Here is a 57,671-nt window from a genome sequence, read left to right on the forward strand (position 1 = left end):
GCGAAGAGGCCCTCAAGGCTTGCGCGAAGTGTCGAGCTGCATCAGATAGCTGGGCCCACCCAGCTGGCTCATCTGCCGCCGAATCCACCCGGCCCGGCTGGCCACATAGGCGCTCGGTCGACTGGCACTCCACTTGATCGGGCTTGGCAGCACTGCCGCCAGCTGCGCCGCCTGCTGGCGGCTGAGCCGGCTGGCATCAACGCCAAAGTGGTAACGCGCCGCCGCCTGGGCGCCGAACACACCCTTGCCCCATTCGGCACTGTTCAGGTAGACCTCGAGAATCCGTTCCTTCGACCAGAACAACTCGATCAGCGCGGTGAACCAGGCCTCCAGCCCTTTGCGCAACCAGCTGCGCCCGGACCACAGGAACAGGTTCTTGGCCACTTGCTGGGTCAGGGTGCTGGCCCCACGAATGCTGCCGCCACGCTCGTTGTAGGCCAGCGCCGCCTGGATGGCCGGAATGTCGAAGCCCCAATGGCTGGCGAACTTCTGGTCCTCGCCAGCGATGACCGCGACCTTGAGCTCGTCGGAGATGTTTTCCCAAGGCTCCCAGTCCCGCTGCAGGTCGATCGGCTCGCCATTCACCCAAGACTGCACCTTGCGCTCGACCATCAGTGCCGTGCCAGGTGGCGGCACCCAGCGGAACACCAGTACCAGCACGATGCTGCCGGCGGCGAACCAGAGCAGGGCGCGGGAGAGGCGGCGGAGAAGGGTTGGCAGCATGGCGATGGCTTGGCCGTACGGATGGAAGGGGCCATTATACAGACCCGATCCGAGGAGTCGTCCCATGCTTCGCAGCTTCCTGATGCTTGCCGCCTTTTTCGGCTTTACCGGTGTCGCCCTGGGCGCTTTTGCCGCCCACGGCCTGAAAAGCCGGCTGACAACCGACTACCTGGCGATCTTCCAGACCGGTGTGACCTACCAGTTGGTGCACGCCCTGGCGATCTTTGGCGTCGCGCTGCTCTCGGTGCACCTGCCCGGGCGCCTGGTCGGCTGGGCGGGCGCGCTGTTTGCCCTGGGCATAGTGCTGTTCTCCGGTAGCCTGTACCTGCTGACCCTCAGCGGCCTGGGCAAGCTCGGCATCATCACTCCCCTGGGTGGCGTTTGCTTCCTGGCCGGTTGGTTGTGTCTGGGCCTCGCGGCGTGGCGGCTGGGCTGACCTAGTAGTCCACAATCGCGACTAATGGCGTGCAGCGCCCTTGGGTTGCAGGGCGGTTCGGCGCTAGAATGCGGGCCCCAAAGCACAATGGTGGCCGTGCGCATGCGCATTCAATTGAACGGTGAACCTTACGAATTGCCCGCTGGCGAGTCCGTCGCAGCCCTCCTGGCCCGCCTGGAGCTGACCGGGCGTCGCGTCGCGGTGGAACTGAACCTGGATATCGTGCCGCGTAGCCAGCACGACAGCACGCTGCTGAATGATGGCGACCAGGTCGAGGTGGTCCACGCCATTGGTGGCGGCTGACCGCGGCCCGGCGGTTCACCTGCAAGCCCTGCAACCTTTTCCCGAGGAACAACCATGAGCAACGTTCGTAGCGACAAGCCCTTCACCCTGGCCGGGCGTACCTTCCAGTCGCGCCTGCTGGTCGGTACCGGCAAGTACCGTGACATGGAGGAAACCCGCCTGGCCATCGAGGCCTCGGGAGCCGAGATCGTCACCGTTGCCGTGCGCCGTACCAACATCGGCCAGAACCCGGGCGAGCCGAACCTGCTCGATGTGTTGCCACCGGACCGCTATACCATCCTGCCGAACACCGCTGGCTGCTATGACGCGGTCGAGGCCGTGCGCACCTGCCGTCTGGCCCGCGAGCTGCTGGATGGCCACAACCTGGTCAAGCTGGAAGTACTGGCTGACCAGAAAACCCTGTTCCCCAACGTGATCGAAACCCTGAAGGCCGCCGAAGTGCTGGTCAAGGACGGTTTCGACGTGATGGTCTACACCAGCGACGACCCGATCATCGCCCGCCAGCTGGCCGAAGCCGGCTGCATCGCGGTCATGCCCCTGGCTGGCCTGATCGGTACCGGCCTGGGTATCTGCAACCCCTACAACCTGCAGATCATCCTGGAAGAATCCAAGGTGCCGGTGCTGGTCGATGCCGGCGTGGGTACTGCTTCCGACGCCACCATTGCCATGGAAATGGGCTGCGAAGCGGTGCTGATGAACTCGGCCATTGCCCACGCCCAACAGCCGGTACTGATGGCCGAGGCCATGAAGCACGCCATCGTCGCCGGCCGCATGGCCTACCTGGCCGGCCGTATGCCGAAGAAACTCTATGCCAGCGCCTCTTCGCCGCTGGAAGGTCTGATCAAGTAAGAGCCCCTGATGACTGAATCGCACGATACGCCGAGCACCCCTGACGGCGAAGCCCGCCCGCACCGCCGCATCAAGAGTTTCGTGATGCGCGCCGGGCGCATGACCGAAGGCCAGCAACGCGGCCTGGAGCAGGGTGGCCCGCTGTACATCCTGCCGCTGGCCGACAGCCCGGTGGACTACGACCAGGTGTTCGGCCGTTCGGCGCCGCGCACCCTGGAGATCGGCTTTGGCATGGGCCATTCGCTGCTGGAAATGGCGGCTGCCGCGCCGGAGCAGGACTTCATCGGTGTGGAAGTGCACCGCCCGGGCGTGGGCGCGCTGCTCAATGGCGTGCTGACCCAGGGGCTGAAGAACCTGCGGGTGTATGACTGCGATGCTATCGAAGTGCTGAACCGCTGCGTGGCGGACAACAGCCTCGACCGGTTGATGCTGTTCTTCCCGGACCCATGGCACAAGGCACGCCACCACAAGCGCCGCATCGTTCAGCTGGAGTTCGCCGAGCTGGTGCGGCGCAAGCTCAAGCCGGGCGGTGTGTTCCACATGGCTACCGACTGGGAGCCGTATGCCGAGTACATGCTGGAGGTGATGAGCGCGGCCCCGGGCTATCGCAACCGTGCGGCCGATGGCACCTACGTGCCGCGCCCGGAAGAGCGCCCGATCACCAAGTTCGAACGCCGCGGCGAGCGGCTGGGGCATGGGGTTTGGGATTTGAAGTTCGAGAAGGTGGATTGATCGGCCGATATGGCCTTTCCATGTGAAAAAACCGCCTTGAGAAGGGCGGTTTTTTTGACTGGCCTGAGCAAACCGGCTGACAACCACGGCCTCACAGGCATGGCCACGTTGCAATAAAGATAGGAGCGGATTTATCCGCGATGCGCCGCGCGGGCGGCGCTCGATTTCCGCCCCGGCACAACAACAGCGGCTTGCGCCCGCTGCCTGCAGATCACCATCACGCAGCCCCTGCGTGGACTGGCTCAGCCCCGCCGATCAGCCACTACCCCAATCAACACCAGTACCACCAGCAACACCGGCGCCAGCGCATAGTTGTTGAACTGGCCCAGCCCCTTCACCACCCATGGTGTGGCATAGATCAACGCTGCACCACTGCCGATCATCACCAGCAAGGCCATGAATGGCACGCGCAGGGCGCCGGCCAAACCGCCCAGGCGCTGTTCCACCCAGCCTTTGATATCGGTGCCGAACAGCACCAGCAGGCAGCCTACCAAGGCCAGCGAAATTTCCGACAGGTTGCTGCGGCTCCAGCGGGAAACCGTCGCGAGCAGATCAAGTACCAGATCCATGGGTCATCCTTAGCTCAAGAAATACTGCAGCAGGTCATTGAGGAACAACTGGCCCCGCGGCGTGGCCACCAGTCGATCCGCTTCGACCTGCAAAAGGCCCTTTTGTTCGGCGGCGCGCCGCGCTTCGCGCAGCTGTTCGAGTGGCAACCCGGTGCGCTGGGTGAACAGTTCGGCTTCCACGCCCTCGGTCAGGCGCAGGGCATTCATCAGGAACTCGAACGGCAGTTCGTCGACCGGCAGCAGCTTTTCGCCGGCTTTGAACGGCTTGGCCAGGTTCAGGTAGTCCTTGGGCAGACGGGTCTTCCAGGTGCGCAGAATGCGCCCGTCGGCGAAGGTCAGTTTGCCGTGAGCACCGGCACCGATACCGATGAAGTCGCCAAAGCGCCAGTAATTGAGGTTGTGCCGCGCTGCGCGACCAGCCTGGGCATAGGCCGAGACCTCGTACTGGCGAAAGCCGTGGCCGGCCATCAGCGCTTGGCCGGCTTCCTGGATGTCCCAGAGGATGTCGTCCTCGGGAAGCTCTGGCGGCTGGTTCCAGAACACCGTGTTCGGTTCCACGGTCAGCTGGTACCACGACAGGTGCGTGGGCCCCAGGTCGATGGCCTGGCGCAGGTCGCCCAGCGCGTCGTCCAGCGACTGCTCGGGCAGGCCGTGCATCAGGTCCATGTTGAAGTTGTCGAAGCCGGCGGCACGCGCCATGCCGGCGGCGCGGACCGCTTCATCGCCATTGTGGATGCGTCCCAGCGCCTGCAGCTTGGCTGGCTGGAAGCTCTGCACACCTATCGACAGGCGGTTGATGCCGGTTTGCCGGTAGGCCTTGAACTTGTCCTGCTCGAACGTGCCCGGGTTGGCCTCCAGGGTGATTTCGATGTCTGGTGCAAACGCAATGCGTTGCTCCACGCCTTGCAGCAGCCGGCCGAGGGCATCGGCGCTGAACAGGCTGGGCGTACCGCCACCGAAGAAAATCGAGCTGATCGGCCGGCCTTGCACGGCGGCCAGTTCCTGGTCGAGGTCACTCAGCAGGGCTGCGACATAGGCGTCTTCTGGCAGATCAGGCCCGGCGGCGTGGGAATTGAAGTCGCAATACGGGCATTTGCGTACGCACCACGGGATGTGGATGTACAGCGCCAGCGGCGGCAGGCTGGTGAAACCCGCCGCGCCGGGGGTGGACAGCGTGTCGATCATGCCAGGCCCAGACGTTGACGCAGCAGGGCCATAGCGCGCGCGCGGTGGCTGAGCTGGTTCTTCTCTGCAGGGGCCAGTTCGGCGCTGGAACAGCCGCGCTCCGGTACCCAGAACAGCGGGTCATAGCCAAAGCCGTGCTCGCCGCTGGCCTCGAACAGGATGCGCCCGTGCCACAAGCCTTCGCACAGGATCGGCAGCGGGTCGTCGGCATGGCGCACCAGTGCCAGCACGCAGACGAACTGCGCACCGCGCTCGGCTTCGGGTACATCTTTCAGGGCTTCGAGCAGCTTGGCGTTGTTCGCCGCATCACCCTTGCCGTCGGCATAACGCGCCGAATAGATACCCGGCGCCCCACCGAGGAAGTCCACTGCCAGGCCGGAATCGTCGGCCAGGGCCGGCAAGCCGGAAATGCGTGCGGCATTACGCGCCTTGAGGATGGCGTTCTCGACGAACGACAGGCCGGTTTCTTCCGGCTCCACCTGGCTGAACTCGCCGATCGAGCGCAGTTGCACGGACGCGCCGAGCATGGCCTGGAGTTCCTTGAGTTTGCCGGCGTTGTGGCTGGCCAATACGAGTTGCTGGAAATTCATCATTCGCCTGGGAACACTTCCTGGTTGAAGCTGAGAGAGTTGCTGATGCCGCCGGTTTCGATATTGAGGTCGAAGGTGACGGTCTCTGCCTGGTCGATCTTGAACTGGGCGATGTAATACACCGCGCCTTGCTCGTTGATCTGCTTGAACGACAGCGGGCTGCTGCGCCCGGTCAGGTCCTTGACTGTGCCGCTGACCACCGCCATGGCGGGTTTGTTGGCCCTGAGCACGGCAATATTGAGCACGCCCTGGTTCTTGCTGCGTACCAGCCCGGTGGCCGCAGCCACCTCCGGTGTCAGCATGCTTGAGGTAAACGCGCTGTAGTGCACCGTCACGTCGCCAAACACTTCCTTGCGCTCGGGGCGGGCTGCATCGGCAGCCAGTACCGGCAGGGCCAGGCACAGGCTGATCAGGAACAGGGCTAGGCGACGCATGGGGTGGTTCCTCCGCTGGGCGTCAGACAGCGAGCTGGTGCTCTTGCAGGCCCGGGCTGCTGACGCGGTAGATACCGATCTCTCCTAGAAGATTAGGCCAAAGCCGGCCACCCCACCCATTACGGTGCAAGTGGTCGACAGCCAGGCGGTCAAGCACCTTGGCCTTGCGCTCGTGCACCAGTTCCTCGAAATCGGCAAAGGTGCAGAAGTGGATGTTCGGCGTGTTGTACCAGGTGTACGGCATGAAGTCCGACACTGGCATGCGGCCCTTGGTCGCCAGGTACCAGCGGCAGCGCCAGTGGCCAAAATTGGGGAAGGTGATGATGCACTGGCGGCCCACGCGGAGCATCTCGTCGAGAATGCGGTCGGGGTACTCCACGGCCTGCAGGGCCTGGGTCATGATCACCACGTCGAAACTGTTGCTGGCGAAGTTGCCCAGGCCTTTGTCCAGGTCCTGCTCGATGACGTTGACGCCCTTGGCCACGCAGGCGGCGATATTGTCGGCGTCGATTTCCAGGCCATAACCGGTGACCTGCTTGCGGTCACGCAGCGAGGCCAGCAGTTCACCATTGCCGCAGCCCAGGTCGAGTACCCGGCTGCCGGCGGGGATCCAGTCGTGGATGATTTCCAGATCGGCTCTCATGCTGTCCTCAGATGGCAATGCGGTTCATGTAGTTCGCGAAACCCTGCATGTAGCGAGGCGTGGGGATCAGGAAGGCATCGTGGCCATACGGCGAATCGATCTCCAGGTAGCAGACGTTCTTGCGTGCGGCCATCAGGGCGTTGACGATTTCGCGCGAGCGGGCCGGGGAGAAGCGCCAGTCGGTGGTGAATGACATGATGCAGTAGTCCGCCTTGACGTGGGCCAGGGTGGCCGCCAGGTCGCCACCATGGGCAGCGGCCGGGTCGAAGTAGTCCAGCGCCTTGGTCATCAGCAGGTAGGTGTTGGCATCGAAACGGCCGGAGAATTCCTCGCCCTGGTAGCGCAAGTAGCTTTCGACCTGGAATTCGACGCTATGGAAGTCGTAGTTGAGCTTGTCGCTCTTCAGCTCACGGCCGAATTTCTCGCCCATCGAGTCGTCGGACAGGTAGGTGATGTGGCCGACCATGCGCGCCAGCATCAGGCCCCGCTTGGGGATCACGCCCTGGTCCTGGAACGAACCACCGTGGAATTCAGGGTCGGTGAGGATGGCCTGGCGCGCCACTTCGTTGAAGGCGATGTTCTGTGCCGACAGCTTGGGCGCCGAGGCGATATCGACACAATGGCGCACGCGTTCGGGGTAGCTGATGGTCCACTGCAGCGCCTGCATGCCGCCCAGGCTGCCGCCGACCACCGCAGCCCATTGCTGGATGCCCAGGCGTTCGGCCAGGCGCACCTGGCTATGTACCCAGTCTTCCACGGTCAGCACCGGGAAATCGGCGCCATAGGGCTTGCCGGTGGCCGGGTTGATGCTGCTGGGGCCGGTACTGCCGTTGCAGCCGCCCAGGTTGTTCAGGCTGACCACGAAGAAGCGGTTGGTGTCGATCGGCTTGCCCGGGCCGATGCAGCTGTCCCACCAGCCCGGCTTGCGGTCGGTGGCGGCATGGTAGCCAGCGGCATGGTGGTGGCCGGACAGGGCATGGCAGATCAGCACGGCGTTGCTGGCGCTGGCGTTGAGGGTGCCATAGGTTTCGTAGACCAGTTCATAACTGGCCAGCGAGCGGCCACAGGCCAGGGCCAGCGGTTCATCGAACCGGGCTGTTTGCGGTACTACCAGACCGACGGAATCTTCGGGAAAGACAGTGGACATCGACCCTGCTCACGCTTGACGGAGGCGTCAGTCTAAAGAGCGCTACCCCCAGCGGCAAGCAGAGGCTTGCCGCTGGAAAGCAACCAGGGCCGGGGGCCGCTCAGATCATTCGCCACAGCTCTTGTGGCATGCCGGCGTAGGCGGCCAGCGGCGGCATGACGAACGACTGAATCACCTGGATCGCGAGGAAGGCGAAGATTGGCGAGATGTCCATGCCGCCCAGGTTGGGCACGATGCGGCGGAACGGTGCCAGCACCGGTTCGCTGATCTGGTAGGCCAGCTCCGCAGCCGGGTTGTGGCTGTTGGGCGCTACCCAGGAAACGATCACCATGACGATCATCGCCACCCAGAAGATCTTCAGGAACAATGAGGTGATCCCGATGATTGCCCACATCAGCAGGTGCAGGATGTCACCGAAGGTGCCGTAGGTGACCATCAGCACGAAACCCATCAACAGCGCCTGGATGACCACCGACAGCAGCAGCGACGAAGTGTCCAGCCCGCCGACACTGGGGATGACCCGGCGAATCGGCTTGAGCAGCGGCTGGGTGGCGCGTACCGCGAACTGGCAGAGCGGGTTGTAGAAGTTGGCCTTGACCAGCTGCAGCACGAAGCGCAGCAGGACGATCACCAGGTACAGGCTGACCAGGGTTTGCACCACGAAGATCGCGGCGCCGGACAGTGCATTCATCTGGAACTCCTTATTTGCCCAGTTGTTCGGCCAGCTCCGCAGAGCGTGTGGCGGCAGCCTGCAGGGCCTGTTCGACGATGGCTTCGAAACCGCTGGCCTGGAACGATTTGATCGCTGCCTCGGTGGTACCGGCGGGCGAGGTGACACGGCGGCGCAGCTCAGCGGCATCGACATCGCTGGCGACCGCCATGTGCGCAGCGCCCAAGGCCGTCTGCAAGGTCAGCTGAGAGGCAGTTTCGCGTGGCAGGCCGAGCTTTTCGCCTGCTGCGGTCATGGCTTCGATCAGCAGGAAGAAATACGCCGGGCCGCTGCCGGAGACCGCTGTCACCGCGTCCAGTTGCTGTTCCTGCTGCAGCCACAGGGCGGTGCCCACGGCCGACAGCAGTTGCTCGGCCTGCTGGCGCTGTTCGGCGGAAACCTCTGCGGTCGCGTACAGGCCGCTCACGCCTTGGCGCAGCAGTGCGGGGGTGTTGGGCATGCAGCGTACCACCGGGCGAGCGCCAAGCCAGCTTTGCAGGCTGGCGCAGGTGATGCCAGCGGCGATGGAAACGATCAGCTGACCACCTTGCAGGTGCGGTTGCAGCGTCTGACACACGGCTTTCATGACCTGCGGCTTGACCGCCAGCACGATCACGTCGGCGCCGTCGATGGCCTGGGCGTTGTTCTCGAAGGTTTCGATGCCGTGTTCGGCCTGGATGCGGCTGCGGGTCTCGGCGCCCGGGTCGCTGGCGCGGATCTGCGAGGCGTCCAGGCCCTGGGCACGCAGACCACCGATCAGGCTGGCGGCCATGTTGCCGGCGCCGATAAAGGCAATACGTGTCTTGCTCATGTCAGGTCCTTGTTGGAAAGAGTGAGTAAAGCATGGGATCAGGCGTGGCCGCTGTAATCGCGGGCACCGAACAGGGCAGTACCGATACGCACCCACGTCGCGCCCTGGGCAATGGCCGCCTCCAGGTCGTGGCTCATGCCCATGGACAGGGTGTCCAAGCCAAGGCCCAGGCTTTCCTGCAATTGGCGCAGGGTAGCAAAGGCGGCCTCCTGGGCGGCGCGGTCATCGGTGGGTTCGGGAATGGCCATCAACCCGCGCAGCTGCAGGTTGGGCAGCGCGGCTACCGCCTTGGCCAGGGCCGGCAGCTCAGCCGGTGCGCAGCCGGATTTGCTGTCTTCGCCGCTGACGTTCACCTGCAGGCAGATATTCAGCGGCGCCAGCCCGGCAGGACGCTGTTCCGACAGGCGTTGGGCGATCTTCAGACGGTCCACGGAATGTACCCAGTCGAAATGCTCGGCGATAGCTTTGGTCTTGTTCGACTGAATGGGGCCGATGAAGTGCCAGATCAAGGGTAAGTCGCTAAGTGCCTGCTGCTTTGTCAGCGCTTCTTGTAGGTAGTTTTCACCCACATCACGGACGCCAGCGGCGTGGATCTCGCGGATGGCGCTGGCGGGCTTGGTCTTGCTCACGGCCAGCAGCTGGACGCTGGCCGGATCACGCCCGGCAGCCTGGGCAGCGCTGGCGATACGGGCGGAAATGGCGGAAAGGTTGTCTGCTAGGGTGGACATGGACTGATGCCGACGGCTTTAGGGTTTGCGGCATTCTACCGACTTGCAAGCCTTTGGGGAGTCTCATGGAAGTGACCGACCTGTTGGCCCAGGCCGTGGATGCAGGGGCGTCCGACCTGCACCTGGTGGCGGGCCAGATACCGATGTTGCGCCTGGATGGCGCGTTGCAGCGCATGGCCATGCCGGCCTTGGCTGCGGCCGCCTTGAACGAAGGCATGGCGGCCCTGTTGGACACGGACCAGCAACGGCGGTGGGCCCAGGGTGGTGAACTGGACCTGGCGCTGGAACTGCCCATGCTGGGGCGCTTTCGGCTGAACCTGTATCGCCAGTTGAATGGCTTGGCAGTCACCTTTCGCCTGATCCCGGGGCGCATTGCCACGCTAGATGAACTCGAGTTGGAGGATGTGTTTCAAGCTGTTGCGCAGTGCCAGGATGGCCTGATCCTGGTAGGAGGGCCAACCGGCAGCGGCAAGTCCAGCACCCTGGCGACATTGCTCGACCAGCTGAACCGGAGCCGGGCGTTGCACATCATCACGCTTGAAGACCCGATCGAAGTCATCCACAGCAGCCAGCGCAGCCTGGTCACCCAGCGTGAGATCGGCCGCCATTGCGAAGGTTATCCACAGGGGCTACGCAGTGCGCTGCGCCAGGACCCGGATGTGATCATGATCGGCGAACTGCGCGACCTGGAAACCATCCGCCTGGCGTTGCGCGCAGCCGAGACCGGCCACTTGGTGCTGGCAACCGTGCACACCCGCTCGGCGGCCAACAGCATCGACCGCCTGGTGGAGGTGTTTGCGGCCGAAGAGAAGGCGCTGGTACGGACGATGCTGGCTGATGTGTTGCGCCTTGTAGTGGCGCAGGTGCTGGTCGGGCGGGTGGGTGGCGGACGGGTTGCTGCGCGGGAGGTGCTGGTGGCGACGCCAGCGGTGCGCAACCTGGTGCGGGAGGGACGGATGGCGCAATTGTGTTCGGTGATGCAGGCGGGTGGTGCAGAAGGAATGCGGACGATGGAGGCGGCGTTACAGGTGTTGAAGGGGAAGGGGGTGATCAAGGATTGCTAGTTTTTTATCGGCCCCATCGCCGGCTGGCCAGCGATGGGGACAAAAAAACAGGCCGAGGAGTGATCAGCGCTTGGCCAGGTTCAGCTGTTGCTGTTCTTTCGGCAGCACCCGTTTGGCCACGACATAGTGCTTCTGCCAGTAAGGTTTGCTCAGGGTGTCGATGCTCACCCGTTTGCCACGGCGCGGGGCATGGATGAAGCGGTCATTGCCCAGGTAGATGGCAACGTGGTTCACCCGACGGCTCTTGATATTGAAGAAGATCAGATCACCCGGCTTCAGGTCACCCTTGGCCACCTTGACCCCGTGGCCCTGGGCCATGGCGTTCGAGGTGCGCGGCAGGTCGACGTCGGCGACATCATTGAAGGCGTACTTGACCAGGCCGCTGCAGTCGAAGCCTTTCTTCGGGCTGCTGCCGCCCCAGACATAAGGGGTGCCGAGCACATTCACCGCACGGCTGAGCACATCGCTGCTCTGTTTCGGCGACATGGCAATGGCCGGCACGCTGCGGCTGCTGCTGGCTGCATTGCTTGGACGGGTACGCAGCGCTGTCTGCTTGACCGGCGCGTGTCTCACCGAGGCGTTGGCAGTGTAGCCGGTGAAACCATTGGGAAGACGTTGCTCACGATTGGTGGCGTGGGCGGCCAGGGGCAATAATAGGCAGAGGGTCAGCCATGTCTTGAGTAAAGGCGGCATAGATGAAGCTCTTATGAATAGTTGTGTTGGGCGCGCAACTTTATAACAGCTTTTTGATCAATCTTTGGCCCGTTGGTCGACTGGCCGGGTGCCGTACGTCGGCCTGCAACGAGAAAGTCACATTTTTTTTTAGAAAATTTTTGGATAAGCCGCAGGAGCTACGCATGAACAGTTATCAACAGGGAGTGCCGTTTCACGATACCCACAGCAAGACCATTGGCTACCTGTTGTGGATTTTCGGCTTCACCGGGTCGCATCGCTTCTACTACGGCAAGCCCGTTACCGGCACCATCTGGTTCCTGACCCTGGGCCTGCTGGGCATCGGCTGGTTGATCGACCTGTTCCTGATCCCGTCCATGGACCGTGAAGCCGATTTGAGGTTCCAGTCCGGGCGCATCGACTACAACATCGCCTGGATTCTGCTGACCTTCCTCGGCGTGTTCGGCTTGCACCGGTTGTACCAGGGCAAGTGGGTGACCGCGATCATCTACTTCTTTACCGGCGGGCTCTGCCTGGTAGGGGTGCTGTACGACTTCTGGACGTTGAACAGCCAGGTGTCCGAGCGGAATGCGGGACGGGCTTGAGGGCCTTGTGTCGCGATAGGGGCGCAAGGCGCCCCACACAGGTTACTGGCGAGTCTGCCGCTGTTGCAGCAACAGGTTGCTGAAACCGGCCCCGGCCAGTTGCTTCTGAGCCCCGGTCAGCTGTTCGCGGTTACTGAACGGGCCGACCATGACGCGGTACCAGGTTTCATCCTTGACCGTGCCCGATTCCACCTTCACCGCCTGGCCCAGCAGGATGATCTGCGCGCGTACCTTGTCGGCGTCAGCCTGCTTGCGGAACGAGCCGGCCTGCAGGAAGAACTGGGTGGTTGCCGCCGGCTTGATCACCGGTGGTGCCGGTGGCGGGGTCTGGCCCATCAACGCCGCCTGGGCGCGCGCCGTGTCGATCTTCGCCGCTTCGGCAGGGGTCACCGGTGTCACCGGCTGGGCCGGGACGGGCGGTGTTTTCTCGGGTACGGCTTCCGGCGGCACGATCACCTCGGTCTCCGGCAGCAGGGTATAGAAGTCATACTTCGGCTTCACCGGCTGCTGCTGCGTGGCCGGCGCCGCCTTGCCGGCCTCGGCCACCTTCTCTGACTTCTGCTGCTCGGGCTTGGCCCGCTTGATGTCTTCGCCACCAGGCTCGAGCTTCATCAGGAACACGATGAACGCGCCTACGGTCAGGCCGACCGCCAGCCATACCCAGCCGGGAATCGGCTGCTTGGCCGGTGCCGTCTGGCGGCTGGCGCCGCGTTTTGGGGCAGGTTTTTTCTTGGCAGCCAACTTACATGCGCTCCAGGGTTTCCAGGCCGAGCAGTTCCAGACCTTGCTTGAGGGTGCGGCCAGTCAGGGCTGCCAGGCGCAGTCGGCTCTGCTGCTGCTCTGCCGTTTCGGCGGCGAGGATCGGGCAGTTCTCGTAGAAGCTGGAGAACAGTCCGGCCAGGTCGTACAGGTAGCTGCACAGCACATGCGGCGTGCCCTTGTCGGCCACGTTGTTGAGGATTTCGCCAAACTGCGCCAGGCGCGCGGCCAGGTCCTGTTCGTGCGGGGCCTGCAGCACGATGTTGCCTTCGACCTGGTCGAAGCCCTTGCCCAGCTTGCGGAACACGCCGGCCACGCGGGTGTAGGCGTACAGCAGGTAAGGCGCGGTGTTGCCTTCGAAGTTGAGCATCAGCTCGAAGTTGAAGCTGTAATCGCTGGTGCGGTGCTTGGACAGGTCGGCGTACTTCACTGCGCCGATGCCCACCACTTCACCGATGCGGCGCAGCTCCTCGTCGGCCAGGCTCGGGTTCTTTTCCTTGACCAGCGCATAGGCGCGCTCCTTGGCCTCGGTGAGCAGGTCGATCAGCTTCACGGTGCCGCCGTCACGGGTCTTGAATGGGCGGCCGTCGGCGCCGTTCATGGTACCGAAGCCCATGTGTTCCATCTGCATCGGGTGGCCGACGAAGCCTGCACGGCGGGCGACTTCGAACACCTGGTTGAAGTGCAGGGCCTGGCGCTGGTCGACGAAGTACAGGGCGCGGTCGGCCTTGAGCACATTGCTGCGGTAGCGCACGGCAGCCAGGTCGGTGGTGGCGTACAGGTAGCCGCCGTCGGCCTTCTGCACGATCACCGGCAGTGGCTCGCCTTCGCTGTTCTTGAATTCCTCGAGGAATACGCACTGGGCGCCCTGGTCTTCGACCAGCAGGCCCTTGGCCTTGAGGTCGGCTACCACGTTGGCCAGGTCGGCGTTGTAGGCGCTCTCGCCCATCACGTCGGCCATGGTCAGCTTGACGTTGAGCAGCTCGTAGGTCTTCTGGCAGTGCGACAGCGAGATGTCCTTGAAGCGTGTCCACAACGCCATGCAGTCCGGGTCGCCAGCCTGCAGCTTGACCACCAGGCCACGGGCCCGGGTGGCGAATGCTTCGGACTCGTCGAAGCGTTTCTTGGCGGCACGGTAGAAGTTTTCCAGGTCCGACAGTTCGTCGCTGGTGATCGGGTTTTCTTCCAGGTAGGCCAGCAACATGCCGAACTGGGTGCCCCAGTCGCCTACGTGGTTCTGCCGGATCACCTCGTCGCCGAGGAACTCCAGCACGCGCGCCACGCTGTCGCCGATGATGGTCGAACGCAGGTGGCCGACGTGCATTTCCTTGGCCAGGTTGGGTGCCGACATGTCGATCACCACCTTTTGCGCAGGGCCGGCCTTGCGTGCCCCCAGGTGGGCGTCGGCCAGCGCGGCATCCAGGCGGTTGGCCAGCGCGGCGGTGTTCTGGAAGAAGTTGAGGAAGCCGGGGCCGGCGATCTCGACCTTGCTGATATCGGCGCTGGCGGGCAGTGCATCGATCAGTTTTTCCGCCAGGTCGCGTGGTTTCATGCCGGCCGGCTTGGCCAGCATCATGGCGATGTTGCTGGCGAAGTCGCCATGGGTCTTGTCCCGGGCATTTTCCACCTGGATCGCCGGCGACAGCCCTTCAGGCAGCACACCGTCGGTGACGAGTTGGGTGAGGGCTTGCTGGATCAGCTGGCGAATGGTGTCTTTCATGGGGATCTCTTTTCGACCGCAAGCGCGGTGGAGCGCTTCGATGCGCAGGTGGAAAAACTGGGCATTATCCGTGGCCGGGAGCGGGTTGCCAACCTTTGGGCCGCAAAGCGGACCCGGTTTCAGTACAGGTCTACCGGGTCGACATCCAGAGACCAGCGCACCTGGCGCCCGCTCGGCATCTGCTCCAACACTAGCAACCAGGCGCTGATCAGTCGATGCAAAGGCGCGCGGGTATTGGCCTGTATCAACAGTTGCGCGCGGAACCGCCCGGCCCGCCGCTCCATCGGGGCCGGCACCGGCCCCAGCAGCTCGATGCCTGCCAGGCCCTGCTCGGCTACCAGGCGCTCGGCGGCGGCGCAGGCCTCGTCGAGGAAACCTTCGGCCTGCCCGGGCCGGTGCGCTTCGGCGCGCAGCAGCGCCAGGTGCGAGTAGGGCGGCAGCCCCGCCGCCCGGCGCTCTTGCAGGGCCTGCTCGGCAAAGGCGAAGTAGCCTTGTTCGGTCAGCTGCACCAGCAGCGGATGGTCGGCCAGGTGAGTCTGGATGATGACCTTGCCAGGCTCTTCGGCACGCCCGGCACGCCCGGCTACCTGCACGATCAGCTGCGCCATGCGCTCGCTGGCGCGGAAATCGCCGGAGAACAGCCCGCCATCGGCATCCAGGATGGCCACCAGGGTCACCCGTGGGAAGTGGTGGCCCTTGGCGAGCATCTGCGTGCCGACAAGGATGCTCGGCTGGCCGCGCTGGATGGTGCTGAAGAGGTGGTGCATGGCGTCCTTGCGCGCTGTGCTGTCGCGGTCCACGCGCAGGATCGGGTAATCCGGGAACAGCACCTTGAGGCGCTCTTCGGCCCGTTCGGTGCCGGCGCCGACCGGGCGCAGGTCGACGTGGTTGCATTGTGGGCACTGCTGCGGCAGGCGTTCGTCATAACCGCAATGGTGGCAGCGCAGCACGCCGGAGCGCTGGTGCACGGTCATGCGCGCGTCGCAGCGCGGGCATTCCGACAGCCAGCCGCAGTCGTGGCACAGCAAGGTCGGGGCGAAGCCGCGGCGGTTGAGGAACACCAGCACCTGCTGGCCCGCCTCCAGTGTCTGCCGGATGGCCTGCTGCAACGGGCCGCTGATGCCACTGTCCAGCGGCAGGCTCTTCACGTCCAGGCGCAGCATGCGCGGTGGGCGTGCGCCGCCGGCGCGCTGATTCATGCGCAACAGGCGGTAGCGCCCGCTGAGGGCGTTGTGCAGGGTTTCCAGCGACGGCGTGGCCGAGCCGAGCAGGATGGGGATGTTTTCCTGGTGGGCGCGCACCAGCGCCAGGTCGCGGGCGTGGTAGCGCAGGCCCTCCTGCTGCTTATAGGAGCCGTCATGTTCTTCGTCGATGATGATCAGGCCGGGGTTTTTCATCGGCGTGAACAACGCCGAGCGGGTACCGATGATGATGTCCGCTTCACCGTCCCGTGCCGCCAGCCAGGCGTCCAGGCGCTCGCGGTCGTTCACCGCCGAATGCAGCAGGGCGATGCGGGCATTGAAACGCTGCTCGAAGCGCGCCAGGGTCTGCGGGCCGAGGTTGATCTCCGGTATCAGCACCAGTGCCTGTTTGCCGGCTTCCAGGGTTTCCCGGATCAATTGCAGGTAGACCTCGGTCTTGCCACTGCCGGTCACGCCAGCCAGCAGGAATGCCGCGAAGCCGCCGAAGCCTTCGCGCACGGCATCAAAGGCCTCGCGTTGCTCTTCGTTGAGCGGTAGCTCAGGTTGCGCCAGCCAGTGTTCGTGGCGCAACGCCGGCAGGTGACGGCGCACCTCGATCTGCACCAGCTCCTTGGCCAGCAGCAGGTCGAGGCTGTCCTTGTTCAGGTTGAGTTTGGCCAGCAGGCTGTGGGCCACGCCGTGCGGGTGCTGGGCCAGGGTCTTGAGGGCGTCGCGCTGGCGTGGGGCACGGGCGATGCGCGGGTCTTCCAGACGGGCACCGGGGGCGACATGCCAGAAGCGCTCCTGGCGCATCTCGGCCGGTTCGCCCTGGCGCAGCAGCGTTGGCAGTGCCCAGTTCAGGGTGTCGCCCAGGCTGTGCTGGTAGTACTGGGCGGTCCACAGGCACAGCCTGAACAGCGACGGCGGGATCGGTGACACCGGGTCGAGCAGGGCGCTGGCCGGTTTCAGCTTGTCTGCCGGTACCTCGCTGTGCTCGCAGACCTCTACCAGCACGCCGATCATTTCGCGGCGGCCGAAAGGCACGCGGATACGCATGCCCGGGGCCAGGGCCTGGCGCGCCATGCTCGCCGGTGCCTTGTAGTCGAACAGGCGACGCAGCGGGGAGGGCAGGGCAAGGCGCAGGATGACGTCGGACACGCGGAAAGTCTCGGAGGGCGTTTCAAGAACTGGCGAGCCTAGCAGACGACGGTCGGTGCAAGCGACAACTTGCACTGGCGCGACGCTCTGGTATTATTCGCCGCCTAATTACGTGCGGTATTCAACAATTGGTGTTGGGTGGCGGCACGCAGCTCGAGGAAGTGACCATGAAAGCAGATATTCATCCGAACTACGAAGTAGTTGCAGTCACCTGCAGCTGCGGCAACAAGTTCGAAACTCGTTCGACCCTGGGCAGCACCCTGGCGATCGACGTTTGCAACCTGTGCCACCCGTTCTACACCGGTAAGCAGAAAGTCCTGGACACCGGTGGTCGCGTACAGAAGTTCGCCGATCGCTTCGGTATGTTCGGTACCAAGAAGTAATCATGCGCATGGCGAACCCCTCGGGTTTCGCATTGCTGCAAAAAAGGGCGCCCCTCGTGGGCGCCTTTTTTATGGCCGTCATCTGGCACCTTCCGGCCCAGGCTTTCTGCCCGTTGCCGGACAGGCCGCAACAGGTGGCAGTGCGCCACGTGGTAGATGGCGACACCTTGCGTCTGGTCGACGGTCGCAGCGTGCGGCTGATAGGTATCAATGCCCCGGAAATCGGCCGTAACGGGCGTACCAGCGAACCCTATGCGGAGGCCGCCAAGCGGCGCCTGCAGGGATTGGTCAAGGCCAGTGACGGGCGTGTCGGTTTGGTGCCTGGCATCGACAGCAAAGACAAGTACGGCCGAACCTTGGCGCATATCTACGCCAGCAATGGCGACAATCTGGAAGCACAATTGCTCGTCGAGGGCTTGGGCTATCGGGTGGCAGTTGCCCCCAATGTGCGCCTCAGTGCTTGCCACCAGCTTGCCGAGCAGGCGGCGCGCAAAGCGGGTGCCGGCTTATGGCGACGCTCGCCAGTGCTGCGTACCGAACAGCTGCGGCAGTCCGGTTTCGCCGTTGTCGCCGGCCGTATCCAAGCTGTGCAGCGCAACCGTGGCGGAGTTTGGCTGAACCTGGACGATGCCGTGGTGCTGCAGGTTCCCGCTCGTCTGCAACGTAACTTCCCCGCCAGCTTCTTCGATAACCTCAAGGGACGCCAGGTCGAGGCGCGCGGTTGGGTGCTGGATCGTTCCCGCAAGGGCGGCCTCAAGCCAGGGCAGCGGCGCTGGGTGTTGCCATTGACCGATCCAAGCATGTTGGAACGTATTTCAGGCTAAAAGTTGTAGACATTTCGCTATCAGATTGTACACACTGTCAGCCGTATGCGCCGTGGGTTATAGCGTAAAGTCGTAGGCTAAAGGCCTTGACACAAGTGACCGGCCAGTCTTGTGGCTCCCCGGCTCTTTGCGTATCCTCGGCGGTCCGTCAGAACAGTAAACAGCGGAATGCCCACCATGTCAGACCTGAAAACCGCCGCTCTCGAATATCACGCCCAACCTCGTCCGGGGAAACTGAGCGTCGAACTCTCCAAGCCCACCGCCACCGCTCGCGACCTCGCCCTGGCCTACAGCCCAGGCGTTGCCGAGCCGGTGCGTGAAATCGGCCGTGATCCGGAGCTGGCTTACAAATACACCGGCAAGGGCAACCTGGTTGCGGTGATTTCCGATGGCACTGCCATCCTCGGTCTGGGCGACCTCGGCCCGCTGGCCTCCAAGCCGGTCATGGAAGGTAAAGGCGTACTGTTCAAGCGTTTCGCCGGTATCGACGTGTTCGACATCGAAGTGGAATCGGAAAGCCCGCAGGCATTCATCGACACCGTTCGCCGTATCTCGATCACCTTCGGTGGTATCAACCTCGAAGACATCAAGGCCCCTGAGTGCTTCGAAATCGAGCGTACCCTGATCGAACAGTGCGACATCCCGGTGTTCCACGATGACCAGCACGGTACCGCCATCGTGACTGCGGCCGGCATGATCAACGCCCTGGAAATCGCCGGCAAGAAGCTGGAAGACGCCAAGATCGTCTGCCTGGGTGCTGGCGCTGCCGCCATCTCCTGCATGAAGCTGCTGGTGAGCATGGGCGCCAAGGTCGAGAACATCTACATGATCGACCGCAGCGGCGTGATCCACGCTGGCCGCGACGACCTGAACCAGTACAAGGCGCAGTTCGCCCACGCGACCGACAAGCGTACCCTGGCTGACGCCCTCGACGGTGCCGACGTGTTCGTAGGCCTGTCGGGCCCGAACCTGCTGAGCGCCGAAGGCCTGAAGTCGATGGCTGCCAACCCGATCGTGTTCGCCTGCTCGAACCCGGACCCGGAAATCTCGCCGGAGCTGGCACACGCCACCCGCAGCGACGTGATCATGGCTACCGGCCGTTCCGACTACCCGAACCAGGTCAACAACGTACTGGGCTTCCCGTTCATCTTCCGCGGTGCCCTGGACGTGCGCGCCAAGCGCATCAACGAAGAAATGAAGATCGCTGCCGCCATCGCCCTGAAGGACCTGGCCAAGCTGCCAGTACCGAAGGAAGTCTGCGAAGCCTACGGCGTCGAAGGCCTGGAGTTCGGCCGTGAGTACATCATTCCAAAGCCGCTGGACGCCCGCCTGATCACCGTCGTTTCCGACGCCGTGGCCAAGGCTGCCATCGAATCCGGCGTTGCGACCCTGCCGTATCCGAAGCACTACCCGCTGAAGAGCGTGGATGACGTGTTCAACGGCTGATTGCAGCTGAGCGACACAAAAAAGCCCCGGCTCGCATGAGCCGGGGCTTTTTGTTTGTCGCTGTCCCGATGGGTGTGGCCCCACCGGGGGCTTCAGAACAGATCCATCGGTGCCGCTTCATCCGCTGGCAGCGGGCTGCCAGGCGCCGCTCCGGTGCCCAGCTCGTCCACCGAAGGCGGCGAGTCCTCGGCCTTGAACAGCTCGAAGTAGGCATTCGGCGTGCTTGGCGAGGCGGCCCGGCCGCTGACCGGATCGACGCGCAGGCTGAGGATGCCCTCCGGCTCCGCAGGTGGATGTTCAGGCTTGTCCTTCAGTGCCGCGCCCATGAAGCTCATCCAGATCGGGAGAGCCGCCGTGCCGCCGTATTCGCGACGACCAAGGGTTTCCGGTTGGTCGAAGCCGACCCACACGGTGGTCACGTAGTCGGCGTTGTAGCCGGAGAACCAGGCGTCCTTGGACTCGTTGGTGGTACCGGTCTTGCCGGCCAGGTCGGTACGGCCCAGGGCCAGCGCCCGGCGGCCGGTGCCGCGCTTGATCACATCCTGCAGCATGCTGGTAAGGATGTAGGTGGTACGCCCGTCGATGATCTGTTCGGCCACGGCTGGTGCCTGCGGTGCTGCAGCTGGCACCTGGCTGAAGGCAGGCGTTTCACCCGGCATGGCTGCGGTACTGATCGGCTGTTCGGGCGCCGCCAGGCCAGCGTGGTCCTCGGCGCCTTGCGGTACCCGGGCCGGGTTGGCGGTGAACAGGGTCTCGCCGTTGCGGCTCTCGATGCGCTCGATCAGGTACGGGGTGACCTTGTAGCCGCCGTTGGCGAAGGTGCTCCAGCCGGTGGCGATTTCCATCGGGGTCAGCGTAGCGGTGCCCAGGGCCAGCGACAGGTTGCGCGGCAGGTCCTGCTTGTTGAAGCCGAACTTGGCAATGTAGTCGATGGTGCGGTCCACGCCCATGGCCTGCAGCAGGCGGATCGACACCAGGTTACGCGACTTGTACAGGGCCTCGCGCATGCGGATAGGGCCAAGGAAGGTGTTGGTGTCGTTCTTCGGTCGCCAGACCTTGTCCAGGTACTCGTCGACGAACACGATCGGCGCATCGTTGACCAGGCTGGAAGCGGTATAGCCGCTATCCAGGGCGGCACTGTAGATGAACGGCTTGAAGCTGGAGCCCGGCTGGCGCTTGGCCTGCATGGCGCGGTTGTAGTTGCTCTGCTCGAACGAGAAGCCGCCAACCAGCGCGCGGATGGCACCGCTGTAAGGGTCGAGGGTGACCAGCGCACTCTGGGCGCCAGGTACCTGGCTGAATTTGAGCTTGCCATCCTCCAGGCGCTGGACCCGTACCAGGTCGCCGACCTGGGCTACATCTGCCGGTGACTGCGGTGAGCGGCCCTGGGCATTGCTGTTGATGAACGGCCGGGCCCACTTCATGGTGTCCCAGGCCACCAGTTCTTCCTGGCCGCTACGGGTCAGCACCTTGAGGCCAGTCTTCTCGACCTGGGTGACGATGGCCGGCTCCAGGCCCCCCAGTGTGCGCTGCTTGCCCAGTTCCTGCAGCCAGGCCGCCTGGGTGCGGCCCGGGAAGCGTGCTTCCGGCCCGCGGTAGCCGTGGCGCTCGTCATACTCGGAGAGGCCGTTGAGGATGGCCTTGTTGGCCATTTCCTGCATGTCACTGGGCACCGTGGTGGTGACGCGGAAGCCTTCGGTGTAGGCATCGCTGCCATAACGGCCGACCATTTCGGCGCGGGCCATTTCCGCGATATAGGGTGCGTTCACTTCCGGTGTGGGCACGTGATAGCTGGCATTCAACGGCTCGGCCAGGGCTGCCTGGTAGCTGGCTTCGTCGATCTTGCCCAGCTTGTACATGCGGCCGAGGATCCAGTCGCGGCGCTCCTTGGCGCGCACCGGGTTGGCCAGCGGGTTGAAGCGCGACGGGGCCTTGGGCAGCCCGGCGATCATCGCCATCTGCGCCAGGCTCACATCGCGGATCGACTTGCCGTAGTACACCTGCGCCGCGGCATCGATACCGTAGGCGCGGTTGCCCAGGTAGATCTTGTTCACGTAGAGCTCGAGGATCTCGTCCTTGGTCAGCTCGCGTTCGATCTGCAAGGCCAGCAGGATTTCGTTGGTCTTGCGCGAGAAACTGCGTTCGCTGGTTAGGAAGAAGTTTTTCGCCACCTGCATGGTGATGGTGCTGCCGCCGGTCTGGATGTGCCCGGTTTTCACCAGCTGGGTCGCGGCGCGCATCAGGCTGCTGGGGTCGACACCGTAGTGATTGAGGAAATTGTCGTCCTCGGCTGACAGAAGCGCCTGGATGAATTGTGGGGGAATTTCCGCAAAGCGGATCGGCGAGCGGCGCATTTCGCCGAACTCGGCAATCAGCTTGCCGTCGCTGCTGTAAACCCTCAGGGGGATCTGCAACTGGATGCTTCTGAGCGAATCGACCGAGGGCAGGCTGGGGCTAAGATACAGAAACGCACCGCTCACACCGAGTACGAGCGCGCAGATGACTGCGACGGAAGACCACCAGAAGAACTTCAGCAGGCGTATCAAGGCTTTTCGGTGTCCAGGTTGGGAGTGGATTGCACGCGGGTCCGGCGGACCAAAAAACGCTGGGCATTATAAGCATTTTTTAGCCCCTCCGGGTTACCGGTCAGGCTGCCCGTCGCCTCGAAGCGCCGGCGCGGCCCGGTATTGGCGGGGTTGCTACAGATAGCTGCGACTATGACAAGGAAGCCACGATGCTAGGACGCTTCGGCAAGGATGCGGGTTCACTCGTGGGGGTGGAAATTGCCCCTGATACTGTTCGGCTCGTGCAACTGCAGCGGCGCGGCCGGCGCTACCGGGTGCATGCCTCTGCGCAGGAACCGTTCGAACTGTCGGTTGGCAAAGACTGGCTGGCAGAGCCCGCGACGGTGGTGGCCGCCTTGCGGCGCGCCTGGCGCCGCAGCGGCCTGGGGCAGCGCCGGGTCGCGCTGGCGCTGCCGGCCAACTTGGTGATTTGCAAGCTGTGCCAGCTTCCAGCGGGTCAGGATGAGGCGGAAATGGAGGCCCAGTTGCTGGCGGACGCAGAGCGGTTGTTTCCTTTTCCGTTGGAAGACCTGGCTCTGGATTTCCAGGTCATCGGGGGCTCCGGCGTTCAGCCAGGTTGCGTCGAGGTAATGGTGGCTGCATGTCGGCAGAGCGCGATGACGCCCCTCGAAGCCATTGTCGACGAGGCGGGGTTGCAGTTGGAGGCCGTGGAGGTCGACAGCATTGCCCTGTGCCGCCTGTTGCCGGACAGCGACGCCGAGACAACAGCGCTGCTGCGTATCGAAGCGCACGGCGCGACGCTTCATGACTGGCAGCCGGGGCGGCTGTACCAGCGCCGGGACCTGCAAGTGGTTGGAGCGGGTATGAAGGAGCGGTTGCCCGAGCACCTGCACGCGCTGCTTGCCGATGGGCCCCGGCCCGCGTGCCTGTGGCTTGCCAGCAGCACCCCGATCGACCCGGGCTGGCTGCAAGGCCTGAGTGCCCGGCTGCACATGCCTTGTCGGCATCTGCCCGGCCTGGCTGGGCTTGAGCACGTCGATGGCTCGATGATCCTGGCTTGCGGCCTGGCACTTGGCGGGCTGCAGGCATGATGCGGCTGAACCTGCTGCCCTGGCGCGAACGGCAGCGCCAGGCCGTACTCCGCCGTTTGCGCCGACAGCTGGTCGCTGGCGCACTGTTGGCCCTGGGTGCTGTGACGCTGGTCGACCAACTGGCCCGCCAACGCGGCGAGCGCCTGGCCCTTGCCAACAGCCAGCGCGAGGCAGCCATTGGCCTGTTGAATGAACAACTGCAGCCGCTGGCCGATGTGCGAGAGCGGCATGAAACCCTGCTCGCCCGGGCGACGTCACTGGAAAGCTTGCGCGCCGATCAGGATGTACTCGCTGACGTGTTCGCAGACCTTGAGGCTGCGTTGCCCCAAGGCATTCAGTTGCTCGATCTCAGCCTTGAAAACGGTCGCCTGCAGGTGACCGGGCTGGCCACGTCCGGTGCCGTGGTCGCGCAGTTCATGCGCGACCTGGACCGCTCGAGTGCACTGCTTGACCTGGAACTCAAGCGCATCAAAAGCCTGCCGGGCGGCGATGAGTTTCTACTGAGTGCGCGTGTTTCGGCGTTCTGGTCATGAATGCAACAAAGCTGCTGGCCTGGCTGACTGCGGTCGGTCATACCAATCGTTTCAGGCAACTGGCACCCATACTGGCGGCCGTGGCGCTATTCGGCCTGGGCTGCATGATCCGCCTGCCGGCGCCGTTGCAGCAGCAGGCACTCGAGACAGCCCGGCACGCCGAGCTGACCGGGCAACAGGCCGCCAGTGCTGCGCGGGTGGGCGAGCTGGAGCAACTGCAGGCGTCCGTGACGCTTGCCGAGCAACGTTTGGGGGAGGCTCAGTGGCAGCTGGCGGCCGGCGAGGGCATGAGTGATCTGCTCGACCGCCTGGCGGCAATGGGGCAGGCCCATGGTCTGCTCATCGAGCAGGTCGTCGTCCAGGAAGGCGAACAACAGGCCGGCTTTCGCCGGGTACCTCTGGAGCTGCAGTTGGTGGGGCGCTACACGGCCTTGCGGCAATGGCTGGGTGATTGGCTGGGCCAGGCGCGAGTGTTGCGCGGCGATTACCTGCGGCTGGCTGCAGCCGATGGCCTGCCTGGCCTGCTGCGCCTTCAGTTGCGGGTTGATACCTATCAGGCGCTGGCGCCCACGCCGGCACCCGCCGTGCTGGCGCGGATGCCGGCCAGGGCTGCTACGCCGGTACCAGCGATCGACCCGTTCGCCCCAGGGGCGTCGCGGCTGCCGAGCGACGGGCTGGCCAGCGTGCCGTTGGCGCAGTTGGAAATGGTCGGCAGCCTGTCGCGCGGAGCCACGCATGAAGCGCTGCTGAGGGTAGCTGGCAGGCTCTACCGTGTGCGCCTGGGCGACCGGGTGGGACGTGACCAAGGCGTAGTGACGCAAATCGACCCGCGTCAGGTCGAGGTGCGCGAAAAGCTGTTCATGGCGGGAGGTTGGCGCGAGCGCACGGCCTTCCTCACCCTCGCAAAGCGCCTGGGCAAGGAGGCCCCGGATCAGAATGAAACGAGTGATGAAGTTGGGGCTGGTAGCCCTGCTGTCGACCCGGCTGGCATCGGCCACGCCGTACCAGGGTGAGCCGCTGTCGCTGAACTTCCAGGATGTGGAGGTCCGCGCGGTGTTGCAGATGCTGGCAGATTATGCCGGCGTCAACCTGGTGGCCAGCGATACCGTACAGGGTAATGTCACCTTGCGCTTGCAGGACGTGCCGTGGGACCAGGCGCTTGATCTGGTGCTGCGCAGCAGAGGGCTGGCCCGGCGCCAGGAAGGCAATGTATTGCTGGTGGCACCTGCATCCGAGCTTGCCACGCAATCGCTCGATACCCGCGTGGAGCAGGCATTGGAGGCGCAATTGCAGCCGTTGCGCCGGGAGCTGCTGCCCATCCACCATGCCAAGGCTGCCGAACTGGCGGAGTTGCTGATGGCGAGCCTGGCTGATGACGGCATTCTCGCCGGGCGCGGCAGCCTGAGTGTCGATGAGCGCACCAACACGCTGGTGGTGCACCAGCCGGCCGAGCGCCTTGCCGAATTGCGGCAACTGGTGGCGCAGTTGGACGTGCCGGTACGTCAGGTAGTGATCGAGGCGCGTATCGTCGAGGCCAACGTTGATTACGAGAAGAGCCTCGGCGTGCGCTGGGGCGGGCCGCTTTACCAGGAAGGCCCGCAACCGGGCAAAGACCTGTTCGTCGACCTCGGCCTGGAGCGTGCCGGCAGCAGCATCGGCCTCGGCCTGCTGCGTGGGGGCGTGCTGCTCGACCTCGAGCTTAGCGCCATGGAAAAGAGCGGCAACGGTGAGATCATCTCGCAGCCCAAGGTGGTCACGGCCGACAAGGAAACCGCCAGGATCCTCAAGGGCACCGAGGTGCCCTACCAGGAAACCAGCAAGAGCGGCGCCACTTCGGTCGCGTTCCGCGAAGCCTCGCTATCGCTGGAGGTGACCCCGCAGATCACCCCGGACAACAAGGTGATCATGACCGTCAGGGTGACCAAGGACGAGCCGGATTACGTCAACGCACTGAACAATGTGCCGCCGATTCGCAAGAACGAGGTCAATGCCAAGGTACGCGTCATGGATGGCGAAACCATCGTGATCGGCGGCGTGTACTCGACTTCGCAAAACAATGTGGTCGACAAGGTGCCATTTTTCGGCGATCTGCCGTATGTTGGGCGGCTGTTTCGACGCGATGCATTACAAGAGAAAAAATCCGAGCTGCTGGTCTTCCTGACTCCGCGTATCATGAGTGACCAGGCGATTGCTGTGAGTCGTTGATTCTGTGCGAAATTTGATACTTGTGGGACCCATGGGTGCTGGTAAAAGCACCATCGGACGCCTATTGGCCAAAGAGCTGCGCCTGCTGTTCAAGGATTCCGACAAGGAAATCGAACTGCGCTGCGGCGCCAACATCCCGTGGATTTTCGACAAGGAAGGCGAGCCGGGTTTTCGTGACCGTGAACAGGCAATGATCGCCGAGCTGTGCGCACTCGACGGCGTGGTCCTGGCAACCGGCGGCGGTGCGGTGATGCGCGAGGCCAATCGTCAGGCACTGCGCCGGGGTGGTCGGGTGATCTACCTGCATGCCTCGGTGGAACAACAGGTTGGCCGTACCGCGCGCGACCGCAATCGCCCCCTGCTGCGCACGGCCAATCCCGAGGCAACCTTGCGTGCCCTGCTGGAGACCCGCGACCCGCATTACCGCGAAATCGCCGACCTGGTGGTGGAAACCGACGAGCGGCCACCACGCATGGTGGTGATCGACATTCTCGAGCGCTTGCAGCAGTTGCCGCCCCGGTAACCCGGGACTATTCTCGGCCACCAGCGCCGAGGCGAGGTTGAACGTTACCGTGTGGCGCCGCCGCGAAGGCGCCGCGCTCAAGTACATTGTGGGGATACATGCAGACACTTAAGGTCGACCTGGGCGAGCGTAGCTACCCGATCTACATTGGCGAAGGCCTGCTGGACCAGCCCGAGTTGCTGGCGCCGCATATTGCCGGGCGGCAGGTTGCCATCGTTTCCAACGAAACCGTCGCGCCGCTGTATCTCCAACGCCTGAGCAAGACCCTGGGTGCCTATTCGGTACTGCCGGTGGTGTTGCCCGATGGCGAGGCCCACAAGAACTGGGAAACCCTGCAACTTGTCTTCGACGGCCTGCTGGCGGCGCGACACGACCGTCGTACCACCGTGGTCGCCCTGGGTGGTGGCGTGATCGGTGACATGGCCGGGTTCGCCGCGGCCTGCTACCAGCGGGGCGTCGATTTCATCCAGGTGCCGACCACCCTGTTGTCCCAGGTCGATTCCTCGGTTGGCGGCAAGACCGGCATAAATCACCCGCTGGGCAAGAACATGGTCGGCGCCTTCTATCAGCCCAATGCGGTGCTGATCGATACCACCACCCTCAACACCCTGCCGGCACGCGAACTGTCCGCAGGGCTGGCGGAAGTGATCAAGTATGGCCTGATCTGCGACAAGCCCTTCCTCGCCTGGCTCGAAGATAATATGCAGGCGCTGCGTGCCCTCGACCCGACGGCGCTGACCGAAGCCATCCGCCGTTCCTGCGCGGCCAAGGCCGCAGTGGTAGGGGCTGACGAACGCGAGTCAGGCGTGCGGGCCACGTTGAACCTGGGGCATACCTTCGGGCATGCCATCGAGACCCACATGGGCTATGGCGTGTGGCTGCACGGCGAAGCCGTTGCAGCGGGCACGGTGATGGCCCTGGAAATGTCCATGCGCCTTGGCTGGATCAACCAGGCCGAGCGCGATCGCGGAATCCGCCTGTTGCAGGACGCAGGTTTGCCGGTGGTGCCACCACAGGAAATGACCCCGGCGCATTTCATGGAGCACATGGCGGTCGACAAGAAGGTGCTCGACGGCCGTCTGCGTCTGGTGCTGCTGCGCCAGATGGGCGAGGCCGTAGTTACCGACGACTATCCGAAAGAGATACTACAGGCCACGTTGTCGGCGGATTACCGCGCGATTGTGGCCCAGCTTTGAGGTTGTGACAGCGCAATGACCAGTTTGCATGCCGATGAGGCCTTTCTCGACCATTACCAGTTGAGCCACGATCCGTTCGCACCCCGCGTGCCCGGTTTCAAGTTCTTCCCGGCCCAGCGCAAGCCCGTGCTCGGCCAGTTGCACCACCTGGCGCGTTACAGCCAATTGATGCTGGTGGTCAGCGGCCCGCTGGGCAGCGGCAAGACCCTGCTGCGCCAGGCCCTGGTGGCCAGCACCAACAAGCAGGCGGTGCAGAGCGTCGTGGTGTCTGCCCGTGGTGCCAGCGACGCGGCCAGTGTCCTTGGCCAGGTCGCCCAGAGCCTGGATGTGGCGCAGCCGGAAATGCAGGCAATCCTGGCCAAGGTGGTGCAATTGGCACTGACCGGCCAGGAAGTGTATTTGCTCGTGGACGATGCGGAACAACTTGACGAGTCGGCACTCCAAGCGTTGCTGGAATTGGCCGCAGGCGTACCGGAGGGGCGCCCGCATGTGTTCCTGTTCGGTGAACCTTCGCTGATTGCCGGGCTGGATGAGCTGAATATCGAGGAAGAACGCTTCCACATCATCGAGCTCGCCCCCTACAGTGAAGAAGAAACCCGCGAGTACCTGGAGCAGCGCCTGGAAGGTGCTGGCCGGGGCATCGAGGTGTTCACCCGCGAACAGATCGTCGATATCCATGAAAACTCTGACGGTTGGCCTGGCAACATCAACCAGGTCGCCCGTGACACTTTGATCGAAGCCATGATCGCCAGCCGCTCCACGGCCAAGCGACCATCCATGGGGTTCAAGATGCCTAAAAAACACGTGCTCGCGTTGTCCGCTGTGGTCGTGGTCGCCGTAGCGGCCGCGGTATTGATGCCCAGGAAAGGCGACAAGGCACCCGCCGAGGCGCCCGTCGCCCAGGCACAGCTGCCGCTGGGTGAAGGCCAGGGCAATGGTGGCAACCCGGCCATCGAGTTCTCGGGTTCGTCCCAGCCGATGCCGCTACCACTGGTTGGCCAGTCGCAGCCGGTGATGCGCGAGCCGCTGGCCCAGGCTGCCGGCATGGGCGAGGGCGAAGAGGGCAGCCCGGCCGGTGATACCGCGCTGCAGCCTGGCAACCCGCCGCCTACCGTGACCACCATCGCGCCACCGCAGGGTGTGCAGGCGGGCCCGGCGCCAGTACCTGCCCAACCTGTCGCCGTTGCGCCGGCCCAGCCGGTACAGCCACAGCCGGTTGCGCCTGCGCCCAAGCCTGTCGCAACCCAGCCGGTCAAGCCGGTTGCGCCAGCCAAGCCAACCCCGGCGCCGACCCAGGTCGCCGTGGCCAAGCCAGCCGCCAAGCCTGCCGAGAAGCCAGCTGCTGGTGGCAGTGGCAACAGTGGCTGGTACGCCGGGCAGAAGCCGGGTAATTACGTGGTGCAAATCCTGGGTACCAGCTCCGAAGCGTCGGCCCAGGCCTTCGTCAAGGCCCAGGGTGGCGACTATCGCTACTTCAAGAAAAACCTCCAGGGCAAGCCGCTGTACGTCGTCACTTACGGCAACTTTGCCAACCGTGATGCGGCGGTTGCGGCAATCAAGAACTTGCCAGCGAAGGTCCAGGCTGGTAAACCTTGGCCACGTACCGTCGGCAGCGTTCAACAAGAGCTTGCCACGGCTCGCTGATTACCTTCCGGGCGGCACCACCCCGCTGCCCAGTTGCTGAGCGATTACAGAACTTCGACTAGCCTGCTGTGCCTGAGCGCGGCAGGCTTTTCTGTCCCAGACTGCCGGCCAAAAGCCTCACTTGCAGTCATGGCTGAAACGCTTCAGACTCGAGCCAAGTCGCTATCACGGCGTGCGGCGTAAAAACATTCAAAATTGCGACATAAATTTTCAATGGTGAGACATGAAAATTTGTGAGCATCGCTGTCGCTGTGCAACAATGGTTTTCCATGGCCACCGCAAAAAGCTGGCGTTTGATCGGCGTGGATGGTAAGTGGTTGTTAAAAAAGAGATTTGCCTCCGTTGAGAGGTGAACCTGGTGAGAATGTGTCTATGAAAACAGGTCTGTACCATCCCGAAGAATTCAAGGACAACTGTGGTTTTGGCCTGATCGCCCACATGACGGGTGAACCGAGCCACCACCTTCTGCAAACCGCCATGCAGGCACTGACTTGCATGACCCACCGCGGCGGCATCAACGCCGACGGCAAGACCGGTGACGGTTGCGGTCTGCTCATGCAGAAGCCCGATCAGTTCCTGCGCGCCGTGGCCCAGGAAACTTTCGCCGCCGAGCTGCCCAGGCAGTACGCCGTCGGCATGGTGTTCTTCAACCAGGACCCGGTCAAAGCCGAAGCCGCCCGTGCCAACATGGACCGCGAAATCCTCGCAGCCGGCCTCAAGCTGGTCGGCTGGCGCAAGGTGCCGATCGACACCAGCGTGCTCGGCCGCCTGGCCCTGGAGCGCCTGCCGCAGATCGAGCAGGTATTCATCGGTGGTGAAGGCCTGAGCGACCAGGAATTCGCCATCAAGCTGTTCAGTGCCCGTCGCCGTTCGTCCGTGGCCAACGCCCACGACGCCGACCACTACATCTGCAGCTTCTCGCACAAGACCATCATCTACAAAGGCCTGATGATGCCGCGCGATCTGGCGGCGTTCTATCCGGACCTGGGTGACGAGCGCCTGCAAACCGCGATCTGCGTGTTCCACCAGCGCTTCTCTACCAACACCTTGCCGAAATGGCCGCTGGCGCAGCCATTCCGCTTCCTCGCCCACAACGGCGAGATCAACACCATCACTGGCAACCGCAACTGGGCCATGGCCCGTCGCACCAAGTTCGCCAACGACCTGATCCCTGACCTCGAAGAACTCGGCCCGCTGGTCAACCGCGTCGGTTCCGACTCTTCGAGCATGGACAACATGCTCGAGCTGATGGTTACCGGTGGCATCGACCTGTTCCGTGGTGTGCGCATGCTGGTGCCGCCTGCCTGGCAGAACGTCGAGACCATGGACGCCGACCTGCGCGCCTTCTACGAATACAACTCCATGCACATGGAGCCATGGGATGGCCCGGCCGGTATCGTCATGACCGAAGGCCGCCACGCGGTGTGCCTGCTCGATCGCAACGGCCTGCGCCCGGCGCGCTGGGTGACCACCAAGAACGGCTACATCACCCTGGCTTCGGAAATCGGCGTATGGGACTACAAGCCCGAGGACGTCATCGCCAAGGGCCGGGTCGGCCCGGGGCAGATCTTCGCCGTTGACACCGAAACCGGTCAGATCCTCGACACCGATGCGATCGACAACCGCCTGAAGTCGCGCCACCCGTACAAGCGCTGGCTGCGTCAGCATGCCACGCGCATCCAGGCGACGCTGACCGATGACCAGGGCGTGGCCAGCTACGACTCTGACCAGCTCAAGCAGTACATGAAGATGTTCCAGGTCACCTTCGAAGAGCGTGACCAGGTGCTGCGCCCGCTCGGTGAGCAGGGCCAGGAGGCGGTCGGTTCGATGGGGGACGACACGCCGATGGCCGTGTTGTCGCAGCGCGTGCGCTCGCCTTACGACTTCTTCCGCCAGCAGTTCGCCCAGGTGACCAACCCGCCGATCGACCCGCTGCGCGAAGCGATCGTCATGTCGCTGGAAATCTGCCTCGGCGCCGAGCGCAACATCTTCCAGGAGTCCCCCGAGCACGCTTCGCGGGTGATCCTCAGCTCGCCGGTCATCTCGCCTGCCAAGTGGCGCTCGCTGATGAACCTGGAGCGCGAAGGCTTCGACCGCCAGTTGATCGACCTCAACTATGAAGAGAGCGTCGGCCTGGAAGCAGCCATCCGCAACATCGCCGACCAGGCTGAAGAAGCGGTGCGCAGCGGCAAGACCCAACTCGTGCTGAGCGACCGCTACATCGCCCCGGGCAAGCTGCCGGTACATGCGTCGCTGGCCGTTGGCGCGGTGCACCACCGCCTGACCGAGCAGGGCCTGCGCTGCGACAGCAACATCCTGGTGGAAACCGCTACCGCTCGCGACCCGCACCACTTCGCCGTGCTGCTGGGCTTCGGTGCCTCGGCCGTGTACCCGTACCTGGCCTACGAAGTGCTGGCCGACCTGATCCGCACCGGTGAAGTGCTGGGTGACCTGGACGAAGTCTTCAAGTACTACCGCAAGGGCATCTCCAAGGGCCTGTTGAAGATCCTGTCGAAGATGGGCATCTCGACCATCGCCTCGTACCGCGGTGCGCAGCTGTTCGAAGCCATCGGCCTGTCCGAGGAAGTGGTTGGCCTGAGCTTCAAGGGCGTGTCCAGCCGCATCAAGGGGGCGCGCTTCGAAGACCTGGAAAGCGACCAGAAGCTGCTGGCTGCCGAAGCCTGGAGCGCGCGCAAGCCGATCCAGCAAGGTGGCCTGCTGAAGTTCGTCCACGGTGGCGAATACCACGCCTACAACCCGGACGTGGTCAACACCCTGCAGGCTGCGGTGCAGCAGGGCGACTACGCCAAGTTCAAGGAATACACCACGCTGGTCGACCAGCGTCCGGTGTCGATGATCCGCGACCTGCTGAAGGTGAAAGTGGCTGAGCAGCCGCTGCCGCTGGAGCAGATCGAGCCGCTGGAGGCCATTCTCAAGCGCTTCGACTCCGCGGGTATTTCGCTGGGTGCATTGTCACCAGAGGCGCATGAGGCGTTGGCCGAGGCCATGAACCGCCTGGGTGCGCGCTCCAACTCCGGTGAGGGCGGTGAAGACCCGTCGCGCTACGGCACTATCAAGAGCTCGAAGATCAAGCAGGTGGCCACCGGTCGCTTTGGCGTGACCCCGGAATACCTGGTCAACGCCGAAGTGCTGCAGATCAAGGTTGCCCAGGGCGCCAAGCCCGGCGAGGGCGGCCAGCTGCCAGGCGGCAAGGTCAACGGCCTGATCGCCAAGCTGCGCTACGCGGTGCCGGGTGTGACCCTGATTTCGCCACCACCGCACCATGACATCTACTCGATCGAAGACCTGGCGCAGCTGATCTACGACCTCAAGCAGGTCAACCCGCAGGCCCTGGTGTCGGTCAAGCTGGTGGCCGAAGCTGGCGTCGGCACCATCGCTGCCGGTGTGGCCAAGGCCTATGCGGACTTGATCACCATCTCGGGTTACGACGGTGGTACCGGTGCTTCGCCGCTGACTTCGATCAAGTACGCTGGCGCCCCGTGGGAGCTGGGCCTGGCCGAAACCCACCAGACCCTGCGCGGCAACGACCTGCGCGGCAAGGTCCGGGTGCAGACCGACGGTGGCCTGAAAACCGGCCTGGACGTGATCAAGGCGGCGATCCTCGGCGCCGAGAGCTTCGGCTTCGGTACCGCTCCGATGATCGCCCTGGGCTGCAAGTACCTGCGCATCTGTCACCTGAACAACTGCGCTACCGGCGTCGCCACCCAGAACGACAAGCTGCGCAAGGACCACTACATCGGCACCGTCGACATGGTGATCAACTTCTTCACCTTCGTCGCCGAAGAAACCCGTGAATGGCTGGCCAAGCTGGGCGTGCGCAGCCTGGGCGAGTTGATCGGGCGTACCGACCTGCTCGATGTACTGCCAGGCGACACCGAGCGCCAGCAGTACCTCGACCTGTCGCCGCTGCTGGGCAGCCCGCACATCCCGGCGGACAAGCCGCAGTTCTGTGAAGTCGACAAGAACCCGCCGTTCGACCAGGGCGAGCTGGCCGAGAAGATGGTTGAAATGGCCATGCCGGCCATTCGCGACCAGGCGGGTGGTGAGTTCAGCCTCGACATCTGCAACTGCGACCGCTCCATCGGGGCACGTGTATCGGGCGAAATCGCCCGCCTGCACGGCAACCAGGGCATGGCCGCGGCGCCGATCACCTTCCGCTTCAAGGGCACTGCGGGCCAGAGCTTCGGCGTGTGGAACGCCGGTGGCCTGAACCTGCACCTGGAAGGCGACGCCAACGACTACGTCGGCAAGGGCATGACCGGTGGCAAGGTCACCATCGTGCCGCCAGCCGGCAGCCCGTTCGAAACCCAGCACAGCGCCATCGTCGGCAACACCTGCCTGTACGGCGCGACTGGCGGCAAGCTGTTCGCCGCCGGTACCGCGGGCGAGCGCTTCGCTGTGCGTAACTCTGGCGCCCACGCTGTTGTCGAGGGTACTGGCGATCACTGCTGTGAATACATGACCGGCGGCTTTGTCTGCGTCCTGGGCAAGACCGGTTACAACTTCGGTTCTGGCATGACTGGCGGCTTCGCCTACGTGCTCGACATGGACAATACCTTCGTCGACAAGCTCAACCACGAGCTGGTGGAAATCCAGCGGATCAGTGGTGAAGCGATGGAGGCCTATCGCAGCCACCTGGCGCGGGTCCTTGCCGAGTACGTCGAGGAGACCGGCAGCGAGTGGGGGCGTGAGCTCTCGGAGAACCTGGACGACTACGTGCGGCGCTTCTGGCTGGTCAAGCCAAAGGCGGCCAACCTGAAGCAACTGCTGTCCAGCACCCGTGCCAACCCGCAGTAATAACAGCTGCAAGTGACGGCCCCGTGCGCGGGGCCTGTCGTGCTCAAGTGATCGTCTTGCAGCTGCAGCCTGAGGCTGGCAACTGCGGTAAAGAGGTTTTGAAAAATGGCTGAACGTCTGAACAACGACTTCCAGTTCATCGAAGTGGGCCGCAAGGACCCGAAGAAAAAGCTGCTGCGCCAGCGCAAGAAAGAGTTCGTGGAAATCTACGAGCCGTTCAAGCCGCAGCAGTCCGTGGAGCAGGCGCACCGCTGCCTGGGCTGCGGTAACCCGTATTGCGAATGGAAGTGCCCGGTCCACAACTTCATCCCCAACTGGCTGAAGCTGGTTTCCGAAGGCAACATCCTGGCGGCGGCCGAGCTGTCGCACCAGACCAACACCCTGCCGGAAGTGTGCGGCCGCGTATGCCCGCAGGACCGCCTGTGCGAGGGTGCCTGCACCCTCAATGACGGCTTCGGCGCGGTAACCATCGGCTCGGTCGAGAAGTACATCACCGACACCGCCTTCGCCATGGGCTGGCGCCCGGACATGTCCAAGGTCAAGCCCACCGGCAAGCGCGTCGCCATCATCGGCGCCGGCCCCGCCGGCCTGGGCTGTGCCGACGTGCTGGTACGCGCTGGCGTGACCCCGGTGGTATTCGACCGCAACCCGGAAATCGGCGGTCTGCTGACCTTCGGCATTCCCGAGTTCAAGCTGGAAAAGACCGTGCTCAGCAACCGCCGCGAAGTGTTCACCGGCATGGGCATCGAGTTCCGCCTGAACACCGAGGTGGGCAAGGACGTGACCCTGGAACAACTGCTCGCCGAGTACGACGCGGTGTTCATGGGCATGGGCACCTACACCTACATGAAGGGTGGCTTCCCCGGTGAGGACCTGCCGGGCGTGCATGACGCGCTGGACTTCCTGATTGCCAACGTCAACCGCAACCTGGGCTTCGAGAAGTCGCCGGAAGATTTCGTCGACATGCAGGGCAAGAAGGTGGTGGTGCTCGGTGGTGGTGACACCGCGATGGACTGCAACCGCACCTCGATCCGCCAGGGCGCCAAGTCGGTGACCTGTGCCTATCGCCGTGACGAGGCGAACATGCCGGGTTCGCGCCGTGAGGTTAAAAACGCCAAGGAAGAGGGCGTGAAGTTCCTGTACAACCGCCAGCCAATCGCCATTGTCGGTGAAGACAAGGTCGAAGGCGTGAAGGTGGTCGAGACCCGTCTCGGCGAGCCGGATGCCCGTGGCCGTCGTAGCCCCGAGCCGATTCCTGGTTCCGAAGAGATCCTGCCGGCCGATGCCGTGGTGATCGCCTTCGGCTTCCGCCCCAGCCCGGCGCCGTGGTTCGAGCAGCATGGCATCCAGTTGGACAGCCAGGGCCGTGTGGTGGCACCGGAGAAGGGCAAGTTCAAGCACCAGACCAGCAACCCGAAAGTGTTTGCCGGTGGCGACATGGTGCGTGGGTCGGACCTGGTGGTGACGGCGATCTTCGAAGGGCGTACTGCTGCCGAGGGGATCCTCGACTACCTCGAAGTCTGATAGCCCATAGGGGCCGCTTTGCGGCCCATCGCGACGCAAGGCCGCTCCTGCAGGGGATCGCTATGTCCTGTACTGGCTGCCTTGTGTCGCGATGGGCTGCAAAGCAGTCCTCCCAACAGCATTCTTGTATACAAAAATGCTTGATCCATGGCATCCAATAGACAAAACGCATGGCCCTGGCCGTGCCTTTTGCGCTGGCGTCTGAGAAAATGCCCGCACTTTTTTTCCGGATGCCGACATGACTGCCCTGAAGAACGATCGTTTCCTGCGTGCACTGCTCAAGCAACCCGTGGACGTTACCCCCGTGTGGATGATGCGCCAGGCCGGCCGCTATCTGCCGGAGTACCGCGCCAGCCGCGCCAAGGCCGGTGACTTCATGAGCCTGTGCATGAACCCGCAGTTCGCCTGCGAGGTCACCCTGCAGCCGCTGGACCGCTACCCGCTGGATGCGGCGATCCTGTTCTCGGACATTCTCACCATCCCCGACGCCATGGGCCTGGGCTTGTACTTCGAAACCGGCGAAGGCCCGCGTTTCAAGAAGGTCATCAGCAGCCCGGCCGATATCGAAGCGCTGCCGATCCCCGATCCACAGAAAGACCTCGGCTATGTGATGGACGCGGTCAGCACCATCCGCCGCGAGCTCAACGGCCGCGTGCCGCTGATCGGCTTCTCCGGTAGCCCATGGACCCTGGCCACCTACATGGTCGAAGGCGGCTCGTCGAAGGACTTCCGCAAGACCAAGGCGATGGCCTACGACAACCCGCAAGCCCTGCACCTGCTGCTGGACAAGCTGGCGCAGGCGGTTACCAGCTACCTCAACGGCCAGATCCTCGCCGGCGCTCAAGCCGTGCAGATCTTTGACACCTGGGGCGGCAACCTGTCGGCGGCGGCCTACCAGGAGTTCTCCCTGGCCTACATGCGCAAGATCGTCAGCGGCCTGATCCGCGAGCACGAAGGGCGCAAGGTGCCGGTAATCCTGTTCACCAAGAATGGCGGCCTGTGGCTGGAAAGCATCGCCGAAGCCGGTGCCGATGCGCTGGGCCTGGACTGGACCTGCGAGATTGGCGACGCTCGCCGCCGTGTGGGTGACAAGGTGGCGTTGCAGGGCAACATGGACCCGACCGTGCTGTACGCCAAGCCCGAAGCCATTCGCAACGAAGTCGCGCGGATCCTGGCCAGTTACGGCCATGGCACAGGCCACGTGTTCAACCTCGGCCACGGCATCACCCCGGAAGTCGACCCGGAGCACGCTGGCGTGTTCATCAACGCCGTGCATGAGCTGTCGGCGCAGTACCATCAGTGAGTTGCTCGCTGAAAACCAAAGCCCGGCCATGTGCCGGGCTTTTTGTCGCGTTAAGTTTTAATTCAGCGATCGTCGCTAATCTGGTCCCATCGAAACCGAAACAGGACCTGATTCTCATGAAAGCACGTTATCTTGCGTTGATCCTCGCCCCCTTGTTCAGCACCGCCGCCCTGGCTGCCAGCTACACCGGGCCGGGCGCCCAGTCGGTTACTACCGTAGCTGCGGCCAACGATGCGGCCGATGACACCCCGGTGGTACTGCAAGGCTACGTGACCAAGAAGATCAACAACGACGACAAGTACGAGTTCAAGGACAACACCGGCACCATCACCGTTGAAATCGATGATGAAGACCTGCCGCCGACGCAGTTCAACGACAAGACCAAGGTCAAGCTGACCGGTGAGGTGGAGAAGCACCTGATGAGCCGGGAAGTGGATGTGGACAGGGTCGAAATCATCAACTGATCCGAGATCCAGGGGCTGCAAGGCAGCCCCAATGTTCAGATCGACTTAGGTGCCAGCTTGCTCAGGTGCAGCGCCACCAGCAACGCCACCGCCAGCAGGCTGCCGATGAACAGCCCGATGCCGTTCCAGCCCCACTGGTGCCAGAATACCCCGCCCGCCGTACCGGCCACACTCGACCCCGCGTAATAGCTGAACAGGTACAGCGACGAGGCCTGCCCCTTGGCTTTCAGCGCCCGGCGACCGATCCAGCTGCTGGCTACCGAATGCGCGCCAAAGAAGCCGAAGGTGAACACCAGCATGCCCAGGATCACCGCTACCAGGGGGCTGGCCAAGGTCATCAGCAAGCCACTCGCCATCACCACGATACTGGCCCAGAACACCTTGCGCCGGCCCAGCTTGTCGGCCAGGGCGCCGACCTGCGCCGAACTGTAGATGCCCGACAGGTACACCACCGACAGCAAGCCGACCAGCGCCTGGTTCATGTGGTAGGGCTCGGCCAGCAGGCGATAGCCGATGTAGTTGAACAGGGTGACGAAGGCGCCCATCAGCAGGAAGGCTTCAAGGAACAGCCAGGGCAGGCCGGCATCCTTGAAGTGCATGACAAAGCCATCCAGCAGGCTACGCGGGTTCATCGCCTGTGGGCGGAAGTTGCGCGATTCGGGCAGCACCTTCCAGAACACCAGCGCGGCGGCCAGGGCCAGGCCACCGATGGTCAGCATCGCCGTATGCCAGCTGACGAAATCGATCAGTACACCCGTGATCAGGCGCCCGCTCATGCCGCCAATGGCATTGCCGCCAATGTACAGGCCCATGGCCAGGCCGATGTGCTGCGGGTGGATCTCTTCGCTGAGGTAGGTCATCGCCACTGCCGCCAGGCCGCTCAGGGACAGGCCGACCAGGGCACGGCTGGCCAGGACCAGCTCCCAACTTGGCATCACTGCACTGGCCAAGGTGGAAAGGGCCGCACAGGCCAGGGCAAACACCATCACCGGCTTGCGGCCGATGCGGTCGGAAATGGGCCCGGTAATCAACAGGCCGAACGCCAGCATCGCCGTCGATACCGACAGCACCAGGCTGCTCTGCGCTGCGTTGATGGCAAATTCCTTCGACAGCAGCGGCATCATCGGCTGCACGCAATACAACAGCGCGAAGGTGGCGAAGCCGCCGCTGAACAAGGCCAGCACGGTCTTCATGAACGCAGGCGTGCCCTTTTCGATCCACATTTCGTTCAAGGAGGCGGGTTCTGGCTCGGCGGGAAGGGGCGCTACAGCAGTTTTCACGGGCGGGGACCTCTGACGCAATGAAAAAAAGCATATAGCTGGCTAATGATTAGTTCCAATATATTGTTCGACCTATTTAAGACGTTTGACGACTTGTTCGGAGCCGATCATGGAACTGCGCCATCTGCGTTACTTCATCGCCGTTGCCGAAGAGCTGCACTTTGGCCGCGCCGCCCTTCAGCTGGGCATTTCGCAGCCGCCCTTGAGCCAGCAGATCCAGGCGCTGGAGCAGGAGCTGGGCGCACGGCTGTTCGAGCGCACCAACCGGCGCGTCGAGCTGAGCGAGGCGGGGCGGTTGTTCCTCGACGAAGCCCGCCAGGTACTGGCGCAGGTGGAAAAAGCCGCCGATGTGGCGCGACGTGCGCAGTTGGGCGAACTGGGCGAAATGAAGATCGGCTTCACCTCCTCGGCCCCGTTCACCTCGAAGATCCCCAAAGCCATCCATGCGTTCCGCCAGCGTTTCCCGGCGGTGCACCTGAACCTCAGGGAAATGAGCAGCCGCGATGTCGCCGAGGGGGTGTTCGATGAATCCATAGAGGTAGGGCTGATGCGGCCGATGCCGCTGCCGGAAGGCCTGGTCGCCACCGAGCTGTTCAGCGAGCCGCTGGTAGCGGTAATCAACGCATCGCACCCGCTGGCCGAAGGTACCCAGCATGGCGTGCACATGGCGGCGCTGGCCCATGAGCCGTTCGTGTTCTTCCCGCGCAGTTATGGCAGCGGCCTGCATGCGCAGCTGTTGAGCCTGGCGCGGCAGGCGGGCTTCAGCCCGCATTTTGCCCAGGAAGCGGGGGAAGCGATGACCATCATCGGCCTGGTGTCGGCGGGGTTGGGGGTCTCGGTACTGCCGGCCTCCTTCCAGCGCATGCGCATCGAAGGCGTGGTGTACCGCACCCTGCTCGATGACGGGGCGATGACGGCGGTGTGGCTGGTACAGCGCGAGCGCGGCAGGTCGGCCATGGCCAGGGCCTTTGCCGATTTGGTGACCGGGCAGGCCTATGACTGACGACCTGCAGGTGTGAACGGCAAATGGCGCTGGCCATTGCCGCAGCGCCGCCACATACTCGGGCATTCGTTGAAACACGGAGGTCTATCATGCGGCGCGTGGTGTTCAATCAGAAAGGTGGCGTGGGCAAGTCGAGCATCGCCTGCAACCTGGCGGCGGTCAGTGCCAATGAAGGCTACCGGACCCTGCTGATCGACCTGGATGCCCAGGCCAATTCGACCCAGTACCTCACCGGCCTCACCGGCGAGGACATCCCCACTGGCATCGCCGATTTCTTCAAGCAGAGCCTGTCCAGCGGGCCGTTCAGCAAGAAGAACAAGGTCGATATCTACGAGACCCCCTTTGACAACCTGCACGTGGTCACCGCCACCGCCGAACTGGCCGACCTGCAGCCGAAGCTGGAGGCCAAGCACAAGATCAACAAGCTGCGCAAACTGCTCGACGAACTGGACGAGGACTACGAGCGGATCTATATCGATACCCCGCCGGCTTTGAACTTCTATGCGGTTTCCGCCCTGATCGCCGCCGATCGCGTACTGATTCCCTTCGATTGCGACAGCTTTTCGCGCCAGGCCCTGTATGGCCTGCTGGCCGAGATAGAAGAGCTCAAGGACGACCACAACGAAGACCTGGTGGTAGAAGGCATCGTGGTCAACCAGTTCCAGTCCCGTGCCAGCCTGCCGCAGCAGATGCTCGATGAGTTACTGGAGGAGGGGTTGCCGGTGCTACCGGTGTACCTGGGCAGCTCGGTGAAGATGCGTGAATCGCACCATGCCAGCCTGCCGTTGATTCACCTGGAGCCCAGGCACAAGTTGACCCAGCAGTTTGTCGAATTGCACGATTTGCTTGAGGAGAATGGCTGAGGATCTTCAGCGCCCATGAGACCGAGCACCGCCCGTGCGGCGCTCGATCTCATAGGCGCCACCTTACATAAGGTGTTCGCCTGGTTGCCCTGATGCAGTCCGAAGCGGAACCAATGTTTCACCGCGATAGAGCGATATGAAGATGTTCATCACCCTATCCCAACGGAGCCCTAAACCCCCTGGCTACGCAGCCATTCCAGCAACGACTGGAGTGGAAACGCCCCGGCCTGGCGGCTGATCTCGCGGCCGTTCTTGAACAGGATCAGGCTGGGAATCGAGCGGATGCCGAGTTGTCCGGCGAGGTTGCGGTTGGCCTCGCTGTCGAGCTTGGCCAGGCGGCAGCGGCCGCTTAGCTGGCGCGCGGCCTGTTCGAAGGTCGGGGCGAAGGATTTGCACGGGCCGCACCAGTCGGCCCAGACGTCGATCAGCAGTGGCAGGTCGCCCTTGATCTGGCTGGCATAGTTGGCTTCGCTGAGTTCGAACGGGGTGCTCAGCAGCACGTCCTGCTTGCAGCGGCCGCATTTCGGGGCGTCACCCAGGCGCGCCGCCGGCAGGCGGTTGAGGCCGTTGCAGTGGGGGCAGGGGATTACCAGTGGATCGGACATGTGAACTCCTTGAACATTACGAAGAACAGCTGATTTCCAGATGCTTGCCCCACTCCGGTGGGCGCTCGGCGTAGGCCTGCATCCCGGCCTGCTCTTCAAATGGCTTGCTCAACACCTGATGCAAACGCCGTACTTCACTGTAGTCGCCCGCTTCCGCCGCTTCGATGGCTTTCTGCGCCAGGTAGTTGCGCAGCACATACAGCGGGTTGACCGCATGCATCCGCTCCCGACGCCCATCGGCATTAGCCGCTTCACGCTCGCAACGGGCCAGGTAGTCCGCCCCCCAGGCATCGAAACCGGCCAGGTCGATGAAGTCGTCGCGCACCACTTTCAGCGCTTCGGCTACCGGCTTGTCACCCAGCTTGCGGAAGAACAGGTTGTAGTCCACGCCACCGCTCTGCATGCGCTGCAACAGGCGCTCGACCAACGCCATGTCGTCGTCCTCGGCGCTGGTCAGGCCCAGGCGGCGGCGCATCAGGTCTAGGTAATGGGCCTGGTAAAGCGGCAGGAACAGCCCCAGCGCCTCCTTCAGGGGTTCCACTTCGATCACCGTAGTCAGTGCCTGGGCCAGGGCGCTGAGGTTCCAGTGGGCGATCGGTACCTGGTTGGCATAGCTGTAGCGGCCACGGTCGTCGGAGTGGTTGCAGATGAAGTTGGCGTCGAAGTCGTCCAGGAACGCATAAGGGCCGAAGTCGAAGGTAATGCCGAGAATCGACATGTTGTCGGTGTTCATCACGCCGTGGCAGAAGCCATAGGCCTGCCAACGGGCAATCAGTTCGGCGTTGCGCTCGACAATGCTGCGGAACATGGCCAGGTAGGGCTGCTCGGCGTCACGGCATTCGGGGTAGTGCTGTTGCAGCACATGGTCGATCAGCACGCGCTGCTGCTCGGGCTGCTTGGTGTAGTAGAAGTATTCGAAATGGCCGAAACGCACGTGGCTTGGCGCCAGGCGGGTGAGCATGGCCGCGCTTTCACGGGTTTCACGCCATACCGGGGTGCTGGAGCCGATGACGCACAGCGCCCGGCTGGTGGCGATGCCCAGGGCGTGCAGGGCTTCCGAGGCGAGGAATTCGCGGATCGACGAGCGCAGCACGGCGCGGCCGTCGCCCATGCGTGAGTAAGGGGTCTGGCCGGCGCCCTTGAGGTGCAGGTCCCAGTGCTCGCCGGCGTCATTGAGCACTTCGGCCAGCAGCAGACCGCGGCCATCACCCAGCCGTGGGTTGTACGAGCCGAACTGGTGACCGGAATAGACCATCGCCCGTGGGTCGGCCTGGTCCCACAGCTTGTGGCCGCTGAACAGCTCGGCGAACAGCGGCAGTTCGGCCTGGGCCGGGTCGAGGTCGAGCAGGGCCATGGCTGACTCGCTCGCTACCACCAGGCGCGGCTCGGCGATGGGGTCGGGGAGCACCTGGGTGGAGAACGCATCGCCCAGGCGGGCGAAGCGGTTGTCGAAGATGAGTTGGTCGAGGGCTTTCACAGGCCGGCTCCTGGGGTTGAGTGTCCGGGGCCGCGCTACGGCCCTTCGCGAGCTTGCCCGCGAACGAGGGCAAAGGCCTCGCGGGGGTTTGCCCAGAATAAAGCATTGGAGCGTTCTCAGGCCGAAGCAGTGCCATCCGATTTCGGCTGCTCCACCGGAACCAGCTGTTGCTTGCCGCCTTTCGGGTCCATCAGGAATACCTCTACCTGGCGTACCGAGATCTTGATGTTGTGCGCCTTGAACTCACGGTTGATGTAGCGGTTGATCTCATCCAGGGTCGGGTTGCGGTCGCCCAGGTCGCGCACGTGCATGCGCAGCTCGTGGTCCAGTGAGCTTTCGCCGAAGTTGAGGAAATACACGATCGGCTCCGGGTCCTTGAGCACCCGTGGGTTCTCATGGGCACCCTTGAGCAGCAGGTCGCGTACCAGGTCCAGGTCGGAGCCGTAGTCGATGCCCAGCTTCAGTGTCACCCGGGTGACCGTGTCGGTCAGCGACCAGTTGATCAGCTGGCCGGTGATGAAGGTCTTGTTGGGGACGATGATGTCCTTGCGGTCGAAGTCGGTGATGGTCGTGGCGCGGATGCGGATCTTGCTCACGGTACCCGACAGGTTGCCGATGGTGATGGTGTCGCCGATACGCACCGGGCGTTCGAACAGGATCATGATGCCGGAAATGAAGTTGGCGAAGATTTCCTGCATGCCGAAGCCCAGGCCCACCGACAACGCGGCCACCAGCCACTGCAGCTTGTCCCAGCTGACCCCGAGGGTCGACAGGGTACTGACGATGCCGACGCCGACGATGGTGTATGACAACAGCGTGGTGGTGGCGTAGGCGCTGCCCTGGGCCAGGTTCAGGCGTGACAGCACCAGCACTTCCAGCAGGCCTGGCAAGTTGCCGGCCAAGGCAAAGGTAATGCCGACGATGACCAGGGCGCCGAGCAGGTCGCCGAGGCTGATCGGCACCATGCTGGCGGCGGCACCGGTGCCGCTGGTGTATTCATACAGGACAAAGTTGTTGAGGTAGGCGAACACCGAGATCAGGTCCGACCACACCCAGTACAGGCCGGCAATGAAGCCGCCGAGCAGGGCCAGGCGGATCAGGCGCAGCGACTGCTGGTTGACCTGCTCGATGTCCAGCGTCGGCTCTTCACTGATGACTTCGCCATCCAGCCCTTCCTTGGCCGCCGCCCGTTTGCTCAGCGCGCGCTGGTAGGCCAGGCGCCGTGCGGCCACCGACAGCCCGCGCACGAACGCGGCCTCGATCACCAGCCAGAACAGCAGCAGGTAGAGGGTGTAGATCAGCCGGTCGGTGAGCTTCAGCGCGGTGTAGTAGTAGCCGAAGCACACGGCCACGAACAGGGCGATGGGCAGTGCAGTGAAGGCCACGCCCACGGCCTTGCGGAACAGCGAGGTGTCACGGTGCGCCGGGCTGCTGAGCAGCAGGCGGCTGAGCAGCCAGGCCATCAGGGCATAGCAGGTCAGCACCACGCCGATGCCCAGCACATCGTCGGCCAGCGCCGATGGCTGATGTTCGGCCACGGCCACCACGCCGACCAGCGCCAGCACCACGGTGCCCAGGCGGCGTACCCAGCCGCGCAGGAACTCGACCTGCGGCTTGTGCCAGCGGAAATGGATTTCCGCCACGCCACCGGGGGCGAGGATGCGGTAGGCGGTGTAGAACACCAGCCAGGCCTGGGCCAGCTGCCAGAGGGCGGCGCCGAGGTTGGCGTTCTGCCCACGGGCGTCGATCTGCAGGGCATAGCTGCACAGGGCCAGGCCCAGGCTGACCGGCATCGCCAGCAGGATGTTGATGAGGATCGCCTGCGGTGTATGCCACTGGCTGTCGCGACGGAAATGACCGATGTCCTGGTGCACCTTGCCCAGGCGCTGGTACAGGTACTTGCGCCGCCACAACAGGGCGCCGATCACCAGCAGCAGCGGCAGGAACAGCAACGGCCGCTGGCTGAGGCCGTCGGCCAGCTCATTCAGGCCCGAGCCCCACGGCAGGTTGGCGACCTGGTCGGCCAGGCGTTCCGGCACGTAACGCAGCCAGTCCCAGTCCAGCGGCTTGTTGCTGGGGATCCAGAACATCTGCTCGTCGAGGGTGGTACGCAGGCTCTGGGCGGTGCCCAGCAATTGCTTCTGGTTGAGCTGCAACGTGATCGATTCGTTGAGCAGTGCCGACAGTTCGCGGTTCAGCCGTTCCAGCAGGTCGCTGCGGGTGATGGCTACTTCCAGCAGGGCCTTGCGCAGCTGTGGCGTCACCTCTTCCTGTGGTTGTGCCGCCAGCAGCTTGTCGACGTAGGTGACCGGGCTGCTCATCTGCTCGCGCTGCTGGTTGACCTCGAACTGGTACAGGCGGGTGTCAGCGATCTGGTCGGCCAGGTCGCGGTCCAGTTTCAGGTGCGGCAGGGTCTGCTTCTGCTTGTAGAGGATCTTCGACAGCAGCAGGCTGCCCTTGAGCACGTTGATCTGTTCGTCCAGCGCCTGGTCAGCCTGGGTCAGGCTGTCCAGCTGTTGCTTGGTGCGCAGGTTCTGCTGGGTCAGTTCGTTGAGCCGGTCGGTGCTTTTGAGCAGGTAGTCGGAGAGCTTGAGGTTGACCGCGCTTTCGGTGGCCAGCAGGCTGCTGCCACCGGCCTTCTGGGCCTCGATCGATTGCTGGGTGACGGCTTCCTGGGACTGGGCCAGACGCTTGTCGTTGATCAGGGTCTGCAGGTCCTGGATTTCCTGCTCCAGGCGCGCCGCGCGCTCGATCAGCAAGTCGTGGCGGGCGTTGCCGAGGTCCTGCAGCAGGCTGTTGCCGGCCAGCTCCTGGCGGCGTAGCAGGGTCAGGGCGTTGAGCGAGGCCAGTTCGGCATTCAGCTGGTTGCGTTGGTCAGCGTTGATCGGTTTGCCGGCATCCTTGCCGGTCTTGAGGATGCTGTTGATCTGCTGGGTACGCGCCTGGGCGTTGCTGATTTCCGCCTGGGCGCGTTCCGGACGGGTCTGCGAATTGATGATCAGGCTGTTGGCTTCGGACAACGCCTTCTGTAGCTCGCCCTGCTGGGTGCTGCGCTCGCTGAGCATCTGCTCCAGCTGCGGTACGCTGAGGCTGGCATAGCGCTGGGCCACCGGCTGTGGCTTGCTTTCCTTGAGCTTGGCCAGTTCGTGCTGGCTGTCGCTGGTTTCCTTCGGGGCCCCGGCCAGCTGCTGCTTGAGCGCGGCCAGCTTGTTCTCGTTGTCTTCCTTGCTGGCGAGCAGGCTGAGGGTTTGCTCCAGGACCTGTTGGAGGGCTTTCTGCTCCGCCTCGGGCAGCTTGCGCTCGGCGATCTTGTCGAGGCTGTTCTGGATGCTGGCGGTGGTCGGGGCATCTGCCGCAGTGGCTGCGAAAGAGAGAGACAGGCACAGCCCGAGCAGGGCTGTGCGGAGATACACGCGCAGGGACATAGGCAGGCTACTTGGGAATCAGGCAAACGAAGTTTAGAGGAACAATCCTGGTCCGGGTCGCGTTCCTTCGGGGAATCTGACGCCTACTTTCTGAATCTTGTTCCCGTCCATGGTGGCCACGGTCCAGATTGTGCCATGCCATTCGACCTGGTCACCTACTACTGGAGCGCCTCCGACCTTCTGTCGGATGAACTGCGCCAACGGCATTTTCGCATCCAGGCCATCGAGTTTCAGGCCATACAGCGCTGCCACTGCACCCAGTTCGGCATCGCCTTCGAGTACGAAGTCGCCGAAGAAGCGCAGGTCCAGGCCGCGTTGCGGCGCCTGGCTGAACAGTTTGCCCAGGGCTGGCAGGTTGTGTTCGTGGCCGATCACGCAAAGCATGTCGCCCACTTCAAGCACGGTGCTGCCCGACGGGTGCAGCAGTTGCTCGCCCCGGAACAGGGCGGCGATGCGTGTGCCTTCAGGCATTTTCAGCTCGCGCAGGGCGGCGCCGATGCACCATTTTTCCGCGCCCAGGCGGTAGACGAACAGTTCCCACTCGCTGGTCAGGTGGACTTCCAGGGCGGAACGGGAGATCGGTGCCGGGTCGGGCGGTACGGTCACTTTCAGCAGCTTGGCCATCCACGGCAGGCTGGTGCCTTGCACCAGCAGCGACACCAGCACGATGAAGAACGCCAGGTTGAAGAACAGCTGGGCGTCCGGCAGACCGGCCATCAACGGGAATACCGCCAGGATGATGGGTACCGCGCCGCGCAGGCCAACCCAGGAAATGAAGCCTTTTTCACGGCCATGGAAGGCCTTGAATGGCAGCAGGCTGGCGACCACCGACAACGGGCGCGCCACCAGGATCATCCACAACGCCAGGCCCAGCGCAGGCAGGGCGATGGGCAGCAGGTCGTGCGGGGTGACCAGCAAGCCAAGCACCAGGAACATGCCGATCTGCGCCAGCCAGGCCATGCCGTCGAGCATGTGCAGGATGCCATGGCGGCTGCGGATCGGCTTGTTGCCCAGCACCAGGCCGCACAGGTAGACGGCAAGGAAACCACTGCCGTGCAGGGCGTTGGTCAGCGAGAACACCACCAGGCCGCCAGCGATGACCAGGATCGGGTACAGGCCGCCGGCCAGGTTGATGCGGTTGACCAGTTGCAGCATCAGCCAGCCACCACCCAGGCCCAGCAGCCCGCCGATGCCGAACTCGCGCAGCAGGTGGGTGAGCAGGCTCCAGTGCAGGCCGGTCTGGCCGCTGGCGATCATGTCGATGAGGGTGACGGTGAGAAACACGGCCATCGGGTCGTTGCTGCCCGATTCGATTTCCAGGGTGGCGGTCACCCGCTCGTTCAGGCCTTTGCCGCCGAGCAGCGAGAACACCGCTGCGGCGTCGGTGGAGCCGACGATCGCACCGATCAGCAGGCCCTGGATCAGGCTCAGATCGAACAGCCAGGCGGCGACCATGCCGGTGAGGGCGGTGGTGATCATGACGCCGACGGTAGCCAGCGACAGCGCCGGCCACAGGGCCACGCGGAAGCTCGCAACCCGTGTACGCAGGCCGCCGTCAAGCAGGATCACGGCCAGTGCCAGGTTGCCCACCAGGTAGGCGGTCGGGTAGTTGTTGAAAATGATGCCGCCACCATCGACACCGGCGATCATGCCGACCGCAAGGATGATGACCAGGATAGGGATGCCCAGGCGCGAAGACAGCGAGCTGACCAGGATACTTGCGCCCACCAGCAATGCGCCGATCAGGAACAGGCTGTTGATGGTGCTTGCATCCAAAGGCAGGTACTCCGGGAACCGCGGGGGAAGGGACTCGATAGCAGCTTGCTAGCAGGTCGCGTGCCAACTGATTCTAACCTGATGAATTGGCAGGCTGTAAAGCGTTTCTGCAGATGTGCAAAAGGCACCGCGGTGGGTGCCTTTTGGGTAATGCCTGGAGGGCCTCTTCGCGAGCACGCCCGCGAGGAGGCCAGTGCAGGTTTACGCCTGCTTCACCTCACGCAACGGCTTGCCCTTCACCGGTGCGCCATTGGCCACATAGTACTTGGCGGTGCTGCGTGGCAATGGCTTGCGGCCACGGATCTTGTCCGAGATTTTCTCGGCGATCATGATCGTGGTGGCGTTGAGGTTGCCGGTGATGATGATCGGCATGATCGACGCGTCGACCACCCGCAGACCTTGCATGCCATGCACGCGGCCTTCGCCATCGACCACTGCCATGTCGTCGGTGCCCATCTTGCACGAGCAGGACGGGTGGAAGGCGGTTTCGGCGTGTTCGCGGATGAACTTGTCCAGTTCTTCGTCGGTCTGCACGTGCGCGCCCGGGCTGATTTCGCGGCCGCGGTACGGGTCCAGCGCCGGCTGGGCCATGATCTCGCGGGTCAGGCGAATGCCGTCACGGAATTCCTGCCAGTCCTGTTCGGTCGCCATGTAGTTGAACAGGATGCTTGGGTGCTGGCGCGGGTCCTTCGACTTGAGACGGATACGGCCGCGGCTGGGCGAACGCATCGAGCCCATGTGCGCCTGGAAACCGTGCTCCTTGACGCCGTTGGAGCCGTTGTAGTTGATGGCCACCGGCAGGAAGTGGTACTGGATGTTCGGCCACTTGAATTCAGGACGGGTACGGATGAAACCACCGGCCTCGAACTGGTTGCTGGCGCCGATACCGGTGCCGTTGAACATCCACTCGGCGCCGATCGCCGGCTGGTTCCACCACAGCAGCGACGGGTACAGCGACACCGGCTGGGTGCAGGCGTACTGCAAGTACAGTTCCAGGTGGTCCTGCAGGTTTTCGCCAACGCCCGGCAGGTCGTGCACCACCGGGATGTCGAGGCTTTCCAGCAGGGCGCGCGGGCCGACGCCGGAACGCTGCAGCAGTTGCGGCGAGGCGATGGCGCCGGAGCTGACGATCACTTCCTTGCGTGCGCGGGCTTCGACGCGCTCTTCGCTGTCGCCGACCAGGTAGGTCACGCCGATGGCGCGCTTGCCGTCGAACAGTACGCGGTCGGTCAGGGCGTGGGTGACGATGGTCAGGTTCGGGCGCTTCTTGGCCTGGTCCAGGTAGCCGCGGGCGGTGCTGGAGCGGCGACCGTTCTTGGTCACGGTACGGTCCATCGGACCGAAGCCTTCCTGCTGGTAGCCGTTGAGGTCTTCGGTGCGCGGGTAACCGGCCTGCACGCCGGCTTCGACCATGGCGTGGAACAGTGGGTTGTTGCCGGCTTTCGGCGTGGTCACGCTGACCGGGCCTTCGCCGCCATGGTAGTCGTTCGGGCCGATGTCACGGGTTTCGGCCTTGCGGAAGTACGGCAGGCAGTCCAGGTAGGTCCAGTCTTCCAGGCCCGGCAGCTCTGCCCAGCCATCGAAGTCCATGGCGTTGCCGCGGATGTAGCACATGCCGTTGATCAGCGACGAGCCACCCAGGCCCTTGCCTCGGCCACACTCCATGCGGCGGCCGTTCATGTGCGGCTCCGGGTCGGTCTCGTAGGCCCAGTTGTAGCGACGGCCCTGCAGCGGGAAGGCCAGGGCGGCTGGCATCTGGGTGCGGAAGTCGAAGCGGTAGTCGGGGCCACCGGCTTCCAGCAGCAGTACAGTGACGCCGGCGTCTTCGGTCAGGCGGGTCGCCAGGGTGTTACCGGCAGAGCCGGCACCGACGATGATGTAATCGTATTCTTTGGACATGAAAGTACCCTCATGTTGGCGGTGATCAGGGAGCGGAAACGCCCGTGCGCAGCGGCACGGGCGTGGCTAGACAGGGTTTAGAAAACCGAGTTGTAGCCGCCCAGCTCGACCTGGACCGACTTGATGCGAGTGTATTGGGCCAGCGAGCTGATGCCGTTCTCACGGCCGACGCCCGACTGCTTGTAGCCACCCACCGGCATTTCGGCTGGCGATTCACCCCAGGCATTGATCCAGCAGATACCGGCTTCCAGCTTGTGGATGATGCGGTGGGCGCGGCTGATGTCGTTGGTGCACACACCGGCGGCTAGGCCGTACTCGGTGTCGTTGGCACGGCGGATGACTTCTTCTTCGGTTTCGTAGGTGAGAATGCTCATCACCGGGCCGAAGATCTCTTCCTTGACGATGGTCATGTCGTCGGTGCAATCGGTGAACACGGTCGGGGCGACGAAGGCACCCTTGGCGAAAGCGCCTTCGGTCATGCGCTCACCACCGCACAGCACGCGGGCGCCTTCTTCCTTGCCCTTGGCGATGTAGCCGAGCACGCTTTCCATGTGCTGGAAGCTGACCAGCGGGCCGAAGTTGGTGTTTTCGTCTTCCGGGTTGCCCGCACGAATGCGCGCAACACGCTCGACGATCTTGGCTTCGAATGCTGCCTTCATTGCCGTCGGGATGAACACGCGGGTGCCGTTGGTGCACACCTGGCCCGAGCTGTAGAAGTTGGCCATCATGGCGATGTCGGCGGCCTTGTCCAGGTCGGCGTCGGCACAGATGATCAGCGGCGACTTGCCGCCCAGTTCCATGGTGACTTCCTTGAGCGACGAGCTCGAGGCGCTGGCCATGACCTTCTTGCCGGTGGTGGTGCCGCCGGTGAAGGAAACTTTCTCGATGCGCGGGTGCTCGGTCAGCCAGGTGCCGACTTCGCGGCCGCTGCCGGTCAGGACGTTGAACACGCCGTTCGGCAGGCCGGCTTCGGTGTAGATCTCGGCCAGTTTGAGGGTGGTCAGCGAGGTCACTTCCGACGGCTTGAAGATCATTGCGTTGCCAGCGGCCAGGGCCGGGGCGGATTTCCACAGGGCGATCTGGATCGGGTAGTTCCAGGCGCCGATACCGACGGTCACGCCCAGCGGCTCGCGGCGGGTGTAGACGAAGGACGACTCGCGCAGCGGGATCTGCTCGCCTTCGATGGCCGGTACCAGGCCGGCGTAGTATTCCAGCACGTCGGCGCCGGTGACGATGTCGACGTAGCGAGTTTCCGAGTACGACTTGCCGGTGTCCAGGGTTTCCAGCATGGCCAGCTCGTCGTTGCGCTCGCGCAGGATGTCGACGGCGCGGCGCAGGATGCGCGAACGCTGCATGGCAGTCATCGCGGCCCAGACTTTCTGGCCTCGCTCGGCACTTTCGACGGCCTTCTCGACATCGGCCTGGGTGGCACGTTGTACGTGGGCGAGGACTTCGCCGGTGGCCGGGTTGATGGCTTCGAAAGTGGCATCGCTGCCAGCGTCGACGTAAGCGCCATCAATGTAGAGTTTTTGCGTTCCGAAACGGGCCATAGTGTCCTCGCAAGTGCAGTGTGTGGTTGGCTGCGCGTCACGCTCCTGCCGGGTCGACAAGTGCCGTGCGTGCTTGATCAGCAGCCTGGTCGTTGGTGTCCAGGGTGTGCTGTTTAGCCAGTTGTAGATCCATGTATTCGTAAGCAATCCGTATCGCCTGGTCGGTGTCGAATGCATCACCCGACAGGGCACCACGCAGCCACAAGCCATCGATCAGAGCCGCCAGGCCGCGGGCGGCCTTGCGCGCATGGTAGAGCGGCAGGGCGCGGCGGAACTGGCAGCACAGGTTGGAATACAAGCGGTGGTCGTTGATCCGCTGCAACCTGTGCAAATCGGGCTGGTGCATGCTGGAAGCCCAGAAGGCCAACCAGGTTTTCATTGCCGGGCCGTTCACCTGGCTGGCATCGAAGTTACCCTCGATGATGACTTTCAGGTGGGCACGCGGGCTGTCGTCCGTCAGGGCCTGGCGACGTGCTCGAACACCTTCGTTGAGCATGTTCATGATGTATCCCATCGTCGCTGCGATCAGGCCGTTCTTGTCCCGAAAGTAGTGACTGATGATGCCGTTCGACACACCGGCCAAACGGGCAATCAGCGCAATGCTGGCATCCCCCAGTCCGACCTGATCGACCGCCTGCAACGTGGCTTCGATCAACTGCTGGCGGCGGATGGGTTGCATACCGACCTTGGGCATCTTGCTATCTCCTCAGGCCTGCGAGCAGGCGACAAGCGCTGACTCGGCGAAGGCCAGTCTATTTTGTTTTGATTGAACGTTCAATCAATAAAGAATAAGCTCTGCGACAATTTGTGCCATTGACAGTTTTTCAGGCGGTCTAAGAAGCACGGATTGACACCCCAGGAAATCGCGTAACCCCCGGAATACAAGGCGTTGACGGGCATGAGCGATGCGAAATGCAGATTCTGCCGTGCGCTCATCGAGCCTGCGGCAGGCCCTTGGAGCGGGCGGGGTGGACTGTGGCGAATGCGCGCACCTCGACCGAGGCGTGGCAGTGGCGACAGGCCACCTGTCTGTTTTTTTGCAACGTATCGATTCGGGATCACGGTTTCCAGGGTGCCTTTTATAACACCTGATGCAGTGGGGATATTCCACCAATTGCTCGGGAACACTGATTAGCCTCCATAGCCGCACTGCCCGGAGCATTCGTGCAATGAGTTCTGCCTCACTTACCAAGCCCCCCGCCGAGAGGGTACGGGTCAACCGCGTGGTGTTCTTCACCTCCGCGCTGATGATCCTCGTTCTGACTGCCTTGCTTATCGCTGTACCCGAAACCGCCGGCCAGGTGCTGGGCGTAGCCCAGAAGTGGCTGACGCGTACCTTCGGCTGGTACTACATGCTGGTGATTTGCGGTTACCTGCTGTTCGTCGTCTACCTGGCCTTCTCCGACTACGGCAAGCTCAAGCTTGGCGGCAAGGACGACGAGCCCGACTTCAGCTATGGCGCCTGGGCCGGCATGCTGTTCTCTTCCGGTATCGGCATTTCGCTGCTGTACTTCGGCGCCTCCGAGCCGCTGGACCACTATTTCAACCCACCGGAGGGCACCTCGGCCAGCCTCGAGGCCGCGCGCCAGGGCTTGCAATTGACCTTCCTGCACTGGGGCCTGCATGGCTGGGCGATCTATGCCCTGGTCGGCCTGGCCGTGGGTTACTTCGCCTACCGCCATAACCAGCCGCTAGCCCTGCGCTCGGCGCTGTACCCGCTGGTGGGCGAGCGTTGGGTCAAGGGTGCTGCCGGCAACGCCGTGGACATCTTCGGCATGTTCGTGACCCTGCTGGGCCTGGTGACCAACCTGGGCATCGGCTCGATGCAGGTGGCCTCCGGCCTGGAGTACCTGTTCGGCATGGACCACAGCAAGACCAACCTGCTGGTGGTGATCCTGGTCATGGCCGGCGTGGCCACCGTGGCGGCGGTCTCGGGCGTGGAAAATGGCATTCGCCGCCTGTCCAACCTGAACATCATGCTGTTCAGCGGCCTGTTGATCTTCGTGCTGCTGGGTGGCGAAACCCTGTACCTGCTCAACGGCTTCGTGCAGAACATTGGCGACTACCTCAACGGTATCGTGCTGAAGACCTTCGACCTCTACGTGTACGAAGGTTCGGGCGACAAGTCCGAGCGCTGGCTGGGCTTGTGGACCGTGTTCTACTGGGCCTGGTGGATCTCCTGGGGCCCGTTCGTAGGGATGTTCATCGCCCGTATCTCCAAGGGCCGCACCGTGCGCCAGCTGGTAATGGGCGTATTGCTGATCCCGCTGGGCTTCACCCTGGCCTGGCTGTCGATCTTCGGCAACACGGCGCTGGACCTGGTGATCAACCAGGGCGCGGTGGAACTGGGCAAGACAGCACTGGAACAGCCGTCGATGTCGATCTACCAATTGCTGGAATACTTCCCGGCAGCCAAGATTGTGATCGGCGTGGCGGTGTTCGTCGGCTTCGTCCTGTTCCTCACCCCGGCCGACTCCGGCGCGGTGATGATGGCCAACCTGTCCTGCAAGGGCGGCAAGGTGGACGAAGACGCCCCGCACTGGATGGTGGTGTTCTGGTCGGTGGTCATCACCCTGGTCACCATCGGCTTGCTGTTCGCCGGTAATTTCGAAGCCATGCAGACCATGGTGGTGCTGGCGGGCCTGCCGTTCTCGGTGGTGCTGGTGCTGTTCATGTTCGGCCTGTACAAGGCCATGAAGCAGGACGTGGTGGTCGAGCAGGAGCGGGCCGAGCTGGCCGCCCGTGGCCGTCGCGGTTTCAGCGAGCGCCTGACCCAGCTGGAGCTGCAGCCGACCCAGGCCGTGGTGCAGCGCTTCATGGACAAGCACGTCAGCCCGGCGCTGAAAGACGCCGCCGCGCAGTTGCAGACCCTGGGCTTCGAGGTGGAAACCCGTGTTGGCCAGTCGCGCAACCTGATGGGCCTGCGGGTGATGATGGATGAGGGCAACCCGTTCGTCTACGAAGTGAGCCTGGACGGCTACCTGGCGGCGCCGAGCGAAGCGCCGGTGGAAGGCGAGCCGGAAGTCCGTCAGCGCTTCTATCGAGCCGAAGTGTACCTGCACGATGGCAGCCAGGAGTACGACCTGATGGGCTTTGCGCCGGAGCAGATCGTGCGTGATGTGCTCGACCAGTTCGAAAGCCACCGGCAGTTGCTGGGGCGTGTCTACAGCTGATGCTGGCGCATTGAAGAAAAGGCCTTGCCCGACAGAGCAAGGCCTTTTTTTTGAGCAATATGTAGTGCGGATACCGAGCCTGACTACTGCAGCCTACCGCTTTTCAAAGCGGAGGTATCCAGCATGACCAGTTCCCAGGTTCCAACCTTCGATTTCAGGCAGGCCGTTGCCAGGCAATTTGGTGATCGGCCGACGTTGCGCCAGGTTGCCAGTGAGCAGTTGCTGCGCTTGTTGTTGTCAAAGCTGCCATGGTTGGCCCATGTTACCCCCGCTCTGACAACGGCTGACCCGCTGATGCTGGACAGCCCGGACCCCTCCAACACCTATTGGACTACCCAACCCCTGGTGGACCGGGTTCTGCAAGCTTTGCTCGATTCGCAGCCGCTGAGCCTCGAGCCACTGGCTGATGGCCGCCATTACAATCTCGGTCTCACTGGCAGCTATCGTTTCGCCGGCTCGACGAGTGAATTCGATACTCGCCAGTTGTCAGGCTTGTCAGCTGCTCTCGGGCAATTGGTGGAACAGCTTCCACAACACTTCTGCGAAGCTCAGCTCAAGTATTGGCGAGCCAAGGGCAACGCAGGTGTCAGTCGCGACAGCTGGTTGCAGTTGCTGCTCAAGACCGCTCTGCTGCGCGGGCTGCCCTTGCAAGGCCTGGATCCACGGGAGCAGGCGTGTATCCGTGGGCTGCTCCACGGCGGTGACGACCAGCCCGCGGTGTACTTCGTCCAGACGCACCTGACCAGTGCGTCACTGCAGTATGCCCGGATGCAATGCCAGATGCTGATTTTTGGTGGGTGGGACGAGCGCGAGGTTGTCCTGTGGTGCGCGCCTTCGGGCGCGGTGCGCAGCTTCGATTCGTTGACTACGTTTGGCCTCGCGTTGCGTGACGAACTGGCGCAAGCCTATGCCTTCGAACAAATGAGTTGGCAACGTCATCCAGCCCAAGGCAACGTTTTCGCCCAGCAGGTCTCGCTTTTGCTCGAGACGCTGCTGCAGAGAATCGAGCAAGCCCGCTATCGCGAGATCGAAGACGTTTCGGCCCTTGAACAGCGTTTCGCCCAACTGAGCGATCCTTCGTCCTGGTTCGAGGCCTACCAGGACGAAACGCCGGCAGTACAACTACCTCCGGGTTTGCGGGCCAGCCTCGCACAGGACAGCTTTGCATGTAGTGCTGCGTTGCAGCAGATCGCACTTTATCAACTGGACTCGGGCGGCATCGCGGCACTGGATGGCATTCAGTCGTTGACCGATTACGCTCGTGAGCGGCTGGTTGCACAAATTCGCGAGGACCATGCGGCTGACAGCTCACCGGACGAGCTGATGTTCGACCTTTACCTCGCCCGCGGGGTGCCGGGAGGGTCGGCAACAGGTGCTGGCGGTGGCGAGCCGCTGGCTTTCGCTGGCAGCAAGACGCTCACCGAATTCGCCATCGGTAACCTCGCCTCCCTCAAGGGGGCGAGCATCAAGCGGGTTTACCTGCGCAGCGGCGGGGACGTGCCGACATGGTTGAATGCCGAGTCGGCCAAGGCACTGGTCACCAAGGTGGATATCGGAAGCCATTATCCAGCCTATGTCGCCGCGCAGCTGGACGATCCGGCCACTCGCGCGGACCGGGTCAGGCGGTTGGGCAGGGAATGGCGTGCCGCTATGCTCGCCAGTGCGATCACTGCCAAGCTTGACGGAAAGGTCACAGAGCCTGGGCTGCAATGCGTGGTCGACTTCTGTGCCGGTCATGTCGACCCGAACACGCCGCGAATGACGTTGATTCCGTTGGCGTTCAAGCGCAGCGCAACAACTGCGAAAACCGACGAGGTCCGGTGCATGTACATCCTGTACTGCGCAGAACCCTCGCTGGTACTGCTTTACCGCCCTTTGTACACCCAGGACACGCTTCGTGAATATGCCAGCCTGTCGGCCATGCTCGAACATGTGCGCGAGTCGGTGATCCTGCAGGACAGCATTCTCGACTGGATGGACCCGAGCGTCAGAGCGGTATATGACCATGGTGGTTTCAGCGAACCCCATATCAATGTCATCGGCATCGACCCCTACGTCAATCTCACACGCCCGGCACCAGCCCAGCTGGCCATCACCTATTGGCGTAACAACATCGACGAGAAGCTGTATGTGGCGAACCGCGATCTGCTGGTAAGTTTCGCCGAAGAGCAGTCCGTATCCAATGCCGAGAGCCGCTGGCAGACCCTGTGCGAGGGCGCATGGCTATTGTTCGATGTCGTGACCTTGGCGCTTCGTGGGCCAGTGGCAACCGTGGCCTGGCTGGTACAACTGCTGGCTTCCTTGCAGCACGAGCTTGACGCGCTTGAGCGCGGCGATGAGTTTGATCGTGCGGCTGCCATTGCCGACCTGATACTGAATTTGAGCATGGTGTTGTTGCACGCCAGGCAACCCCGACGCCAAGTTCCCAGCCATGATCTGCCCAACGCGGCAGCCGTGGAAGGGCCAGGGCCGCAGCGCGGGGCTTATGCCGAGGTTACTGTCGCCCCGGCGGAGCAGGCGCAGGTTGCGGCTGAAGCGCTGCCCAGCAGCTGGCTTGATTTTACCTGGCGTGGCCAGAGTGGCTTCAACTGGTTGCCGCAAGCCCAGCGGAAAGCCCTGCTGGCCATGCGTTCCAGTGTGTCGCTCAATGGCATCAAACCATTGGATGACGGCGCCATGGCGGGTTTGTACCGCATGGACGGCAACTATTACGTAACTCTGGCTGGTGGCGTCTACCGCGTGGAGCAGTTGCCAAGTGGCGTGCGGGTGGTCGACTCCAAAGGAACCCCAGGGCCCTGGCTGAGCTTTGCCGATGGCGTCTGGCGAGTAGATACGTCACTTCGTCTGGGCGGTGGTATGCCGCAAAACTCCGCCCGCGCTCGGCTGGCAAACCGGTTCCGCGAGTTGCATCAGAAAATCAACCAGCTAGATCAGCAGGTCAACGAGGCGAGGGCGCAGTTCGGCAGCATGGCCGCGAAATCGCTCGACTCGAAGAAAAAACTCGACGCCTTGAAGGAGCTCAGAGCCAAGGCGGCCGCAACTCAACCGTCGCTGCCGGAGGGAGACGAAGCTGCCCGTTTGCGAGCGCTGTTGCAGCGCTACGATGAACGCATAACCGGTCTG

Annotated in this window: 47 protein-coding genes (1 of these 47 running past the window's edge); 24 read left to right on the forward strand and 23 right to left on the reverse strand. The window is 63.4% G+C overall.

Annotation, left to right across the window (positions count from 1 at the left end):
• Window positions 1–12: 12 nt before the first annotated feature.
• On the reverse strand, window positions 13–723 hold the full coding sequence (gene mtgA, locus ACLEJP_RS22640) for a monofunctional biosynthetic peptidoglycan transglycosylase (protein ID WP_440810090.1): 711 nt from the start codon (window positions 721–723) through the stop codon (window positions 13–15).
• 64 nt (window positions 724–787) lie between these two features.
• Between mtgA and ACLEJP_RS22645 the strand changes: the two genes are divergently transcribed.
• From ACLEJP_RS22645 to trmB, 4 genes are all read left to right on the forward strand, one after another.
• A complete protein-coding gene (locus tag ACLEJP_RS22645) occupies window positions 788–1,159 on the forward strand; it encodes a DUF423 domain-containing protein (RefSeq protein ID WP_440810093.1) in 372 nt (123 codons plus the stop codon).
• A 102-nt stretch (window positions 1,160–1,261) separates the two neighbouring features.
• Window positions 1,262–1,462 carry a sulfur carrier protein ThiS gene (thiS, locus tag ACLEJP_RS22650; RefSeq protein WP_003257817.1) on the forward strand — a complete coding sequence of 67 codons (201 nt, stop codon included), beginning with the start codon at window positions 1,262–1,264 and terminating at the stop codon, window positions 1,460–1,462.
• Window positions 1,463–1,516: 54 nt separating this feature from the next.
• Complete coding sequence (locus tag ACLEJP_RS22655; RefSeq protein WP_043208630.1) at window positions 1,517–2,311, forward strand: thiazole synthase; 795 nt, start codon at window positions 1,517–1,519, stop codon at window positions 2,309–2,311.
• 9 nt (window positions 2,312–2,320) lie between these two features.
• On the forward strand, window positions 2,321–3,043 hold the full coding sequence (trmB, locus tag ACLEJP_RS22660; RefSeq protein WP_170033409.1) for a tRNA (guanosine(46)-N7)-methyltransferase TrmB: 723 nt from the start codon (window positions 2,321–2,323) through the stop codon (window positions 3,041–3,043).
• 242 nt (window positions 3,044–3,285) lie between these two features.
• Here trmB and ACLEJP_RS22665 read toward each other — a convergent pair whose 3' ends face one another.
• From ACLEJP_RS22665 to ACLEJP_RS22705, 9 genes are all read right to left on the reverse strand, one after another.
• Window positions 3,286–3,612, reverse strand: a complete 327-nt coding sequence (locus tag ACLEJP_RS22665) for a DUF3392 family protein (RefSeq protein WP_023378203.1) — start codon at window positions 3,610–3,612, stop codon at window positions 3,286–3,288.
• Between the two features lie 9 nt (window positions 3,613–3,621).
• Window positions 3,622–4,797 (reverse strand): radical SAM family heme chaperone HemW, encoded by a 1,176-nt coding sequence (gene hemW, locus ACLEJP_RS22670; RefSeq protein WP_440810099.1) that lies wholly within the window; start codon window positions 4,795–4,797, stop codon window positions 3,622–3,624.
• Window positions 4,794–5,390: an RdgB/HAM1 family non-canonical purine NTP pyrophosphatase gene (gene rdgB, locus ACLEJP_RS22675; protein ID WP_225779608.1), complete on the reverse strand. Its 597-nt coding sequence runs from the start codon at window positions 5,388–5,390 to the stop codon at window positions 4,794–4,796. Before rdgB ends, hemW begins: the two co-directional genes overlap by 4 nt.
• Window positions 5,387–5,821: a DUF4426 domain-containing protein gene (locus ACLEJP_RS22680; RefSeq protein ID WP_296232697.1), complete on the reverse strand. Its 435-nt coding sequence runs from the start codon at window positions 5,819–5,821 to the stop codon at window positions 5,387–5,389. Before ACLEJP_RS22680 ends, rdgB begins: the two co-directional genes overlap by 4 nt.
• A 22-nt stretch (window positions 5,822–5,843) precedes the next feature.
• Window positions 5,844–6,464 carry a methionine biosynthesis protein MetW gene (gene metW / locus ACLEJP_RS22685; RefSeq protein ID WP_225779606.1) on the reverse strand — a complete coding sequence of 207 codons (621 nt, stop codon included), beginning with the start codon at window positions 6,462–6,464 and terminating at the stop codon, window positions 5,844–5,846.
• Between the two features lie 7 nt (window positions 6,465–6,471).
• Entirely contained in the window at window positions 6,472–7,611 is a 1,140-nt protein-coding gene (metX, locus tag ACLEJP_RS22690) for a homoserine O-succinyltransferase MetX (protein WP_186672174.1), read from the reverse strand.
• A 100-nt stretch (window positions 7,612–7,711) separates the two neighbouring features.
• Window positions 7,712–8,302, reverse strand: coding sequence for a YggT family protein (locus ACLEJP_RS22695; protein ID WP_114168978.1), 591 nt, complete (start codon window positions 8,300–8,302; stop codon window positions 7,712–7,714).
• A gap of 10 nt (window positions 8,303–8,312) precedes the next feature.
• Window positions 8,313–9,131 (reverse strand): pyrroline-5-carboxylate reductase, encoded by an 819-nt coding sequence (gene proC, locus ACLEJP_RS22700; protein WP_440810105.1) that lies wholly within the window; start codon window positions 9,129–9,131, stop codon window positions 8,313–8,315.
• Window positions 9,132–9,169: 38 nt separating this feature from the next.
• Complete coding sequence (locus tag ACLEJP_RS22705) at window positions 9,170–9,859, reverse strand: YggS family pyridoxal phosphate-dependent enzyme (RefSeq protein ID WP_440810108.1); 690 nt, start codon at window positions 9,857–9,859, stop codon at window positions 9,170–9,172.
• 65 nt (window positions 9,860–9,924) lie between these two features.
• Between ACLEJP_RS22705 and ACLEJP_RS22710 the strand changes: the two genes are divergently transcribed.
• Window positions 9,925–10,923, forward strand: a complete 999-nt coding sequence (locus ACLEJP_RS22710; RefSeq protein ID WP_440810111.1) for a type IV pilus twitching motility protein PilT — start codon at window positions 9,925–9,927, stop codon at window positions 10,921–10,923.
• 63 nt (window positions 10,924–10,986) lie between these two features.
• On the opposite strand, the gene ACLEJP_RS22715 is transcribed toward ACLEJP_RS22710, so the two are convergent.
• Window positions 10,987–11,616 carry a C40 family peptidase gene (locus ACLEJP_RS22715; protein ID WP_440810114.1) on the reverse strand — a complete coding sequence of 210 codons (630 nt, stop codon included), beginning with the start codon at window positions 11,614–11,616 and terminating at the stop codon, window positions 10,987–10,989.
• A gap of 164 nt (window positions 11,617–11,780) precedes the next feature.
• Between ACLEJP_RS22715 and ACLEJP_RS22720 the strand changes: the two genes are divergently transcribed.
• Entirely contained in the window at window positions 11,781–12,200 is a 420-nt protein-coding gene (locus ACLEJP_RS22720) for an NINE protein (RefSeq protein ID WP_440810117.1), read from the forward strand.
• 42 nt (window positions 12,201–12,242) lie between these two features.
• Here the strand turns inward: ACLEJP_RS22720 and ACLEJP_RS22725 are convergent, their stop codons facing one another.
• From ACLEJP_RS22725 to ACLEJP_RS22735, 3 genes are all read right to left on the reverse strand, one after another.
• The gene (locus ACLEJP_RS22725; protein ID WP_440810119.1) at window positions 12,243–12,941 is read right to left on the reverse strand and encodes an SPOR domain-containing protein; all 699 of its coding nucleotides are present in this window, start codon (window positions 12,939–12,941) and stop codon (window positions 12,243–12,245) included.
• Window position 12,942: 1 nt separating this feature from the next.
• Window positions 12,943–14,679, reverse strand: coding sequence for an arginine--tRNA ligase (argS, locus tag ACLEJP_RS22730; RefSeq protein ID WP_289133559.1), 1,737 nt, complete (start codon window positions 14,677–14,679; stop codon window positions 12,943–12,945).
• Window positions 14,680–14,798: 119 nt separating this feature from the next.
• Entirely contained in the window at window positions 14,799–17,018 is a 2,220-nt protein-coding gene (locus ACLEJP_RS22735; protein WP_440810122.1) for a primosomal protein N', read from the reverse strand.
• 167 nt (window positions 17,019–17,185) lie between these two features.
• Here ACLEJP_RS22735 and rpmE point away from each other — a divergent pair, with 167 nt between their 5' ends.
• The 3 genes from rpmE to ACLEJP_RS22750 all read left to right on the forward strand — a co-directional run bounded on the left by rpmE (window position 17,186) and on the right by ACLEJP_RS22750 (window position 19,671).
• Window positions 17,186–17,401 carry a 50S ribosomal protein L31 gene (gene rpmE / locus ACLEJP_RS22740; RefSeq protein ID WP_003257833.1) on the forward strand — a complete coding sequence of 72 codons (216 nt, stop codon included), beginning with the start codon at window positions 17,186–17,188 and terminating at the stop codon, window positions 17,399–17,401.
• A gap of 2 nt (window positions 17,402–17,403) precedes the next feature.
• Complete coding sequence (locus ACLEJP_RS22745; RefSeq protein WP_440810128.1) at window positions 17,404–18,225, forward strand: thermonuclease family protein; 822 nt, start codon at window positions 17,404–17,406, stop codon at window positions 18,223–18,225.
• Between the two features lie 177 nt (window positions 18,226–18,402).
• Window positions 18,403–19,671: a malic enzyme-like NAD(P)-binding protein gene (locus tag ACLEJP_RS22750; protein WP_440810130.1), complete on the forward strand. Its 1,269-nt coding sequence runs from the start codon at window positions 18,403–18,405 to the stop codon at window positions 19,669–19,671.
• A 92-nt stretch (window positions 19,672–19,763) separates the two neighbouring features.
• On the opposite strand, the gene ACLEJP_RS22755 is transcribed toward ACLEJP_RS22750, so the two are convergent.
• Window positions 19,764–22,214, reverse strand: a complete 2,451-nt coding sequence (locus tag ACLEJP_RS22755; RefSeq protein WP_440810202.1) for a penicillin-binding protein 1A — start codon at window positions 22,212–22,214, stop codon at window positions 19,764–19,766.
• 191 nt (window positions 22,215–22,405) lie between these two features.
• On the opposite strand from ACLEJP_RS22755, the gene pilM reads away from it, so the two are divergent.
• From pilM to ACLEJP_RS22810, 11 genes are all read left to right on the forward strand, one after another.
• Window positions 22,406–23,287 (forward strand): type IV pilus biogenesis protein PilM, encoded by an 882-nt coding sequence (pilM, locus tag ACLEJP_RS22760; protein ID WP_440810133.1) that lies wholly within the window; start codon window positions 22,406–22,408, stop codon window positions 23,285–23,287.
• Window positions 23,284–23,820, forward strand: a complete 537-nt coding sequence (locus ACLEJP_RS22765; protein ID WP_440810135.1) for a PilN domain-containing protein — start codon at window positions 23,284–23,286, stop codon at window positions 23,818–23,820. The genes pilM and ACLEJP_RS22765 overlap by 4 nt, the downstream gene beginning before the upstream one ends.
• On the forward strand, window positions 23,817–24,833 hold the full coding sequence (locus ACLEJP_RS22770; protein WP_440810138.1) for a pilus assembly protein PilP: 1,017 nt from the start codon (window positions 23,817–23,819) through the stop codon (window positions 24,831–24,833). Before ACLEJP_RS22765 ends, ACLEJP_RS22770 begins: the two co-directional genes overlap by 4 nt.
• On the forward strand, window positions 24,757–26,025 hold the full coding sequence (locus ACLEJP_RS22775) for a type IV pilus secretin PilQ (RefSeq protein WP_440810140.1): 1,269 nt from the start codon (window positions 24,757–24,759) through the stop codon (window positions 26,023–26,025). The genes ACLEJP_RS22770 and ACLEJP_RS22775 overlap by 77 nt, the downstream gene beginning before the upstream one ends.
• 4 nt (window positions 26,026–26,029) lie before the next feature.
• Complete coding sequence (gene aroK / locus ACLEJP_RS22780; RefSeq protein ID WP_440810143.1) at window positions 26,030–26,548, forward strand: shikimate kinase AroK; 519 nt, start codon at window positions 26,030–26,032, stop codon at window positions 26,546–26,548.
• 98 nt (window positions 26,549–26,646) lie between these two features.
• The gene (gene aroB / locus ACLEJP_RS22785; RefSeq protein ID WP_440810149.1) at window positions 26,647–27,744 is read left to right on the forward strand and encodes a 3-dehydroquinate synthase; all 1,098 of its coding nucleotides are present in this window, start codon (window positions 26,647–26,649) and stop codon (window positions 27,742–27,744) included.
• 15 nt (window positions 27,745–27,759) lie between these two features.
• Window positions 27,760–29,388: an AAA family ATPase gene (locus ACLEJP_RS22790; protein WP_440810152.1), complete on the forward strand. Its 1,629-nt coding sequence runs from the start codon at window positions 27,760–27,762 to the stop codon at window positions 29,386–29,388.
• A 372-nt stretch (window positions 29,389–29,760) separates the two neighbouring features.
• Window positions 29,761–34,206 carry a glutamate synthase large subunit gene (gene gltB, locus ACLEJP_RS22795; protein ID WP_440810154.1) on the forward strand — a complete coding sequence of 1,482 codons (4,446 nt, stop codon included), beginning with the start codon at window positions 29,761–29,763 and terminating at the stop codon, window positions 34,204–34,206.
• Window positions 34,207–34,311: 105 nt separating this feature from the next.
• Entirely contained in the window at window positions 34,312–35,730 is a 1,419-nt protein-coding gene (locus tag ACLEJP_RS22800) for an FAD-dependent oxidoreductase (protein WP_440810157.1), read from the forward strand.
• A 238-nt stretch (window positions 35,731–35,968) separates the two neighbouring features.
• Entirely contained in the window at window positions 35,969–37,033 is a 1,065-nt protein-coding gene (gene hemE / locus ACLEJP_RS22805) for a uroporphyrinogen decarboxylase (RefSeq protein ID WP_440810160.1), read from the forward strand.
• 116 nt (window positions 37,034–37,149) lie between these two features.
• Window positions 37,150–37,497 (forward strand): YgiW/YdeI family stress tolerance OB fold protein, encoded by a 348-nt coding sequence (locus ACLEJP_RS22810; protein WP_225779584.1) that lies wholly within the window; start codon window positions 37,150–37,152, stop codon window positions 37,495–37,497.
• A 35-nt stretch (window positions 37,498–37,532) separates the two neighbouring features.
• On the opposite strand, the gene ACLEJP_RS22815 is transcribed toward ACLEJP_RS22810, so the two are convergent.
• A complete protein-coding gene (locus ACLEJP_RS22815; RefSeq protein ID WP_440810204.1) occupies window positions 37,533–38,720 on the reverse strand; it encodes an MFS transporter in 1,188 nt (395 codons plus the stop codon).
• A 166-nt stretch (window positions 38,721–38,886) separates the two neighbouring features.
• Here ACLEJP_RS22815 and ACLEJP_RS22820 point away from each other — a divergent pair, with 166 nt between their 5' ends.
• Together ACLEJP_RS22820 and ACLEJP_RS22825 are read left to right on the forward strand one after the other, a co-directional pair.
• On the forward strand, window positions 38,887–39,780 hold the full coding sequence (locus ACLEJP_RS22820) for a LysR substrate-binding domain-containing protein (protein ID WP_440810163.1): 894 nt from the start codon (window positions 38,887–38,889) through the stop codon (window positions 39,778–39,780).
• Window positions 39,781–39,869: 89 nt separating this feature from the next.
• Window positions 39,870–40,643 carry a ParA family protein gene (locus ACLEJP_RS22825; protein ID WP_440810165.1) on the forward strand — a complete coding sequence of 258 codons (774 nt, stop codon included), beginning with the start codon at window positions 39,870–39,872 and terminating at the stop codon, window positions 40,641–40,643.
• A 170-nt stretch (window positions 40,644–40,813) separates the two neighbouring features.
• Here ACLEJP_RS22825 and trxC read toward each other — a convergent pair whose 3' ends face one another.
• The 7 genes from trxC to betI all read right to left on the reverse strand — a co-directional run bounded on the left by trxC (window position 40,814) and on the right by betI (window position 52,069).
• Complete coding sequence (trxC, locus tag ACLEJP_RS22830; protein WP_225779582.1) at window positions 40,814–41,248, reverse strand: thioredoxin TrxC; 435 nt, start codon at window positions 41,246–41,248, stop codon at window positions 40,814–40,816.
• A gap of 16 nt (window positions 41,249–41,264) precedes the next feature.
• Complete coding sequence (selO, locus tag ACLEJP_RS22835) at window positions 41,265–42,725, reverse strand: protein adenylyltransferase SelO (RefSeq protein WP_440810169.1); 1,461 nt, start codon at window positions 42,723–42,725, stop codon at window positions 41,265–41,267.
• 116 nt (window positions 42,726–42,841) lie between these two features.
• Window positions 42,842–46,150: a mechanosensitive channel MscK gene (gene mscK / locus ACLEJP_RS22840; protein WP_440810171.1), complete on the reverse strand. Its 3,309-nt coding sequence runs from the start codon at window positions 46,148–46,150 to the stop codon at window positions 42,842–42,844.
• 33 nt (window positions 46,151–46,183) lie between these two features.
• Entirely contained in the window at window positions 46,184–47,926 is a 1,743-nt protein-coding gene (locus ACLEJP_RS22845; protein ID WP_170034328.1) for a potassium/proton antiporter, read from the reverse strand.
• Window positions 47,927–48,127: 201 nt separating this feature from the next.
• Window positions 48,128–49,825: a choline dehydrogenase gene (gene betA, locus ACLEJP_RS22850; RefSeq protein ID WP_289133577.1), complete on the reverse strand. Its 1,698-nt coding sequence runs from the start codon at window positions 49,823–49,825 to the stop codon at window positions 48,128–48,130.
• A 77-nt stretch (window positions 49,826–49,902) separates the two neighbouring features.
• Entirely contained in the window at window positions 49,903–51,375 is a 1,473-nt protein-coding gene (gene betB, locus ACLEJP_RS22855) for a betaine-aldehyde dehydrogenase (RefSeq protein ID WP_440810175.1), read from the reverse strand.
• 37 nt (window positions 51,376–51,412) lie between these two features.
• The gene (gene betI, locus ACLEJP_RS22860) at window positions 51,413–52,069 is read right to left on the reverse strand and encodes a transcriptional regulator BetI (RefSeq protein WP_186672233.1); all 657 of its coding nucleotides are present in this window, start codon (window positions 52,067–52,069) and stop codon (window positions 51,413–51,415) included.
• 532 nt (window positions 52,070–52,601) lie between these two features.
• Between betI and ACLEJP_RS22865 the strand changes: the two genes are divergently transcribed.
• Window positions 52,602–54,548 carry a BCCT family transporter gene (locus ACLEJP_RS22865; RefSeq protein WP_440810206.1) on the forward strand — a complete coding sequence of 649 codons (1,947 nt, stop codon included), beginning with the start codon at window positions 52,602–52,604 and terminating at the stop codon, window positions 54,546–54,548.
• 123 nt (window positions 54,549–54,671) lie between these two features.
• Window positions 54,672–57,671: the 5' portion of a hypothetical protein gene (locus ACLEJP_RS22870; protein ID WP_440810178.1), read on the forward strand. Its footprint extends 1,653 nt past the window's final position; 3,000 of the gene's 4,653 nt are visible here — the first part of the coding sequence; it begins with the start codon at window positions 54,672–54,674; its stop codon lies off the right edge, out of view.

This window comes from Pseudomonas sp. SMV7 (assembly GCF_052041995.1).
Lineage (GTDB): Bacteria > Pseudomonadota > Gammaproteobacteria > Pseudomonadales > Pseudomonadaceae > Aquipseudomonas.

Coding starts and splice junctions, on each gene's coding strand:
- mtgA (WP_440810090.1), bottom strand. CDS start 723: ATGCTGCCAACCCTTCTCCGCCGCCTCTCCCGCGCCCTGCTCTGGTTC.
- ACLEJP_RS22645 (WP_440810093.1), top strand. CDS start 788: ATGCTTCGCAGCTTCCTGATGCTTGCCGCCTTTTTCGGCTTTACCGGT.
- thiS (WP_003257817.1), top strand. CDS start 1,262: ATGCGCATTCAATTGAACGGTGAACCTTACGAATTGCCCGCTGGCGAG.
- ACLEJP_RS22655 (WP_043208630.1), top strand. CDS start 1,517: ATGAGCAACGTTCGTAGCGACAAGCCCTTCACCCTGGCCGGGCGTACC.
- trmB (WP_170033409.1), top strand. CDS start 2,321: ATGACTGAATCGCACGATACGCCGAGCACCCCTGACGGCGAAGCCCGC.
- ACLEJP_RS22665 (WP_023378203.1), bottom strand. CDS start 3,612: ATGGATCTGGTACTTGATCTGCTCGCGACGGTTTCCCGCTGGAGCCGC.
- hemW (WP_440810099.1), bottom strand. CDS start 4,797: ATGATCGACACGCTGTCCACCCCCGGCGCGGCGGGTTTCACCAGCCTG.
- rdgB (WP_225779608.1), bottom strand. CDS start 5,390: ATGATGAATTTCCAGCAACTCGTATTGGCCAGCCACAACGCCGGCAAA.
- ACLEJP_RS22680 (WP_296232697.1), bottom strand. CDS start 5,821: ATGCGTCGCCTAGCCCTGTTCCTGATCAGCCTGTGCCTGGCCCTGCCG.
- metW (WP_225779606.1), bottom strand. CDS start 6,464: ATGAGAGCCGATCTGGAAATCATCCACGACTGGATCCCCGCCGGCAGC.
- metX (WP_186672174.1), bottom strand. CDS start 7,611: ATGTCCACTGTCTTTCCCGAAGATTCCGTCGGTCTGGTAGTACCGCAA.
- ACLEJP_RS22695 (WP_114168978.1), bottom strand. CDS start 8,302: ATGAATGCACTGTCCGGCGCCGCGATCTTCGTGGTGCAAACCCTGGTC.
- proC (WP_440810105.1), bottom strand. CDS start 9,131: ATGAGCAAGACACGTATTGCCTTTATCGGCGCCGGCAACATGGCCGCC.
- ACLEJP_RS22705 (WP_440810108.1), bottom strand. CDS start 9,859: ATGTCCACCCTAGCAGACAACCTTTCCGCCATTTCCGCCCGTATCGCC.
- ACLEJP_RS22710 (WP_440810111.1), top strand. CDS start 9,925: ATGGAAGTGACCGACCTGTTGGCCCAGGCCGTGGATGCAGGGGCGTCC.
- ACLEJP_RS22715 (WP_440810114.1), bottom strand. CDS start 11,616: ATGCCGCCTTTACTCAAGACATGGCTGACCCTCTGCCTATTATTGCCC.
- ACLEJP_RS22720 (WP_440810117.1), top strand. CDS start 11,781: ATGAACAGTTATCAACAGGGAGTGCCGTTTCACGATACCCACAGCAAG.
- argS (WP_289133559.1), bottom strand. CDS start 14,679: ATGAAAGACACCATTCGCCAGCTGATCCAGCAAGCCCTCACCCAACTC.
- rpmE (WP_003257833.1), top strand. CDS start 17,186: ATGAAAGCAGATATTCATCCGAACTACGAAGTAGTTGCAGTCACCTGC.
- ACLEJP_RS22745 (WP_440810128.1), top strand. CDS start 17,404: ATGCGCATGGCGAACCCCTCGGGTTTCGCATTGCTGCAAAAAAGGGCG.
- ACLEJP_RS22750 (WP_440810130.1), top strand. CDS start 18,403: ATGTCAGACCTGAAAACCGCCGCTCTCGAATATCACGCCCAACCTCGT.
- pilM (WP_440810133.1), top strand. CDS start 22,406: ATGCTAGGACGCTTCGGCAAGGATGCGGGTTCACTCGTGGGGGTGGAA.
- ACLEJP_RS22765 (WP_440810135.1), top strand. CDS start 23,284: ATGATGCGGCTGAACCTGCTGCCCTGGCGCGAACGGCAGCGCCAGGCC.
- ACLEJP_RS22770 (WP_440810138.1), top strand. CDS start 23,817: ATGAATGCAACAAAGCTGCTGGCCTGGCTGACTGCGGTCGGTCATACC.
- ACLEJP_RS22775 (WP_440810140.1), top strand. CDS start 24,757: ATGAAACGAGTGATGAAGTTGGGGCTGGTAGCCCTGCTGTCGACCCGG.
- aroB (WP_440810149.1), top strand. CDS start 26,647: ATGCAGACACTTAAGGTCGACCTGGGCGAGCGTAGCTACCCGATCTAC.
- ACLEJP_RS22790 (WP_440810152.1), top strand. CDS start 27,760: ATGACCAGTTTGCATGCCGATGAGGCCTTTCTCGACCATTACCAGTTG.
- gltB (WP_440810154.1), top strand. CDS start 29,761: ATGAAAACAGGTCTGTACCATCCCGAAGAATTCAAGGACAACTGTGGT.
- ACLEJP_RS22800 (WP_440810157.1), top strand. CDS start 34,312: ATGGCTGAACGTCTGAACAACGACTTCCAGTTCATCGAAGTGGGCCGC.
- hemE (WP_440810160.1), top strand. CDS start 35,969: ATGACTGCCCTGAAGAACGATCGTTTCCTGCGTGCACTGCTCAAGCAA.
- ACLEJP_RS22810 (WP_225779584.1), top strand. CDS start 37,150: ATGAAAGCACGTTATCTTGCGTTGATCCTCGCCCCCTTGTTCAGCACC.
- ACLEJP_RS22815 (WP_440810204.1), bottom strand. CDS start 38,720: ATGTGGATCGAAAAGGGCACGCCTGCGTTCATGAAGACCGTGCTGGCC.
- ACLEJP_RS22820 (WP_440810163.1), top strand. CDS start 38,887: ATGGAACTGCGCCATCTGCGTTACTTCATCGCCGTTGCCGAAGAGCTG.
- ACLEJP_RS22825 (WP_440810165.1), top strand. CDS start 39,870: ATGCGGCGCGTGGTGTTCAATCAGAAAGGTGGCGTGGGCAAGTCGAGC.
- trxC (WP_225779582.1), bottom strand. CDS start 41,248: ATGTCCGATCCACTGGTAATCCCCTGCCCCCACTGCAACGGCCTCAAC.
- mscK (WP_440810171.1), bottom strand. CDS start 46,150: ATGTCCCTGCGCGTGTATCTCCGCACAGCCCTGCTCGGGCTGTGCCTG.
- betA (WP_289133577.1), bottom strand. CDS start 49,825: ATGTCCAAAGAATACGATTACATCATCGTCGGTGCCGGCTCTGCCGGT.
- betB (WP_440810175.1), bottom strand. CDS start 51,375: ATGGCCCGTTTCGGAACGCAAAAACTCTACATTGATGGCGCTTACGTC.
- betI (WP_186672233.1), bottom strand. CDS start 52,069: ATGCCCAAGGTCGGTATGCAACCCATCCGCCGCCAGCAGTTGATCGAA.